Raw genomic sequence first — 57,671 nt, forward strand, 5'->3', positions numbered from 1 at the left:
TCCAGTGACGACGCCGCGAGGGCCGACCGCAACACCACGTAGATCGGCAGGAGATCAGTGCCGAGGCCGCTTCGCATCCGCTCGGCCGGACCTGTCGGCGGGGCCAGCGGACGATCGTAGAAGAGGGCGTGGAACGCCCGGAACGCGGTGCCGGACAGGATGGGCCAGCGTGCCGGCGGGAGGGGATCCGCCTCGATGACGAACGGGGCCAGACTGACGCCGGTCGCCAGTTCCTGGTTGACGTCGACCACATGGAGTTCGAGGACCACCGGGGCGTACCCCGTCAGTTGGAGTCGCCGCGTACCCGATCCGCCGCTCTCCACGAAGCAGTACAGGTCGATGTCGGAGTCGGGCGAACCGAGATCGTCGGCGAGCGAGCCGCCGAGATAGAGGTCGGCGTCACCGACCTCGTGGCGGGCGCCCGCCACGATCTGCTCGGGGTCGACGCCCCAGTGTTCCAGGACGAGTTCAGTCATCATGTCGGCACCATCTACGTGGTCAGCGGGAACAGGTCGGCGGGGGCGACGTCCGTTGGCGGCGGCAGGAGATGAGCGGGGATCCGGGACCGGGCCGGAGCGGTCCATCGGTCGGCGACCCAACCGAGATCACGTTCCGGCAGGTACCCCAGGTCGTGTCGCAGGGTGTCGGTGACGACGGTCTTGCCGACCCGGGAGGGCAGCACGATCCCTCGGGCATGCGCGGCGGTGACGATGCGCGGATGGCAACGCCGGAGAACTCCGACGAGATCCGTGCCGAGCCGTCGTCGCTCGTCGAGCGGAAGCTCGAGGTCGGAGACGACGCAGTACAGGGGGCTCGGAACCTGGGGCGCGGCGACGACCCGGACGAAGGCCTGACAGGCGTCCCAGACATCCAGCCCCGTCGACAGCTTTCGGAGGTGGTAGTCGAAGCGTGACCCGAAGAAGAAGCGGCCCAGCCGCAGGATGGTGGCCGGATGCCCGGCCGCTCGCGCGTCGCGGACCAGCGCTTCGGCGGCCAGCTTGGTGAGGTCGTACACGTCCGTGGGCTGGGGTGGCGTCCGTTCGTCCAGGACCCGGCACGGTTGGCCGACCGCGGTGCCGGGGCCGTAGAGCGATGTCGAGCTGGCCAGGACGAATCGCGCGTCGGCGGCACGGGCAGCTGCGAGGACCGCCTGGGTGCCCAGGACGTTGACCGACCAGAAGTCCCGTCGCGTCGCTCCGCTGGTCAGGTGGGGACCGTGCAGGGCGGCCAGGTGCACCACCGTGTCCGCGCCGGCGAGGATGCGGCTGGGTAGCCGTCCGGCCCGGATGTCGCAGGCCACGAACTCCACGCCGTCCATCGCCGGTGGCGTCACGTCCACCACGGTGACCCGGAAACCGATCGCGTGGAACACCTCGGTGAGCCGGGTGCCGAGCCGGCCGGCACCACCGATGATCGCGACCGATCGACGCTCCGGTCCGGTCGCCGCGTCCAACCACCGCGAAGACACGGTCCGTTCGCCGTCGTGAGGGGAAGAGGCGATTTCCGAGGTCGTCAAGGGCGATCTCCAAGGCGGCTCGGTGTGGCGGGCGCTGGCGCTCGTCGGGTACGAGTACGGTATGCCGCGCCCGCCCCACGTTCCCGTCCCGCAAAGGCGTGACGATCCCTACCCGACGCGGACGTGGCCCAGCCTGTCCCGCCGATCGGGTGGCGGGCGTCCCCGCACGCGGCACCCCGCCAAGCGCCGCGAGAGCGGGCGGACCTAGACCAAGGCACGGGACAGTGGGGCCTTCGTCGCTCGATCCCGGTCGAACATCCGGTCGAGGAAACTCTCATGGCTCCACGTGCCGTGGTGCTTGTCCGCGGCGCCGAACTGGTTCAGGTACTCCAGGTTTTCCGGCCGCAGGGGGAGGAGTACCTCAGCGGGTATCACCCCGGGATACAGCAGGTCGGTGAAGTGAAGCGCGAAGTAGACGGGTTCGGCGATCCGGTAGCGCGCGCACCGTTCGTACAGGGTCGGCCAGGACAGCTCGGGCGACGACTTCACGAACTGCGCGATGTCCAGGAACTTGGACAGGCACAGGTCCTTGCCCGACTCGATGAAGCGGAGGGTGGTGGCCTCCTTGAACAGGTGGACCGCGAGGTCGATGACCATCTCCTCGGCGGTGAACATCAGCGCGGGCTCGCCACAGAGGCTGATGGGGCGCGCCCGGTGGGCGAAGCCGCCGGCCGGGAGGTCGTATCCGGAGTCCGGAAGGAACTGGTTGAGACAGATGTCGACGACCAGATAGTCGACGAACCGGTCGGTCGACGGGCGGAGCAGTGTCACGGTCGGCACCTTGAGCCTCGCGTAGACCGCCTCGGACCGGGAGAGCGGCGCAATCGTGCGACGCAGCGCCGTCGCCTTGCCCCGCGCGTATCCGAGCGTCTCCAGCACGGCGATCGCCCTGGTGACATCCTCCGGCTCAAACATGAGGTCGAGGTCGTTCATCGACCGGAAGCGCCGGTCGCCGCCGTACGCCTCTTCGATCACCACCGCTCCCTTACGGACCAGTGCCGAGATGCCCTCCCGTTCGAACGTGCGCAGGATGACCGCCAACTCGCGCAGCAGGGTGTCATTGCGAGCGGAGTTGCCGTCCGCCACCAACCGGAACAACTGCTCGTACCGGAACCGCAGCCGCGAGTCCGGCAACGTCGGATAGAGGTGGTGATCCAGAAAATTCTGTGCGACCAGGGGAAGGACCTTGTTCAGGTGCGCCTGCTCGATCAGCCAACCCCAGTCCAGGTCCGCGGCGTGCCGAACGATCAGTTCGCCGATCTGGTCGACCTCGGTGACTGTCAGGCGCGGCCGGGCGGCGAGGAGCAGCAATTCGATGTCGGGGCGATGGTCGTCGGTCATCGGTCTGGGTCCTCTCCTTCCAGAGCCACGGCGACGCGCCGCAGCGTGTCCTCCGCGGAGTGTTCGTCGGCCCGCCACCGCAGTCGGACGAATGGGGTGTCGCGCAGGATCGCGCAGAGCGCGTCATACGTGCCGGTCGGCGGGCCGGGATGCCCGAGCGGCGTCAACCAGAAGGAGTCGAAGACGGGGTCGGGCTCCCGGAACTCGCCGCGTAGGTGCTCCCCGGCGTCCGCGAGACTGCTGCGCCCGATCTGCGCAGGCGCCCTGGGCGGCCCGGTCTCGACCAGCACGACACCGTTGATCGGCGCACGATCGAGGGTGATTATGCCCAGCACGGTGTCCAGTTCCAGGAGAGAGAGCTCGATCTTGTCCAGGGAACGGAAGCGACGTGACTCCGTGGTGAGCTGGCCGTCGCGTACCGGTTTCTGTGCCCGGAGCAGGGACAGCACCGTGACCGCGTCGTCCCGGTCCATGCCGGTCAGCATTCCCACACCGAGCCGCGCCGGCCAGGGAAAACCCACCCCGTAGGGCTGGCTGCCGTCCTCGGCGATGACTTCGGTCTGGTCGACGCTGACGAGGTAGCCCCCGGAACGGGCCATGGTGGCCGCCAGCGTGGTCTTGCCGGCCCCCGTGCCCCCGACGAACAGCAGGCCACCCTGACGGGGGTCGGCGGCCATGGACGCGTGGACGGTCAGGGCGCCCCGCTGGGCCAGGCACATCCTGAGCAGCTCGCGCGCGACCCGGACGGACGTGTTGGCGACGTGGTGATCGTCCGCGGCGATCACGTGGTACGCCGGCCCGTCGGCGACGACGACAGCCCCGTGCCCGGACCCGCCCGGCGCGTCAGGCGAACACCAGACCGACTCGCCGTCGACCTGACCGACGGTCCACATCTCACCCAGGAACCCCGGCCGCGGCTCGGTCGGACCGGACAGGGCGCGCCGGCGGATCCGATCAGCGAGGTCGGCGTCGACGACCGCGGTCAACGGGACCTGCCGACCTCGCGTCGGCGGTCCGCCGGTCACCGAGTAGAGGTGGTGCCGGAACCACCGGAGCACGTGCTCCCGGTCCGTTCGTAGCCGGAAGTCGAGCGGCCACCAGTCGACCGTCGCCTCCGTCGGCGGTAGCCGGGACGATTGGCGGTCGAGGGGTGAACTGCGCATGCCTGGGGTTCCTCCGGTTCGAGCGGGTGACTAGCGCCGGGCGAAGAAGAAGTCCTGGCTGTTGTCGAAGAGGATGCGCGACGTGACCTCCGGTCCCAGGCGCTCCGACAGGGCGACGAGGTCGTCGGGATGAGCCGCGTCCCAGTGTGGAAAGTCGGAACCGAAGGCCAGCACCGAGGGGCCGAATCGGGCCAGCACGGAGTCGATTCCCGTATCACCCGGTTCGACACCGAGAATCACCTGTCGGGTGATCAGCTCGTCGACGTCGACGTCCAGCCGGGGCAGTCCACCAGTGTGGTCGAAGTGCTCCTGCAGCCGCCCGGCGAACCACGGCAGCCACCCACACCCCGCTTCGACGAGACCGACCCGCAGTCCGCCGCCCAGCGCGCCGCTGCCGATCAGGTCCGCCAACGCCAACATGTGTTCGAAGGGATGGGAGAAGACGTGTGTGAACCGGTAGTCGTCGAACTGCTCGGCCATGGGGCTCGCCTGGTGGTATCCGGTCGCGGCGTGCAGCACGAGCACGATGCCCTCAGCGGCGAGATGGTTCACGATCGGTAGCGTCGTCGCGTCCCGGAACGGTCGGGCCTGCCAGGTGGTCGGCCGGCTGACCACCGCCCGCAGTTGCACCCGGCTTCCCCAGTGTCGCAGCTCTGCCAGGGACCACTCCGAGTCGTCCGGCAGGAGGACGGGCACGAACTCGATCTGCTCCACCCGACTGGCGAGGTCGTAGACGAGGTTGTTGTGGGCCCGGGCGAGAACGGCGCGGACCTGCCGGTCGTGGTGGTTCAGCGCGGCCAGGCCGACGAATCCGGGGAGGAGCAGGGCCCGGACGATGTTGAGGTCCTGCATGAAGGCGACGCGCTCGTCGAGGCTGGCCACGTGCGTCGCCGCACCGATCCCGAGCGGACTGCCCACGCCCGGGCCGCTGGGTCTGGGCAGAAGCAGGCCGGCGACGTCCAGCCGATCGACGCCGTCGATGGTGACCACGCGGGGCGCGAGGTGCGCGTCCCGCTCCGCGAAGTACGGCCGCCAGAGCTTCTCGTCGGCGTCCGTGAGGTGACTGTCGACATCGATGACCGGGCCCGGTGGCCGAACCGGTGTCATGTGGCTTCTCCTTGCGGTCTCCGGGGCGGCATCGTCGAACACAGGTCGCCCCAGCGTGCGGCCAGTGCCGCGATGGCAGCTTCCGCAACTCGCCGCAGCGATTCCTCGGTCGTGGCGCCGAGATGAGGGGACAGTTGCAGGTTCATCGGCCGGCCGGCGAGGTCGGTGCGGGTCAAGAACGCCTGCGCGCTTGGTACGTGTGCCCGGTCCACCGGGTCGACGGCCACACCGGCGAGGTGACCTCTGGCCAGGGCGTCGACCACGGCAGGCATGTCGAAGGCGTCCCATCGGCCGACGTTCACCAGACAGGACTGCGCTCCGAACCGGGCCAGTAGCTCCGGGCCCACGTAGCCGATGGTGTCGGGCCGTCGGGGCAGGGCGAACACGTGGATGCTCGCGGTTGACGCGAGATGTTCCAGATCGGCGACCGGCATGCCGGACCTGACGCTGCGGTGTCGCGCGAACACCGGGGCGGCGCCGAGGGCATCGAAGAGCTTGGCGGCGGTCCGGCCGACGGGCCCGGCACCCCAGATGCCGACCGACCGGCCGGCAAGCTCCGCACCGAGTAGCGCCGTCTTCGTCCAGCGACCGCTCCTCAGCTCAGCTGCGGCGACGGGCAGCCGGCGCAGCAGCGCCAGTACCGACTGAAGGGCGAGTTCCGCCACCGCCGGGGCTGATGCCGAGCCGCCGATGCGTACCACCGAGACGTTGCGTGCGCTGAGGGCGGGCAGATCGAGGTTGTCCGTGCCGGATCCCGCCCGCAGCACCAGCCGGAGCCGGGGCAGCCCGGCCAGTTCCGCACCGCCGACGTTCACGTTGCTACGCAGAACGAGCACGTCACTACCCGCGAGCGGCGCACGACGCAGGTCGTCCTGCGTCACATCCGGCTCGTAGTGCGTATCGGCCCGTGCCCGTAGCCAGTCCACCAACTGGGGGTGCACCGGCGACACCACGCCGACACGCGGTCGGTGCTCAGTCATAGGTGAGGCCGCCCTCCCGGTCGCGGTCGAGCACGCCGCCGTAACCACGGTGCAGACCCATCTGCCGGCGGTCGGCGCAGCGATCAGCGGGTCGACAGATCACGAGCGGGATCAGCCGATCGTGCCCACGGACGAACTCGGCCGCACACGCACACCGCATGCACTCGTACAGCGTCAACCCGGCTGTCGCCCCGAGCGGGGTGGCGCCGAACGTCACCGTCCCGATCAGGGGCCGCCGGACGTCGATACCGGTGTCGGTGTCGGAGACGACGACGTCGACCACGACGCCCAGCTCCGACCGGATGGCCCGGGCCAGGTCGTGGGCGGCGGCGTTGTGGTCGGCGCAGCCGAGGACCGCGCGTCGGCCCTGGCTCGGGTGGGTGTACTCGTCAGCCAGCAGCAGGTGCAGGGCGGTCACCGGCATCCCGGAGCGTTCCTGCCACGACCGGGCCAGCGTAACCCGAGTGGACTCGTCCACCGTCTTGGGATCGGGGGAGTCGAGGACGTCGGCTGGACAGATCCGTCCTTGTGCGGCGGCGAGCACCTTGTCGGCGATCACCACCGCGTCACCGGGGCGTACCCGGTCCCGGAGTGCGTCGACCGCCTGGGCGAGAACCGCCGGGTAGCCGGCCTCTGTGTCGAGCCCGACCTGGACCGGGATCGCCTCCCGGCAGACATGGCCACTCTGCCCCATGGCACCGAGCAGGCCCTTGACCACGGCATTGACCGCCACCGCGATCTCCCAGCCGGTCGGCTCGGTCCGCTCGTCGCTCACACCCATGGTCGCCGACCCCGGGAGGAGAGCCGTTGCTCGAGGAGGTCCGCCGCGACGAAGGAGAAGTGATCCGCCTCCTCCTCCGTCAACGTCTCGAGGAAGTGACGCCAGTCCTTTGCCGCGTACTCACCGACATAGCTGCTCTCGTAGCCGCCGCTCAGGTGCCGGATGGCCGTGAGGTCGTCGAATCGGCGGCCGGCCGGCCCGTCGTCGACCACCTTCACCAGACGCTCCAGCGTGATGCCCCGGCGCTCGCAGAAGCCGGCCAGCTGCCGAGCGAGTTCGTTCTCGACGACCAGGAACGCGTTGTGGCAGAGTTTGAGTGTCACCGCCTCCTCGACCGAGTCGAACTCGGTGACGTGCCCGACGGCCCGCATCACCCGCCAGAGCGGCTCGTCACACCGGGGACCGAGAAGCAGGTAACTCCGGCCGGCGCGCACCGCCCGCTCGCCACCGTTCGAACCGCCGGCGTGGTACGCGTACCCGCCGAGGCTGCGCCACCGTTCCGCGTTTCCGCGAGCCAGCGCCGGAGTCTGCGTGGTGAGGTCTACAACCCGGCCGACCCGGAGCGGGTCGATGGCAGCCAGTGCGACCGGGGTGTCCGTACCCCTGGGCAGGGCCAGGATCGCGGCGACAGCCTCGCTCGTGTCGTCACCGTCCACACAGGTGACCGCGTCGCCACGGCGGTCGAAGACCGCGACCTCGTACCCTTGTTGGCGCAACCGGTCGGTGTACGCGGCGCCGGACCGCCCGTTGCCGTAGACACGCACTGCCGGCATGCGGCTCCCGTCAGCCGGAGTGGGGCGGCGGACCGGGTCGGCGCCGCAGGGAGATGACGTCACGGTGCCAGTGCCAGCATTCGGACACTGTCGGCCGCTCGCCGGGCGATCTCGGCGACGTTCTCCCTGCGGCCGTCGACGAGGCCCTGGTGCCATTCGAACCAGTAGCGCCGGTCGCGAGTGCCGGGCGGCATCATACGCAACGCCTCCGCCGACCGGTCGGTGCGAAAGGCGCGATCGGCCAGTGCCGCTGGCATCTGACCGGTCCGCCCGTCGGGCAGCGCGATGATGTCCACGAGATCGGTGACGGCCTCGGCGTAGGGGCGCAACGGCTCCAAACCGGCCGGCAGGGTGCCGCGCAGGATGAGCTGGAACGCCAGCCCCAACGCCAGTTCTCCGATCAGGCCCTGCTGGCGCGCGTGGCGCTCGATGGCCGCCGCGTCCACCTCACCCTGCGCGCACAGCAGCTCGATGTCGATGTGCCGGATCAGTCGAACGTCGTCGTCGAGGCAGACGTGGATCCAGCTCAGCGCGTGCTCACTCGCGTGCACCAGCAGCTCGAGGACCTCGAGATCGACGGGCAGGCGTCGGCAGGGTACGCCGTCGAGCGAGTGCGGCTGCGCCACGGAGAGCCAGACCTGGGCCATGCTCTCGCTCGGGCGGTTGTACTTCGGTGGCGCGGTGAGATGGACGTCGAACACGATGTAACCGCCGCCCAGGTCGGCTGTGGGGGACTGCGCGAAGTAGGTGGGCCCGTTGCGGCCCGGCTTCTCGCGGAACCCCAGGTCGCTGAGGACCCTTCGCAACTCGTCGTCGCGTCCCGCCGAGATGATGAAGTCGAAGTCGGCGAGGCCACGGTGCCGTGGGGAGGCGTACAAGGGCGCCAGTCGGGCGCCCTTGAAGAACACCATCTCGGCCACCAGATCGGGTGCGCGACGGGCTACCTCGGTAAGAGCCTGCATGAACGAGCGGTAGCGGGCCTCCGCGAGCCGGGCCCGTCGGGCCAGCGTCGACACCGTCGTCGCCGGGATCTGCTCCGCGATGCCGGCGAGGTCGAGCGCGTCGTACAACAGGCCCTCGACCCGGTGTTGCAGGGCCAGGAAGGTGATCCTGGACCAGTCCAGGTCGAGGCATTCCTGCGGCAGTACGGTCCAGGACTGGACGGTCAGGGCCGGCGTGCGGCACGTCTCGGCGATGACCCGCTGCTCAGGGGAGTAGGAGTTCACAAAGGCATCCTCGGGACGAGCGCGCTGGTGCGCACCAGTGAGTCGATGTCGGCCACGCTCGCGACGTTCGACAGCGCGTCGCTCTGGTGGCCGCTCCGGAGCACGCGCTCCAATCCGTCGCCGACCGCCGTCAGCGCGGCCCGGATCGCCACGTTCGCCGCCACGTACACCCGGAACCCGGCTGCGGCGAACTCCGCGAACGGCACCGCCGGCGCCGCGGTCGGGATGATGACCAGCTCCAGGTCTGCCGTCGCGGTCTTGCGGGCGACCTCGAGGGCCTCCTCCACGTCCCGACGGAAGTGCACGACCACACCACGGCAACCGGCCGCCGCGTAGCTGCGCACCCGCTCGACAGCCTCCTCGACCGGGTGGTCCTCGATGAGCGCCTCCGTCCGGGCGACGACCATGCCGCGGTACTGCTCTGCCACGCCGATCAGCGTCCGCAGCCGATCTGACATGTCGTCGACCGAGGCTAGCTGCCGCCGGCTCGTCGTCCATAGGCTGTTGCGCTTGGCCCCGGTCGTGTCCTCCATGCAGAGGCCGTTCGCACCGGCGACGAAGAATTGCTCGGCGAGTGCCGCCAGTTCGGCTCCACGAAGGCCGTAGCCGTTTTCGAAGTCGACGACTATCGGAATGTTGGTGACGCGTCTGATCTCGCTGAGCGCCGCGATGATTGTCTCCGGCTGCAGGAATCCGGCGTCGGGGAGACCTAGCCGTCCGGCCGAGAGGCCGAGACTGCTGAGCCACAGGGCGTCGTAGCCGAGCCGCTCTGCTTGAAGCGCGGACAGGGCGTCGTACACGCCAGCCCAGACTGCCAGTGGCGATTCACTTCGAGGGGCGCCGGCAGGGGCGGTTCTCATTGGACTCTGCACAGGCAAACCTTAGATTCTCGGGTTGCTATGCGGGCCACCTGCGAAATGCGGCCGGCTTCGCCGAATAAACGTATGGCGAAGATTATCCGGCGAGGTGGTGACAGGCACGTCCCGGAAAGATGGGACGCCTATGCTATTCCCCGTAACGGGACGTCACGAATGGGTCGAGCGTTGGTACAGCCGGCTGATGACATCCTCGATGTCCGGCTCCTCGATCATCAGGTCGCGTACCTGCGCGCAGTGTCCGATCGCCTCGAGCACCCGGCCCGCCGTCGTCTCGCCAGGGGTGAAGGACAGGCGCTGCCGTAAGCCGTCCGCCTCCACCCGAACGAGCCGGGTGTGGCTGATGTCGTCCAGGGGCCGAGCCGGCTCGACGAGATCGATCACCATGACCCGCTCGGCGCCCACCACGTCGACGAGGCCGGAAAGGGTGCCGTCGTAGCTCAACCTGCCGTGGTCGACGACGATGATCCGTTCGGTGAGTCGTCGCACGTCACCCATGTCGTGCGTGGCCAGCAACAGCGTCGTGCCGTGCTGCTGGCGCTGCTCGTTGAGGAAACTCCGGAGGCGCTCCTTGCTCGGGACGTCAAGGCCGATGGTCGGTTCGTCCAGGATCAGCAGGCGCGGTCGGTGCAGCAGGCTCACCGCCACCTCGCCCCGGATTCGTTGGCCGAGCGAGAGCTGCCGGACCGCGGTGTCCACGAAGGCCCCCAGATCGAGTCTGTCGATCAGTTCATCGGTGCGCCTCGCCGTGGCCTCGGGAGTCAACCGGTGAATGCCGCCCAGCGCCCGGAACGACTCCCGGAGCGGCAGGTCCCACCAGAGCTGACTGCGCTGTCCGAAGACCACACCGATCTGGCGGGCCAACCGCTTGCGGTCCCGGACCGGGTCGAGGCCGCACGTGCGCACGGTGCCGGAGGTCGGGACGAGGATGCCGCAGAGCATCTTGATGGTCGTCGACTTGCCTGCGCCGTTCGCGCCCAGATAACCGACCGCTGAGCCGGCGGGCAGCTGGAAGGTCAGCCCGTCGACGGCCTCCACCACCACCGCCGCGCGACGCAGCCAACGTCGGGTTCCCCTCCGGGCGATGAAGTGTCGATGCAGGTCACGAACCTCGATCATGGCTTCCATCAACGACTCCGGACTGCGGGCAGGTGGGCTCCGGGTGGGCGGCGGACTCAGGTGGCGGGATGTCCTCGGGCAGGTGCGCATGATCATTGTAGGTGCCCAGTCGCCAACGCGGGTCGGACGCGGCGCGCGACCACACGGTGATGCTCGTGTAGTCGACCGCCAGATCGACCACGTGCCGGCCGGCGACCGAGGCGAAGTGGTACATCGAGGCCCGGATGACACCGGCGTGCGTGACGACGACGGTGGTCCGGTGGGAGTTCTCGCGGGCGACGTCATCCAGCGCGCGTCGCGCCCGGAGCATGAAACGTAGCCAGCTCTCGCTCCTGCCGCCGACGACCGGCTCGAAGATGTCGTCGGCCCGGTGGTGGTGGTCGAGCCGCTGGCCCTCCATGTCGCCCCAGTGCACCTCGCACAGTGCGCAGCGACCGACCGGCTGGAGCTGTCCGCTCCCGATCCCCGGCGCGATGATGTCGGCCGTCTCGGCCGCCCGGCGCAACTGGGAGGTGAGCAGCGCGGTGGCCTCGACCCGGGCCGCGGCCAGCCGGTCGCGCAGCAGCATGGCCTGCGCGCGTCCCCGTTCGGTGAGCCCTTCGCACGTGTGGTGCCCGCCGAGTCGTCCGGTGACATTGGCGATCGACTCGGCGTGGCGAACAAGGATGAGCCGGGTGCGCGATCCGCGGACGGGCTGATCCGCGGTGCTGGCGGGCGTCATTGCGTCCTCCGCCCTCTCGGGGTTGGGCGTGCAGAGACGGTCAGCCGTTAGGCTAGAGCTTCGATACGCGGTGACGGCCGTCCCGGGATTCGGCGACAACCGTGAATCGGCGCTCGCTCCCCACACGTCGGCGTGAGCTTACCCGTCCCCCGTCGGGCACGTCGCGAAGAAACAGGACATCCCCGCCCGCGCGACGTCGGCTAGGGTGAAGCGGCGCCATCACTCGGTACGGGGACAACACGTTGCGCCTCGCTTTCACACACTCTTGTGACCCGCGTGTGGGACCGGCACGGTGGGCATTGTGTATCGGAGGGCTCATGGCGGATACGAATTGGCCTCAGGAGTTCGAGTCGAAGCTCCGAGCGCTCCTGCCGAGGGTGGCCCTGGACGAGCCCTTACGACCAGACCTGAACCTTCCTGACGCCGGCCTCGATTCGCTGGCGACGGTCAATCTCCTGATCGATCTCGAGGATGAGTACGACATCCGATTTCCTGACGAGATGCTTCAGGCGAGTACGGTCGCCACCCCGGCCGGCCTGTGGGCCGCCGTGACCGCGCTGCTGTCGCAGGCGGCCGGCCGACCGAGCGGGATGCCGTGATCCACGGCATCCGTGGCGTCGTCGTTCGGTTCGACGGTGTCCTGATCGACAGCTGCCACGCCGCGTACGCCGCGTGGCAGCACGAGTTCGTCCGGGAAGGGCTGCACCTGCCGATCGACTACTGGGGTGACCTGCTTGACCGCCACCCCGGTCCGGGGTGTGACGAGCAACTGCTGCGTCTCCTGCGCCAGCGCGTCGCCGACCCCGATCAGATTCGCGACGATCACCTGGACCGGGTGCACCGGCGCCGCCGCCGGATCGAGTCGGCGTTGCGGCTACGACCGGGAGTGGTTGCCTGGCTGAGGGAGGCGAGCGACCGGGGCGTCCGGATGTTCACCGTTTCGGACCAGGCTGCCGAATCCGTCATCCGGGAGCTGGATCGGCTGGGTGTCGGGCGGTTCTTCGAGCGAGTCCTCAGCTTCGGGGCGGGCGGTGCGGAGGAATTTTACCGGGACGCCCCGCGACAGGCAGATATCGACCGGTCGGAGCTGGTGGCGATGGAGGACACGGGCCACGGCGTCCGGGCGGCCCGGGCGGCCGGACTCCGCTGCATCGCCTCCCCGCAGCGCGCGTCGGTCCACGCATTGCCGTCCGCCGAGCCCGGCACGGTGATCGCCGAACCACCGTGGATGTCGCTGTCCGATGCGCTCGGCGCGCTGGCTGGGCCACGGCGCGCCGTACCACGTCCGGCGGCCGGAACCGACACCGGCGCGCGGGTCTCGGCCAGCCTCGGCGCCCTGGCGCTCGGTGACGCGCTCGGCAAGATGGTGAACAAGCGGTCGCTCCACCAACTGGAGCCCGACACCGTGAATGCGCTGAGCCTGCTGGAGACGGGTGGGGAACCGCCGGCCGATTGCGTGTTCACCGGCTGCGTCACCGACGACACCGTGCTGCTGCTCGCCCTGGTCGACTCGGTAGTGGACGACGGCCGGGTGAGCCGGGACGCGTACGAACGTGTCCTGCGATCGTTGAACCCCCGCGGCGGCCGGCAGATCTACCAGCTCAAGTCGGACGCTTCTGACCTTTTCGTGGCACTCGACGGCAACACCAACGGGTGTGTGCCCCGCTGCGCCGCGGTCGCGTACACGACGCCGTCGACCAACCTGGGGGATCTCTGCTACGACGCGTTGAAGGTGGCCACGCTCACCCACGGCGGTCACGAGGCGCTGTTCACGGCGCTTCTCTTCGCGGTCATCGCGGCCGCCGCGGTCGACGGCGAACCGGTGCAGTCCGTACGGGAGCGGCTGCCCGGGCTGTACCGGCCGTTGACCCGCTTGGCCGGGGGCGGCGCCGACGTGGCGGATCTGGTACAGGGCAGCCTCGACCGGCTGGACCGCATCGACTCGCCCCACGTCTACCTCGATGTCCTCGAAGGAGCGGTCGGGATGGCCATGGCGGCGCGCTCGTCGGTGGTGAGCGCGATCTGCCTCGGCCTGTCGGGGTTTTCCTTCCCGGTCACCCTGGCGGCACTCATGCGCCGTCAGGCGCACTGGGACCTGGACTCCACCGCTGCCGTCTACGCCGGGCTGGCCGGTGCCTTCCAGCCCTCGGAGGTGCCGGCTGCCTGGGTGGGACGGATCGAGCGGCACAGCGGGCGCGACTTCGGCAAGCTCGCGGCATCCCTGGTCGAGATGCGCCGCGCGCCAGTGGTGCCGGCATGACCGGTGTGGTCGGAGGGAAGACCGGCGAGTTGACCGTCGACGACTACCGGCACGGCCTCGACGCGCAACTGGCGATCTTCGTCCGCTTCTTCGCAATGGGCGTCCGACGCTGGTCGACGTACCGTCTCGCCGTCGCCGCCGGGGCCTTCGCCAACACCGTGTTCGGACTGCTGCGGGCCAACATCACGGTCGCTGCGACGGCTGCGGCGGGCGGTGCCCTCGGCGGGTACGATGCCGCGACCGTGGCGACCTACGTGTGGCTGGGGCAGGCGTTTGCGGGGGCGGTCAACTTCTTCCCGTGGACCGAGCTGGCGGCTCGCATCCGCCTCGGCGACGTGGCGGTCGATCTCGCCCGGCCGGTGGATCCGCAACTCGCCTACCTCGCCGCCGACCTCGGTCGGGCGGTCTTTCAGCTGGTTCCGCGGGGTGCGCCGCCGTTGCTCGTCGGCGCCGTGGTGACCGGGCTCGTCCTGCCGGCCACGCCCTGGCCGTACGCGCTGGGCGTGCTCAGCCTCCTCCTGGCGGTGAGCGTGTCGTTCGCCTGCCGGTGGCTGGTCAACCTGACGGCATTCTGGTTGCTCGACCTGCGTGGCCCCATGGCGTTCTACCAGACGGCCATCAGCATCCTGTGTGGGCTCAGCGTGCCGGTGCACTGGTTTCCCGGCTGGCTGGCCAGGGTAGCCGCTTCGACGCCGTTCCCCTCCATGCTTCAGACCCCGATCGACGTGGTGACGGGGCGGATCGTCGGTGTCGACGCGGTCGCCGCCATCGGCGTGCAGGCGGCCTGGCTCGCCGGCTTGCTGGTGCTGGGCCAGGTGGTCTTCCGGTTCGGCGCCCGCCGGCTGGTGGTCCAGGGTGGCTGACGCGCTCCGCCCGTACCGGGTGCTCCTCGGCTCGCGAATGCGTGCGCAGACGGCGTACCGGCGCTCGTTCGCCGTCGAGTTGGTGGCGAGCGTCGGGGCGACCCTGATCGCGTTGGCGGAGATCTACGTCATCTTCTCCAACGTGGATGCCATCGGGGGTCTTGACTTTCCAGCGGCCGTTCTGCTGTTCGCGCTGACCCACATGTCGTTCAGCCTGGCGGATATGGTGGTCGGGCATCTCGGCAATCTGCCGATGTACGTGCGCAACGGCACCCTGGACGCCTACCTGCTCCGGCCCCTCCCGGTGCTGGCCCAGTTGATCACCAGTGACATTTCGCTGCGTCGGCTGGGTCGTACGGCGCTGGCCGTGGTCATTCTGGTGGTGGTCATCCCGCCCAACCAGGTCGCCTGGTCAGCAGGAAAGGTGGCGCTGATGGTGCTGACGGTCATGTCCGGGACGGTGATCTTCGCTGGACTGTTCGTCATCGGCGGCGCGATCCAGTTCTGGTTGGTGGAGGGCACCGAGTTCGCGGCCGCCGTCACGTACGGCGGCAACTACGCCGCGCAGTATCCGGCGAGCATCTACAGCGCGGAGGTCCGCATCCTCTTCACGTTCGTCGTGCCCGCTGCGTTCGTGTCCTACCTGCCTGTGGTGGTGCTGCTCGACCTGCCCTCACCGGCGGGTTTCCCGTCCTGGCTGGGCTGGTTCACCCCGGCTGCGGCCGCCGCCGTGTGGGGGCTGGCTCTCACCGCCTGGCGCACCGGACTGCGGCACTACGCGGGAACCGGCTCGTGACGACCGTGCCGGCAGGTGACGAACTGGCCATTCTGCTGGACAAGCTGCGGCGGATTCCGGATGAGGCACGGGTGTTCTCCGTGTCCAGGCAGGCGGCGTGGCGATACTACTTCCTGAGCAGGGACATCCTCGACGCCGCCGTGGCGATGGGGCTGCCGCACACCGGGCGTGGCGAGGAGAGCCGCTTCGACCTGGTGGACGTCATGAACCTCGCCCTGCATCTGGGGCGCAGTCCAGCCGCGCGGGCGGCCCGGCGGTTCTGGTCTGCGGCGCTCAACCGGCCGCGAGGAGCCGAGCCTCTCCAGTACGAGGTCCAGTACCGGGCCTCGTGCCCGGTCCCGGGCCACGAGCCGCCCTGCCGGTACCAGGTGATCCTCTCCCCGGAGGAGACGATCCACCGCACGGTCGGGTCGAACGCTGAGGCGTTGGCGGCAGCCCGGGTCGCGTTGACCGACGACTGGCCCGAGTTGACTCCGGCCGCAGGTGACCTGCTGCGCGAGGTGAGTGGGCTCCAGTTCATGCGGTTGCCACCTAGCCTGCGACGCGACGTGGACTTCATCCGGCGTACCGGCTTGGCCGACTGTGCCGGGTCGGCCGCGATGCTCAAGGAGGCCGGCAGCCGGTACGGCCTTCGGGTCCGTTCGTCGTACGGTTTCATCGTCGTGCCGCCGTTCTCCACCACCCATCACTGGGCCGAGATCCGGCAGGACGGTCGGTGGGTTCCGGTCGACCCGGTCCTCATCACGGCGATGATCGAGTGGGGGGTCCTGGACCCCGGGGTCTGGCATCCGAATCGGTCGCCCGGCCTTATCTTCAGCCGCGTCTGTGACAGCGGGTCGGATCTGGTAACGCATGACGGAACCGCCCGGCCGGTGATGCTCACTCTTCCCACCCGTCGGCTCTGCTGATTGACCGCGGCGCGCTCGTGTCCGTATCCCGAATTTCCGTGACAGTACTCGTCGGTGCTCCCTAATGTGCCGCGCCCTTGTTGACGTACCGCCTCCCAGCTGCGGCTTGGCCCGGGTGCACGCACCGTCCACGGCCCGCGATCCATCGATGAAGCCTTTCCTGCATTGGAGTTTCCTGGCAGGATCATAAATCTGCATGAAGCTTTTCGTCATGGCGGCCCGTGCTCGTCGCAGAACCAGGGCCGCCGAAATCGGGGGAGTCTGTTTTGCTACGGGTTCAGATAGTCGACGCCACCACCATGCCAGAAGATCCTGCCGCGGCGCCGCATGACGGGGCTGACGTGATCGTGCTTTACGGATGCGCGGAAGCGGAGGGATCGGCCCAGCATCTCGCGCTGGCGCTCGCGAAGCGGGCCCGAATGGTCGTGCTCCTCCCGCAACACGACGCGCCGAACGGGCAGCCCTCGACGAGGTCCGAGGTTGACGGAGTGTTACGTCAGTCGCTTCCCACGCGGGAACTCGTGCCGCTGCTCGCGGCGGCGATCGACGGCGTGGACCGCACGGGGCCGAAAGCCGATCCGGCGGTGCTCCCCGCGCTCTCGCGCCGCGAGCACCAGGTGCTCTCCCTCGTCGCCCGGGGCCTGACGCACCAGCAGATAGCGCGTCGCCTGCAGATCAGCATCCACACCGTCGACACGTACGTGCGTCGGATCAAGGAAAAGTGGAAGCTGGGCAACAAGGCGGACCTGACCCGGGCGGCGTTGCCGCTACTCCAGCGTGAGCCGCTGGCCAGCTGACCCATCGGTGGTCGACCACCGGTGTTGGCCGCAATCCGATCGTGTGCCACAGAAAGGGAAGCGATGGCGGACGCTGCGGACTCGATGTGGGTGCCTGGTTCACTCGTGGCCCGGTTGACGTGGGACTATGCGGGAAGGAACGCGAGGCTGCTGGCGCTCTACGAGAAGGGCAAGGCCGCGCAGTGGAACGTCACCACCGATATCGACTGGTCGCCTGAGCTGCACTTCGGGGCGCCGCTGATCGAAAATCCGGGCACCCGGGCGGCTCAGGCTCCGCGACCACCCGGGTGCCCTGTGCCACCAGGGTTGTGGAACGCCTACCGGTGGGAGCACCACGCCTGGATGACGAGCCAGTTCCTGCATGGCGAACAGGGTGCGCTGGTGGCGACGGCCCGGTTGGTGGAGACCACACCGGACATCGAGGAGAAGCTCTACGCCGCCAGCCAGGTCGCCGATGAGGCCCGGCACGTCGAGGCGTTCTCCCGGTACGTCGAGCGGCTGGGTCACTCCTACCCGATCAACCCGTCGTTGCAGGCGATGCTGTCCAACGTCATCTCCGACAGCCGCTGGGACGTCATCTACCTGGGCATGCAGATCATCGTCGAGGGCCTTGCGCTGGCGGTGTTCCGGCTCGGCCATGTGACCGCGTTCGACCCGATCATCCGCCAGATCACCGATCTGGTCGCCAGGGACGAGTCCCGGCACGTCGCATTCGGGGTCCTCGCCCTCGATGGCCTCTACGAGGAGCTGACAAGCCGGGAGCTGGCGGAGCGTGAAGAGTTCATCAAGGAATCCGCGCTCCTCATGTCCCGCCGGTTCCGCCTCGAAGAGGTGTGGGACCGGATCGGGATCGACCGGGCGGCCGGCGTCACCTACGCGCTGACCGACCCCGCCATGCGGCAGTTCCGCCGGCTGATGTTCTCCAAGATCGTCGCAAACGTGAGTCGGCTGGGCCTGCTCACCGAGGGTGTTCGCGACCACCTGAACGAGCTGTCCCTCATCGGGCCGGCCACGGGCCCGGCCAGGTAGCCGCCGACCCGAATGACAGACGACCAGTCTTTACCGGCCAAGGTACAGCGGAGGCGTGATGAACGAACCTGGCGAGGCCGACTCGGCGATCGACCCCGGCTGGCCGGAGGAGGCCGTGGCCCGGGTGGTCGGCGCGCTGGCACCGCAGCCGACCGCCACCGTCACCCCCGGCCAGACCCTGGTCACCGAACTCGGCTACGACTCACTCCTGCTCGTGCAGCTCTCGTTCGAACTGGAGGACCTGTTCTCGGTCGTCCCGGTCGGGCCGGAGGACGCGCCACCCATCGGATCGGTGGGGGAGGTGCAGAACTACGTAGTGAGCAAGATCCGCCAGGGCCAGGCCATCGTGCCGGAGCCCGGGGCCGTGACGGAGTGCCTGCGCCGGCTGGCGGGTGGGCCGGCGTCATGAGTACGGAGGCGGCGGCTGGTGTGGATCGTCCGCACCTGGCCGTACTGATTGCCAAGCTGCGGCTCATCCCTGACGACGTCCGGCAGTTCCGACACGACGCCGACTGGGCATGGCGCAAGTTCCGGTTGGGTCCGGCCGCGCTGGCCGATCTCGTCGAGCAGGGCCTGCCCGTCCGCGGTACCGACGCGGCACGGCGATTCGACTCCTACGACCTGTTCAATTGCGCCATGCAGCTCGGTCTCGGCCCCAGCACGCGCGCCGCGCGCCGCTACTGGCCCGCCGCGCTGCGCCGCGCCGACGAGGGCCGGCGGAGCCGCTACGAGCTACGTTTCCAGGCCCGCTGCCCGTCTCCGGGGCACGCCGCCGGATGCCGTTATGTGTTCGCGCTGCCCGGGGGACGCGAACACGTCGAGTCGGTGCGGGGGCCGGACGCGGCTCAGGGAGCGGTGGTCGAGGTGACCCCCCGGATCGACTGGCCGCAACTGCCGGGCAGCGCCCGGGCGCTGCTCGCCCAGGCGACCCGCGACGTCGAATTCGTCGTGCTGCGGGAGGAACTGAAGCGCGACATCTCCTTCATCCGGACCGCCGGGCTGGCTGACTGCGCCGGCCTGACGGAGCTGGTGGTCCAGGAGGCGACGGCCCGGGAGATACCCGTACGGAAGTCGTTCGGTCTGATCGTGGTGCCGCCGTTCGCAGTCAAGCACTTCTGGGCCGAACTGCGGACCGAGGACATGTGGGTGCCGGTCGACCCCGTGCTGGTGCAGGCGATGACGCGCTGGCGTGTGCTGGATCCCGCCGACTGGGACCCGTATCGGTCGATCGGGCCGATCGTCACGCGCATCGCAGCGGAGGAGGTGCCGCTGGCCCGGCACAACGATGTGTCGGTCCCGTACACCATCCCTTCCCGGATCCTCCCGGAGCCGGCGTGAGCCGGCGGGGCACCTGGCCGACCGACGACGGCGGACTCGTGGCCGACCTGCTCGCCAGGCCCTGCCGGGACCGACCGGACGGAATGGCCGTGTCCGACGCGACAGGATGCGATACCTACGCTGAGCTGAGCGTCAAGAGTCGGGCGGCCGCCGAGTGGTTGTGGACACAGGGCGTACGCCGTGGCGACCGAGTGATGCTCCTGCTGCCGGGTGGCCGCGACTTCGCCGCCCTGCTGTACGGTTCGCTCTGCGGCGGTGCCATCGCCGTGCCGGTCAACCCCGGCACCGGGGATCTGCACCTGCGTTGGATGTTGCAGGACGCGGAGCCGGCACTGATCGTCGCCGACGTCGCCGGTTCCGCCCGCGTACGCGCGCTGGGTGACTTTCCGGTCCGGGAGACCCCCGATCTGCCGGCGGACGGCGGCAGCGACCGGCAGTCGTGGGTGGGCAGCACGCCTGAAACGGGCGACACGGCGCTGCTGATGTACACCTCCGGTAGCACCGCGATGCCTCGCGCGGTGCGCTGCCCCCACGACCGCGTCCGCTTCGCCGTGGCGGCCATCGCGCGTCGCCTGCGATATCGGGCCGACGACGTCGTTCTCTGCCAGCTGCCCATCTCGTTCGACTACGCGCTGTACCAGTTGTTCCTCGCGGCCGAGGCCGCAGCACACCTGGTGATCCGGCCGGAGCTTCCGCACCGCGCGATGCTGAGGATGCTGCGCGAAATGGGCACCACCATCTTCCCGGTGGTCCCCTCCCTCGCGGAAATCCTCGTGACACTCGCCCAACGCGAGCCCGGGCCGACCGCCCTACGCATGTTCACCAATACCGGCGCTGCCCTGACGGAGCTCCACATCGCCGGGCTGCGGGCGGCCTTTCCGCGCGCGGCGATCGTCTCCATGTACGGCATGACGGAGTGTAAGCGGATCACGATCTCGGACCCGGACGAGGATCTCGCCCATCCCGGCACGGTGGGCCGACCGCTGGACGGCACGACGGTGTCGATCACGAATGGTGACGGGGAGAGCCTGCCGCCGGGCGACATCGGGGAGATTTGGGTCCAAGGGCCGCATGTGATGGCCGGCTACTGGCACGACCCCGAACGGACCCGCGCCCGCTTCGACCGGCCGGACGAGCCGACGCGGGCCCTGCGGACCGGCGACTACGGCTTCCTGGACGCGGACGGCCGACTGTACTTCGTGGGACGGCGGGACGACATTTTCAAACGTCGGGAGATTCGGATGAGCACGGCCGAGGTGGAGGCGGCCGCCCTCGACGTGCCGGGTGTGGTCGCTGCGGCGTCCGTGGCGCCGGGCGCCGACGGTGAGCTGGTGCTCTGGGTGGTGGGGGAGGTCACCCCCACCCGAGTGCTCACCGACCTCGCCGGCCGGCTCGACCGCCGGCGAGTGCCCGACCGGTGCGTGGTGCTGGACGAACTGCCGCTGACCCGGAACGGCAAGGTCGACAAGATCGCTCTTCGCCGTGCCGTCGATGCCGATCGGCCGGTCACGCCGCGAGCGCGTACGGGCTGACCGCCAGCCTGGTCGCGATCCTCGGGCGACCGCTGCTGGACCCCGAACAGGTAATCCAGGCGCGGCAACTCCAGTTGACGACCGCCCCGGCCGTGCCGACGGGTGCAGACCCGGGCCACGAACCACCGTGACCGGCGTCCGAGCGGCTCAGGCGGAGGACCGTAGCCGGTGCCGGAGGTGGTCGGCCACCGCCAGCCAGGCCCGGGCGCAGTCCCGAGCCAGCGCCTCGACGACGTAGGCGGTGTGGGGCGGGATGGCATCGACGATCTTCTCCCACCCGACCGGGCCTCTCGCATGTGTGAACAACCATTGCAGCAGGCCCCGCCCGGAGTCGGTGAACCGCAGCGCCGGGTCCCGGCTCAGATTGCGGAGTACGGATTGCGGATCGGTGGCACCGGACTCGGCCGGGGCCGCGCTTCGTACCGGCGAGGTGACGGCCGCCGACGGCTTCGTGCCGCGGAGTCGCTCAGGCAGCGGATCTTCGCCCCGTCGAACTCGCTCCCGGACGTCCCGTGCGGTGCCGAGAGACACACCGGCGAGGCGGGCCACCTCCCGCAAGGACGACTGTGGCCGCCGGGCGATCACCTCGACGGCGACCCGCCGGCCGACAGTGCTGTCGAGCGGTCGCAGGCGACCGTCCCGGCCCAGTCGCACTCCATCGCTCGACTCGTCGTCTGCCAGTTGGCGGCGGATCTGGGCGACCGTCCGGGCGGACAACCCGGCTATCCGGGCCAACGCCCGGTCCGAGCGGTGAGGCTGACGGCGGATCAGTCGCTCCACGGCCGCCCTGCGGTCGGCAAGGGTCAGCGGCAGACCGTGCTCGCAGTTCGCCTGCACGGCGACGACCAAGACGTCGTCCGCGCTGCCGTCGTAGAACCGGATGTCGACCGTCTCTTGGCCCCTGAGTCGCGCGGCGCGCAGCCGGTGCATGCCGTCAATGACGCGCATCGTGGCGCGCTCCACCAGCAGGGGCGGAAACGGCAGGTCAGATGCGGCCAGTAGCCGGATGTGCCGCGCGTCCTCGCCGTACAGGCGAACAGCCTCGCCAGGAGCCAGCGCCGATATCGGCACCCGGCGGACCTCATCAGCGTTCGTGACCACAGCGCACCCCCGTGCTGAGGGCTGACCGGCCGTCGTTGACTCGGCGGCCCAGGCCCTCTTGAATCAAGATTCGCGATCGGCGCCGCGTACCGCATGTCCCGGACTTTCGGTACAACCCGTATCGGTCATCCGGCGGGCAGCGCCCGCCACGCCATGTTCAACTGCGGAACCCCGCACTTGAACACGTGAGTGACCGGCGGCCGGTCCGGGCCTTCGCCGACCGGCCGGAGACCCACCGGTCCGCAGGCGCGCGGCGGGGCGACCGGGGGCGCGGCGGTCCCGGGCCATTGCCAGCAGGAGGAACGGAGAGTGGATGCCTCCCTATGACCTTGTCGTCGTGGGCGCCGGCCCCACCGGCGCGACGGTGGCGGAGACCGCGGCACGGACCCGGGGGTGGCGGGTCCTGGTGGTCGAGCGGCGCTCACACGTGGCGGGGAACTGCTACGACGCCACCTATCCCGGCACGGAACTGCTCTGGCACTGCTACGGACCGCACTACCTGCGGTTTACCAGACCGGAGACCATGGCCTACGTCGGCATGTTCACCGAGTGGTTGCCGGGCAACTACGTGGTGCGCGCGGAGGTGGATGGCGTCCTCGTACCCATGCCCATCAACCTGGAGACGATCGAGCTCCTCTACGGCCGGGCCCCTTTGGACGAGACGAGCGCCCGCGAGCTGATCGCACAGGACATCGTCGCGACACCCGAGCCGACCGACTCGGAGCAGTTCATCCTCAGCCGGGCGGGGCGCCGCCTCTACGAGAAGCTCTACGCCAACTACACCCGCAAGCAGTGGGGGCGGTCCGCGGCAGAACTGGACCCGTCGGTGTGTGGTCGCATCCCGATCAGGTTCGACCGCAACCCCTACTACGTCGACTCCCAATACCAGGTTATGCCCCGTGACGGATACACGGCCCTCTTCGACCGCATGCTCCGGTCGTCGCCGAACATCGAGACGGTCACCGACGTCGACTGGACCGCCGACCGGATCCACGGACGGGCGGCGACCGTCTTCTGCGGTCCGCTGGACGAGTACTTCGGCTACCCGCTGGGGCCGCTGCCCTGGCGTTCGCTCCGCTTCGAGACGGAGGTGGTGGACCAGCCGTGGTACCAGCCCTGCGTCCAGGTCAACTATCCGGGCGTCGAGCCGTACACCCGGAAGGTCGAGGTGAAGCACGTGACCCGGCAGGTGAGCGGGCGGACCGTGGTGGTGACCGAGTACCCGTCGGACGTCGGTGATCCCTACTATCCAGTGCCGATGAAGGAGAGCCGGGCGCGGTACGAGCGTTACCGGAAACTGACGGTTCGCGAACGCGAGTCGCGGCAGGTCTTCTTCGCCGGCCGGCTCGGCACCTACCGCTACATCAACACGGACGAAGCTATCGAGCGAGCGCGGGCCCTGGCCGATCGGCTGGCCTGACCGTACGTGACGGATCGCCGTCGTGTCCCTCGCCGATGCCGCACAGCCGCGAGGCCAACTCGGACAACGGGGCGAAACTCATCAAGTGGGTGGCATCCAGCCCGCCGTAACCGGCGTTCTGGAGGCGCCGGAAGATCTCCGCGACCCGGTCGACCCGGCCGCCGAGCATGATGTAGGCGTCGTCGCGGAGCACCAGTCCGGGCTGCGCCCCCCGGATGGCGTCGGCCAGGACCTGCGCCGTGGGCGGGATGGTCCCGCCCTCCGGACCGTCGGGCCAATCGTCGGCGACTGCGCCCGCCGGCGCGGAGCGTCCGTCACCGGGCACGACGCGGAACTCCTGCGGCACGATCACGTCGGGGCGGGATGCAAGGTGATCGAGGCAGAACAGCCGCAGCCACCGCGTCGACAACGCCTCCGACCGAGCGTCGTCGTGTGGCGTCACCTCGCACACCAGCCGGTGGTCCTGAACCGTTACGGCGGCGGAGCGCACCAGCGGATGGGACGACACGAGCTCCTCCACTCGGTCCAGGTCGACGTAGGAGCCGCCGACGCGCTCCCAACGCCCGTCGCGGACCACCGGCGTCAGGCCGGCCACGTCGAGCAGTCGTTCGATCGGCACGGCCTGACCGAGACCCGCCGCCGTGATGAGTGCCTCCATGCCGCGGAGCAGTCCTTCGACCGCCTCCTCGGTCAGTACGCCTGCCTCGACGTCCAACGTCAACATCAGGTGTTCCTTCGCCTGCGCCCGGAAGGCCAGCTCAAGATCCTTACCCCGCTCCTCCTGGTGAACTGCGACCGCACCGGCGGCGCTCGCGCGCACCTTCTCCCGCAGGGCGCGGTCGTCGGCGTCGACGCGGGAGGTCGAGCCGACGTTGTTGAAGGTGACCCAGCGCGAGTGGACCAGTTCGCCCCGCTGCGCCGTGGCGCGGAGAAATTCGGCGTACTGACGGTCGTAGTCGTATCGGCCGAGGCGCTGCGACGTTAGGTGCTCGGCGCTCACCGCGCGAATGAACGAGTCCAGGTCCGGGTGGCCCGCCAGGTCGAGCACGGCCGGCACGGTCTGGTAGACGCAGCCGACCAGATAGCGGTTCTGCGGATAGGAACGGTTCGAACAGAAGCAGGCGATCGTCCCGTGGGTGTGCCCGGAATGCGCGAGCAGCACGGCACCGAACACCGCGAGCAGTATTCCGGTCTCTGTGACGTTGAGCCGTCGAGAGGCGAGTGTCACCGCCGGTGCGAGCCGGGGCCCGCTCAGAGTGGCGACCACCCGGCCGGGGCGGCGCCTCCCGGCCGGGTAGAACGAGTTCGGCATGGCGGTGAGGGCACGGTTCCACTGCTCTCCGGCGAATCTGTCGGCGCGTGCACCGGCGGTACTGCGCTCCCAGTTCGAGCGGGCCGTCTGACCGGTGGCGGGTGGGAGGTCCCGCCCGGCCAGGAGCTGGCGCAGTTCCCAGTTGATGAGTTGGAGGCCCTGCGCGTCGCTGAGGATGTGGTGCATGACCAGGACGACATGGCACGGCTCGCCGTCGACGTGGGCCACGCCGGCCCGCAGCACCTCCCGGCCGATGTCGAAGTCGGTGGTGATGAGCCTCTCCGCAGCCACCAGCAGCTCCGGATCCCGGCTGTCCCTGGTCGGCACCGCCATGGACCGGCAGTCGACCCTCGGATCGGCCTCGATCACCTGCACCGGCTCGCCCTGAGGATTCAGGACGAATCGCAGGCGGAGACTCTCGTGTCGAGTCAGCAGCTGCCGCAAGCATTCGTGGACCCGTTCCTGGGTCAGCCCGGACGGCACCGGCACCACCGTGAAGATGTTGAGCGTGTACCGGGGCACCGTCGGCGCCATGTGGTAGACGAGCCAGTGGAGGCGCTGTGACCAGTTCAGTGCTGCACCAGGCATGGAACCCTCTGTTGTGGTGGTCATTGGTCGGGTCACCGACCGGGCTGGGTGGAGCCGACGGCGGCCCGCGGGACCTGACGGACCCAGCCGATCAGATCGCTCAGTCCGTCGGACAGCGAGACGGTGGGCCGCCAGCCCAACTCGGTGCGGGCGCGCGCAGGATCGAGGATGATCCGGTGTACCTCGCCTGGTCGCGCGGGCGCGAACGAGGGCGGACCGGTGACGCCCACGCGCTGTGCCAGCAGTTGGTAGGCGTCGAGGACGGAGGTGCCGACCCCCGTTCCGATGTTGATCGTGCCTCCGCCACGCCCGATCGCCCGGACGAACGCCTCGACGACGTCGCGTACGTGGACGTAGTCGCGGACGGCTGAGCCGTCGCCGGTGACATGGCAGGGTCGCCGGGCCACCAGGCGGCGCGCGAACACGCCGAGCACACCCCCCTCGCCGTGCAGTGGCTGGCGTGGCCCGTAGACGTTTCCCAGGGCGAGCGACACGTACCGCAGACCGAAGTGGTCGTGATAGAGGCGGGCGTAGTCGTCGGCGACCGCCTTCGACAGACCGTAGAACGACAGCGGCCGTCGACGGCCGGCCTCGGTGGTGGGCCCGTGCGGTCGACTCGCCGCCCCGTAGACGGTGCCGCCGCTCGAAGCGAGCACGATCCTCGTCACGCCGGTGACGCGGGCCGCGTCGAGGAGCGCGACGGAACCCAGAACGTTGCTCCGGAGGTCGTGCAGCGGGTCGCGCATCGAGACCGCCACCCGGCTCTGGGCAGCCAGATGCAGGATCACCGCCGGGCTGACCCGAGCCAACACCCGGACCAGTTCGGCGTGCTGGATGTCGCACCGGAAGACCAGGGCGGGATCCAGGCCGGCCCGCCAGGCGCCCTCCAGATTTTGCATCGTGCCGGTCGAGAAGTCATCCACCACCGCCACCCGGTAGCCGTCGGCCACCAGACGTTCGGTCAGGTGGGAACCGATGAAGCCGGCTCCACCTGTGACCAGGACCGTTTGTCGCCCGTCCATTGGTCGTCCGCACCTCCGTTCCCGCCCTGGGGCCGCGGTGGTCGTCACCGCTCGGAGCCCGGACGGGGCGCCGGCCGGGCGGTCGACCTACAGCAGTAACACCGCCCCATCGGGCCGACAAGCATTGAGGCCGGGCGGGATCGGCCGCTGTGACAGGTTTTCGTGACGTGAGCGGACGGTGAGGGTATGGCCGAATGGCGGAGGCAAGGGCCACACCTCCCGGCCCGAGCCAAGCCATCGAGGAGCCCTTGGTGAGCCCGAATTCCCGTCCGCCCGGTGGCCCGCACCACCGGGAACCCCTGTCCGAGGTGCGGGCTCTTGTCGCGTCGGTGCCGGCAGGGGCCACGCTGGAGGGTGTCGTGGCCGAAGCCGTGATCCAGCGCGCGCAGGGCGAGGGATCCCGGCTCCGAAGTGTCGTGTACGCCATGCTGCGCAACCCGGACACCGCGGTGGCGGGCAGCCTGGGCGCCGCGTTGCTGGCTGAGCGTAAGGGCCTGCTCGATCTGGCGATGAAGCGCTTCGCGGACGTACCGCCGGGCGTCCGGCACCGGTACGCGCCGGAGGAGTACCTGCGGACCGCGTTCGGCGTCCACCCGACCACGGGGATCGGGGCGGTCGAGGAACTCATGACGGACCGGGAAGCCGACCTCCCGGCTCGAACGCTCGTGCGGGCGGCACGACTGTGCCTCGCCGCCGGACATCCCCACGTCGCCCGCGAGGCGCTCGTACGGAGTGGGTCCGCCCGGTGCGATGCCGGGGACGCGGTGGCCGTGGCCGCCGAACGGGCCTGGTTGTGGCGGTGGGTGGACCCCCTGGTGGCATCGGTGACCCCGCTCCGGACGGTCACCGGGGTCTCGTTCGGCCTGCTCGACTCCGACTCACCGGACGGCCCGGCACCCGTGCCCGACCTGCCCAACGACGTGCAGAGCCTGGCCGTACTGGCGCACCTGGCACGGCATCGGGGGGTCCATTTCCGCGGGCCCGCCGTGATGACGGATCTGGCCGGGGTCCTCGGGAAGCGGCTCAGCGCCCCGCACGTCCATCGCTCCACCGGCCTGGTCACGCTGACCACCGTCAGCCGAGAGGCATCCATCCACGAGAACCTGCCCGCGGACACCTGGCTGATCGCACACGGGTCCTTCGGGCACCCTGACGGGATCGGGGCGCCGCTGCCGTTCCATCCCCACGTGCGGCCGCTGTTCGTGTCGTTCAGCATGGACCGCCGGTTGCTCTCGCCGACCGTCCGCGCGTACCTGAGACGCTACGGCCCCATCGGCTGTCGGGACTGGACCACGGTGGACCTGCTCCGGTCGGCCGGGATACCGGCGTTCTTCACCGGCTGCCTGGCCGCGGGGATCTCGTTCATCCTCCCGGACCCGACCGAAGCGGGCGGCCCCGGGCGTGAATCGGCCCACGAGCCCGGCACCAGGGCGACCCGCGAGATCCACGGCGGCTCGGCAGCGAGCCTCGCTGCCACGTTGGGCTGGATCGACGCCTGTCGCCGGGACGGCTCCGGTGTGGCCACCACCGACCCGCAGGTCTGGCTCGCCGTCCGGGCCATGCACCTGCCGGCCGACCTTCGGCCCGCTCATCCTGCCGATCCCCGCCTCAACGGGCTGCGCCAGCTCGACGCCGCAGGGGTTTCGCGGATGGCGGCTGCTCAATGTGACCTGCTGGAGGCCCCGCTCGCCGCCCTGCTGGCGGGACGACCGGTGGCCGAGGTCTACGCGACCTGGCGCAGCGCGTGCGCGCCGATGGTCGCGGCGGCGCGACGCCGGCACCTGGCACTCCCGCCCATGCCGGCCGTCACCTTCGACGTCGTCGCGCGCTGCCGGGAGATCCGGCGAGGCGGGGTGCACGTCCCGGCCACCGCACCGCGTACCGCCGGGACGCCGGTCCAGGTGGCCCTGACCTTCGACGCGAATCTGGCGTACCAGGCACGGGTGGTCGTGGCGGCGATCCTCGCCAACACGCGGGCTCCCGTACACCTGTGGTTGGTGACCCGACAGCAAGGCAGGAGAGCGTCGGCACAGCTGTCCCGGCTGTTCCCGGAGGCCACGTTCACCTGGCTCATGGCCGACGACATCGACTACGGTCCGATGCCGAGCATGTTGAAACACCTCACCACGTCATCGCTGGACCGCCTGCTCCTGCCCGAGCTTCTGCCCGACGTGCCCCGGTTGGTCTACCAGGACATCGACGCCCTCGCCGTCGGTGACGTCGCTGAGCTGGCGGCCTGGGACGTGGGCGGGGCGCCGCTGGCGGCCTGCGACGCGACCGCGACGAGGAGCGGATTCGTCAACGTCTATCACGCTGCCGACGCGCTCGCAGACCGGCCCGAGGTGGCCTACGAGCTGATCCAGCGGGTCCATGCCCGACATGCCTACGACTTCACCGGGTTCAACTCCGGAGTCATGGTCCTCGACCTGGACCGGATGCGCCGGGATCGCTTCTGTGGGGAGTTTCTCCCGTACGTCCAGCGGTACCGGATGATGGACCAGCAGGTGCTCAACTGCTACACCGGCCCTAACCGCGCCGTGCTGCCCGGGTGCTGGAACGTCCGCCCCACCCGGGAGATCGTGGACTCACCCCGGATCATCCACTGGGTCGGCACCCACAAGCCCTGGCACCAGGAGTACGTGCCATTCCAGGAGATCTGGCGGAAGTACGAAGGGTGGCTGGCGCGGCGGACTGCCGCACTCGCCCCTGATCGCGTCGGGGGTTGACGCGTTCCCGTCCGGTCAGGGAGTGAGCGTCCCGGCGGCCACGTCCGAGTCCCACCGTGTCGTGCCGTGAAGCCTGCCCTCGGCCAGGCGTTGCCACATCACTCGGCGTCGCGGCTTACCACTCGTCGTCCGCTCGATCTGTCCGGAGACCACCGAGAGAACGAGCACGCGGAGGCCGGCCGCATGGCGCGCGACGGCGCGACCGACGTCTCCCGCCGTCCGGTCGAGCAGTCCCTCCACCAGGACGACGACGGTGTTCCGCCCCTCCCACGTGCCGATGAGCGCGACGGTCTGCTGAGGCCGCGGGGAATGGCTCCTGGCGATCTGCTCGGCCTCCTCGGCGAAGTACCAGCGTCCGAACTGCTTCACGGCATCACCGATCCGACCGACCACGAACAGCTGGCCGTCGCGGAGAAAGCCCGCGTCGCCGGTGCGTAGGTGGGATCCCATCCGCTGTTCCCCGTCCGTTGCGGACAGCACACCCGCCGCGAGCGACGTGCCGCGCACCTCGATCTCGCCCAGAGTGTTCTCGTCGACCGGATCGCCGTTCTCGTCGACGATGCGGACATCGACGCCGGCGACGGGTGTGCCGCATCCGACCAGCGCGGTTCCCGGCCCGCCGTCTGCCGGCGCGAGCACGGGCTGCCCCGGCACCAGCGACTCAGCGTCGACCGTGATGGTCGATGGCGCGACTCCGCATGGCGCCATGGTCACCGCCAGGGTCGACTCGGCTAGGCCGTAGGCGGGGATGACAGCTTCCGGACGCATCCCGAAGGGCGCCAGGAGTTCGAGGAACCGTTCAACTGTCGTGGCGTCCACGCGTTCGGCGCCGGTGACGATGCCGCGCAGGCCGCTCAGGTCCAGCGTCCGGAGCTGCTCCGCCGAGCGCAGGCGTCGGAGGACCTGGGCGAGGCCGAAGGTCGGTGTCCCGGTCACGGTGGCACCATTGGCGCCGAAGAGACGCAGCCACCGCAGCGGAGACCGGACAAAGTCCTCAGGTCGCATCCACCACAGATCGAGCTGGCAGGAGACGGGCAGCAGCAGCATCCCGACCAGACCCATGTCGTGGTAGGGCGGAAGCCAACTCGCCACCACATCGCGCTCGGTCAGGTCGAGCCGGTGCCTGATCGCGACCATGTTCGACTCCAGCGCGTGGAGCGGGATCCGCACGCCGCGGGGCGGGCCGGTCGATCCCGAACTGAACTGGAGCACGGCTGTCGCCGGCACGGTCGACGGGCCGGCGAGCGATGCGGTACCGGGCGGCTCGTGCGCGGTCACCCGGCTGCCGGTGCCGGCGACGGCCGCCGCCACCGCCGCCTCCGCCTCCGCCCTCGTGGTCACGATGGGCGCACGGGCCAGCCGGACCGCGCCGGCCAGGTGCTCCGCGTACCGGGCCTGGTTCTGGAAGGCCGACGGCGGCGCGACCGGAGCGGGCGTCGCACCGGCGAGGAGCGCCCCGAAGAAGTCTGAGACGAAGTCGGCGGACGCCGACCGGACAATGACGACGGTGTCGCCGGGAGCGATGCCGGCGCTACGCAACCGGCCTGCGGCCCGGCGGGCCTCTTCGGCCAGGTCCGCGTAGGACGAGAACTGCCAGGACCCGTCGCTCTGCGCGATGCGGACCCCGCGGTCCGGGGAGGGCCGATCAAGCCACCCGAGCAGTGACACATCAACTCCTCGTCGCCTTGCACCAGTGCAACCCCGTCCGCTAAAGCTGTATCAGCGGTACCGAGATCCGTCAATGCGCATGCGTATCGGAAAGGCCAACCCTTGCCGTTCCTTTCCGGGTGACGTACGTTTCGGCGATGCCCTTGGCGACTCTGCTCAGGAGCCGAGGTTCGTGGCGGCGACGAAAAGAGGATGCAGTGGCTGAATCGCGTGACCCGGGGTCCCGCGTGGATCTGGCCGAAGTGGAGCCCATGGTGCTGCGGATGGTCACCCTGTTCGCGCCCGAGCCGGCGCCCGCCGTGCGACGCGCACACAGGTTGATTGATGATCTCGGCTTCAACTCCCTGCGGCTGATGGAGTTGGCGTTCGCGCTCGAGGAACTGTTCCGGATGGACCTGGAGTCCTCCGGATTCGTGCCGGCCGCGGACACGGTCGGCGAGCTGTGCGATTTCATCTCCGCGCGGGCTGCTGCGGGGGAAGCGGCGATACCCGAGCCCGAGGCGATGGATGCGGTGGTCGCCGAACTGTGACTGCGAAACCGGCGTTCCCGCCCGACGTGCTGCCGGTCGGGCTCACGGCCGATCTCCTTCGGGAATACGGCAGCCCGCTGTACGTGTACCGACTCGACAAGGTCCGGAGCGCGGTCGGATCGTTGCGGGCTGAACTGCCCGACGCGCTGCACGTCTATTATTCGCTCAAGGCCAATCCGCATCCGTCTCTGGTCGCCGCCGCGGTGGCGGACGGTTTCGGAGCCGAGGTCAGCTCGGTCGGCGAGATGGCGGCGGTCGCCGCGGCCGGTGCCGCCCCGCAGCGGTGCCTCTACACCGGACCGGCCAAGACGACGACGGAGATGACGGCCGCGCTTGAGGCGGGAGTCCGGACGTTCTCGGTGGAGTCCCAGCACGACCTGGACCGACTCCGGACCGCATGCGACCGGGTGGCGGCGACCGCGGCCTACCTGGTCCGACTCAACGCGGCCACGGCCAGCGCTCGCGCCGGTCTGCGGATGACCGGGAGACCGTCCCAGTTCGGCGTCCCGATGGCCGAACTGAGCCGGGGGAGTGAGCTGCTGCGCGCGACGGGCGGGACCAGGCCGGTCGGCTTCCACGTCTTCTCGGCGACCAATCTGCCCGACCCGGGGGATTTGCTGACGGAGTTGGCCGAGAACGTCGCCACCGTCGCCGCTGCGGCGGAACTCACCGGATTCGTGCCCGACGTCGTCGACATCGGCGGTGGGTTCGGCGCCCCCTTCGCCAAACCGGACGTCCGACCGTCCTACTCCGGCCTGGGCTCCGCGTTGGCCGAGGTCCTGGACGAGCGGCTGCCCGGGTGGCGGTCGGGGCGGCCGAGGGTGGCCGTCGAGACGGGCCGGTATCTGGTCGCGGAAGCGGGAACGCTGCTGACGACCGTCATGGACGTCAAGGAATCCGGCGGACGCGCCTACATCATCTGTGACGCGGGTGTGAACGCGTTGGGCGGCATGTCTGGCATCGGCCGACTGCTGCCGCCCTCCGCCCAGCCGGACGGGGTGGACGCGGCGGCTTCCTCGGCCGCTCTCGTCGGCCCGTTGTGCACCCCGTTGGATGTGTTGAGCCGCGCGGCGCGCGTCGGTGACGCCCGCGTCGGCGACGTGCTGGCGATCCCCAATGTGGGGGCGTACGGCCTCAGCGCCAGCCTGGTTGCCTTTCTGGGGCGGCCACTGCCGGCCGAGGTGGTCGTCGACGGCACCGACGTTGTCGCCGTACGCCGGCTCGGCCTCGCCGATACTGGGTCGGCTTCAGAGGCAGCCAAGCTTCCCGGAGCGCTCAACGGGTGATCCCCGGTGCCGGCATCTCGCCCGGTCGGCTACGGCTCACGCCCCGGTCGCCTGACCGGTGGTGCGGCGGCTGAGGTCGGCGGGATCGCGGGCGGCCAGGACGTCGAGCGCTGCCTTGACGCAGGCGCCGTACTCCCGAACGGAACTCCACCACCAGGTGTCGCCGTACTTCCTGGCTGTCTCGTCGCCGACGCCATTGGCCTTGATGCCGAGACTCCGGCACAGGGTCACGGCGCGCGGCAGATGAAAGGACTGGGTCACCACGATGGCCTCGTCCACCCCGAATAGACGCTTGGCCCGCGCGCACGAGTCGTACGTGTCCAAGCCGGCATGATCCAACAAGATCCGCTTGGCTGGCACACGTCGGTCGAGCAGCCATCGTTGCATCGCGCCGGGTTCGTTGTAGTTTGGGCTCGCGTGGTCGCCGGAAACGAGGATTGTCCCTACCTTGCCGGCGGTGAACAGCCGATAGGCGATCTCCAGGCGCGCCGCAAGGAATAGTGACGGTGTGTGGTCCGGCTCCACCCTGGTGCCCAGCACCAAGGCGATCGGCGATGCGGGAACGTCTCTCGCGGTGAATATGTGCCCGTCTGCGCCTTCGCGGGTCCAGAACACGCTGGCGGTGACACAGTTCACCAGGAGAAAGACGACCGCGATTGGCGCCGCAAGGGCGTGGCGGTGCCGGGGCGAGGCAATGCTTCTCGTCAAGGTCATAGGTGGACCGAAAGGAGCGGTGATCGGGTCATGTCGATGAGCATTGCAACAGGAAAATTATTGGGCAACCGCTCTCGATGATGTTTCCCGGATGGTTGCACGCCGGTGCAGGCAGGTGTTCGGAAACGTGCGGCGTTCCGATCAGGAATGGGCGACGCATGCGCGATGCGCACCAATCGCTCGGCGATGCTTCCTCGGGGTGGCCCGCTGGGCTAGTGTCGGTGCACGGCGCGGCCACCCGCAGAACCGGCTACGGGCCGAGGCCGTGACCGACCGGCAGGCTCCCGATCGACGTAGACGGCTTTCGGGGCGGGGCCGAGGGGCGGTTGCTCGCCATTCCGACCGGCATCCGACCCCGTCGCCTGGCTCTGCCATCGGGCCCGTCACCCACCTCGAAGCGGTGCCCGATCTCGAACGACACGGCTGGCGCCACCGCCGCCCCCTGCCCGCGGCGATCCACCACGACCGCTGGAACCCCGTGTCCGCCACGGCGTGAATGGCAGGAGCGGTGCCGGATCGCCCCTACTCGCGCTACCTGATCGCTCTCGGTCGGCGGCCTGTTCGGGGCTGTGCGATCGAGGCGGCCCGGGCACCGGCGGAGCGCCGGCCCGGAGGGTCGTGACCCCGGCGGGGCGGCTAAGGGACTGATCGGCCTGTCTCGATGGTCCGGGCACCGGTTGCCCGTGGTGGAGTGGCGTTGACCGCAGGTCGTGAGGTGTGGCAGCATTCGCGGCCTGACGGCAGTGAAGGAAGCCGGTGCGATTCCGGCGCGGTCCCGCCACTGTCACCGGGGAGTGATCCCCCCTCGCGAGTCACGGCCGTGTGCGTGCGGCTGGAAGACCGGGGGTGAGCGTCGATCCGGAAGCCAGGATACTTCGGCCGTCGGACGTACCCCAGGGCGTGGACACCCGAGGAGGACCCGATGACGCTCGGCGTCTCATTGATCGACGAACATCGTCATGACCCGCACGGCGGACGCTCCGCCGCACCCGTCGCCTGCCATGCCGGCGGCCGTGTCGGCGCACCCGGGACGGTTCGCGCTCCCGGCTGGGCCGCATACCCCCGGCATTGACCGCTCACCGACCCGCGCCCCGGTGAGCCGCGCCGCGGGTCGCCGCACCCGCTGACGTCGCTCCCCATCCCGCTTCGCCCCGGTCGCCTCAGTGCGACCTCGGGCGTCACTCTCCGGAGCCCCTCGTGCGCATCCTGTTGCTGTCCACCGCCGACACCGACCTGCTGGCCGCCCGCGCCAGCGACGCCGACTACCGGCTCGCCAACCCCGCGCGGGTCGACGCCGACGCGGTGCCCGCGCTCGTCGACGGCGTCGACCTCGCCGTCGTACGCCTGCTCGGCGGCCGGCAGACGTGGCCGGACGGGCTGGCCGCCGTGCTGGCCAGCGGCGTCCCCACGGTGGTGCTCGGCGGTGAGGCGCTGCCCGACGCGGAGCTGATGGCGGTCTCCACCGTGCCGTCCGGTGTGGTCACCCAGGCGCTCGCGTACCTGGTCGAGGGCGGTCCGGCGAACCTGGGTCGGCTGGCCCGGTTCCTGTCCGACCGGGTGCTGCTCACCGGCGAGGGCTTCGCCCCGCCCGCGCCCACCCCGGCCTACGGCGTGCACGGCGATCCGGAGATCCTCCCCGGTCGGCCCACCGTGGGGATCGTCTTCTACCGGGCGCACGCGCTGGCCGGCAACACCGGCTTCGTCGACGTGCTCGCCGCTGCGGTACGGGCCGCCGGCGGGAACCCGCTGCCGATCTTCTGCGGCTCGCTGCGGGGGTTGACCGCCGGCGCCGGTCCGCTCGGCCTCTTCGGCCGGTGCGACGCGCTGCTGGTCACCGTGCTCGCCGCCGGCGGAGCGGTGGCCGCGGACGCCTCCGGCGGCGGCGACGAGGACGCCTGGGACGTCGGCGCCCTCGCGGCGCTGGACGTGCCGGTGATCCAGGCCCTCTGCCTCACCAGCACCCGTGAGCAGTGGGCGGGCAGCGACGCCGGACTGTCCCCGCTGGACGCCGCCATGCAGGTGGCCATCCCCGAGTTCGACGGCCGGATCATCACCGTGCCGTTCTCGTTCAAGCGGATCGACGCCGACGGGCTCTCGGTCTATGCCGCCGACCCCGACCGGGCCGCCCGGGTGGCCGGCATCGCGGTCCGCCACGCCCGGCTGCGGCACGTGCCCGCCGCCGACAAGCGCGTCGCGGTGGTGCTCAGCTCGTACCCGACCAAGCATTCCCGGGTCGGCAACGCGGTCGGTCTGGACACCCCGGCCTCCGCCGTCCGGCTGTTCGCGGCGATGGTCGACGCCGGCTACCACCTGGGTGACGCCCCGCCACCCGACGACGGCGACGCCCTGATCCACGCGTTGATCGCCGCGGGCGGCCACGACGTGGAGTGGCTCACCCCGGAGCAGCAGCGCGCCGCCGAGGCCCGGATACCGGGGCGCACGTACCGGCGGTGGTTCGACGAGCTGCCCGCCGCGCTGCGCGAGCGGATGCGGGAGCACTGGGGTGAGCCGCCCGGCGAGCTGTACACCGAGGGCGGGGACATCGTCCTGGCCGGCCTGCGCTTCGGCAACGTGGTGCTGCTGATCCAGCCGCCGCGCGGCTTCGGGGAGAACCCGATCGCCATCTACCACGACCCGGACCTGCCGCCGAGCCACCACTACCTGGCCGCGTACCGCTGGCTCGCCGCGCCGGTCGCCGACGGTGGGTTCGGCGCGGACGCCGTGGTGCACCTGGGCAAGCACGGCACCCTGGAGTGGCTGCCCGGCAAGGGCCTCGGCCTGGCGGCCGACTGCGCCCCCGACGCGGTGCTGGGCGACCTGCCGTTGGTCTATCCGTTCATCGTCAACGATCCCGGTGAGGGCACCCAGGCCAAACGGCGTGCCCACGCCGTCGTGGTCGACCACCTGGTGCCGCCGATGGCCCGCGCCGAGACCTACGGGGACCTGGCCAGACTGGAGCAACTGCTCGACGAGTACGCCACCGTGCAGGCCCTCGACCCGGCCAAGGCGCCGACCGTGCGGGCGCAGATCTGGGACCTGGTCTGCGCCGCCGAACTGCACCACGACCTGCACGCCGAGGCGATGCCCGACGCCGACGACTTCGACGACTTCGTGCTGCACCTCGACGGCTACCTCTGTGAGGTCAAGGACGTGCAGATCCGCGACGGGCTGCACGTCCTCGCCGCCGCCCCCACCGGCGAACCGCGGGTCAACCTGGTCCTCGCGGTGCTACGCGCCCCGCAGGTCTGGGGCGGCGCCCGTGCCCTGCCCGGCCTGCGGCAGGCCCTCGCCGGCGCGTACGGTCTCGACGAGCAGGCGCTGCTCGCGTCGCCGGGGCGGCGGGTGGCCCTGCCGGCCGCGCTGACCGAGGTCGTGGACGGGCCGTCGGTCACCGCCGCCGACGCCGTCGACCTGATCGAGGCGCTGGCGCGCCGGCTGGTGGTCGGCATGGAGACCCTCGGCTGGGACGCCGACGCGGTCGAGGCGGTGGTCGCGGAGGTGACCGGCCGGGCGGTCCCGGACGCTGCCGCGGTGCTCCGCTTCGCCGCCACCGAGGTGGTGCCCCGCCTGGCGCGGACCACCGACGAGCTGACCAACACCCTCGGCGCCCTGGACGGCCGGTTCGTGCCGCCCGGCCCGTCCGGCTCGCCCACCCGGGGGCTGGTCAACGTGCTGCCCACCGGGCGCAACTTCTACTCCGTCGATCCCAAGGCCATTCCCAGCCGCAACGCCTGGGACATCGGCACGGCGCTGGCCGACTCGCTGCTCGCCCGGCACCTCGCCGACACCGGCGCGTACCCCCGGTCGGTCGGGTTGTCCGTCTGGGGCACCAGCGCCATGCGGACCCAGGGCGACGACATCGCCGAGGTGCTGGCCCTGCTCGGCTGCCGACCCGTGTGGGACGACCGGTCGCGGCGGGTCACCGGTGTCGAGGTGGTGCCGACCGCGGAACTGGGCCGGCCCCGCGTCGACGTCACGGTCCGCATCTCCGGGTTCTTCCGCGACGCGTTCCCGCACGTGGTGGCGCTGCTCGACGACGCCGTCCGGCGGGTGGCCGCGCTGGACGAGCCGGACGCGGAGAACTTCGTCCGCGCGCACGTCGCCGCCGACCTCGCCGAGCACGGCGACGAGCGGCGGGCCACCGCCCGGATCTTCGGCTCCAAACCGGGCGCGTACGGCGCGGGACTGCTGCCGCTGATCGACGCCCGAACCTGGCGCAGTGACGCCGACCTCGCCGAGGTGTACGCGGTCTGGGGTGGCTACGCCTACGGCCGCGGTCTCGACGGGCGGGAGGCGCGCGCCGACATGGAACGCTCGTTCGCCCGGATCGCGGTGGCCGTGAAGAACCAGGACACCCGCGAGCACGACATCGTCGACTCCGACGACTACTTCCAGTACCACGGCGGGATGGTGGCGATGGTCCGCCACCTGACCGGCGCGTCGCCGGAGGCGTACGTGGGTGACTCGGCGATGCCGCACGACGTGCGCACCCGGACGCTGGGCGAGGAGACCCGGCGGGTGTTCCGGGCCCGGGTGGTCAACCCGAAGTGGATCGCCGCGATGCGCCGGCACGGCTACAAGGGCGCGTTCGAGCTGGCCGCCACCGTGGACTACCTGTTCGGCTACGACGCCACCGCCGGGGTGGTCGACGACTGGATGTACGAGCACCTGGCCGCCGCCTACGTCTTCGACGACACCACCCGTGACTTCCTGGAGCGGTCCAATCCGTGGGCGTTGCGCGGCATCACCGAGCGGCTGCTGGAGGCCGCCGACCGGGGACTGTGGGCCGAACCGGAGCCGGCCACCCTGGACCGGCTCCGCGACACGTACCTCGCCAGCGAGGGTGACCTGGAGGAACGCGCATGAGCACCTTCCCGTTCAGCGCTGTGCTCGGCATGGCCGACATGCGGCTGGCGCTGCTGCTCAACGCCGTCTCCCCGGCGATCGGCGGGGTGCTGGTGCGGGGCGAGAAGGGCACCGCCAAGTCCACCGCCGTACGGGCCCTCGCCGCGCTGCTGCCGCCGGTGCGGCGGCTGGCGGGCTGCCGGTTCGGGTGCGACCCGGCCGCGCCCGACCCGGCCTGCCCGGACGGTCCGCACCCCGCCGGCGCCGCCGCCGAGACCGCGCCGGCCCGGCTGGTCGAGCTGCCGGTCGGCGCCGCCGAGGACCGGGTGGTCGGCTCGCTGGACCTGGAGCGGGCCCTCGGCGAGGGGGTACGCGCCTTCGAACCGGGCCTGCTGGCCGCCGCGCACCGCGGCGTGCTCTACGTCGACGAGGTGAACCTGCTGCACGACCACCTGGTCGACCTGCTGCTCGACGCCGCCGCGATGGGTCGCAACCACGTCGAGCGGGAGGGCGTCTCGGTCAGCCACGCCGCCCGGTTCCTGCTGGTCGGCACGATGAACCCGGAGGAGGGTGAGCTGCGCCCGCAGCTCCTCGACCGGTTCGGGCTCACCGTCGAGGTGGGCGCCAGCCGGGACCCGGCGGTCCGCGTCGAGGTGGTCCGTCGCCGGCTGGCCGCCGACGCCGACCCGGCCGGCTTCGCCGCCCGCTGGGCCGAGGCCGATGCGCGGACCGCCCGACAGGTGGCCGCCGCCCGGCAGCGGCTCGCCCGGGTCCGACTGCCGGACTCCTCGCTGCGCCAGATCGCCGAGGTCTGCGCCGCGTTCGACGTGGACGGGATGCGCGCCGACATCGTCACCGCCCGTACCGCGATGGCGCACGCCGCCTGGCACGGGCGGGACCGGGTGACCGTCGACGACGTCCGGGTGGCCGCCCGGCTGGCCCTGCCGCACCGGCGTCGCCGCGACCCGTTCGACACTCCCGGCCTGGACGACAAGCGCCTCGACGAGGCGTTGCAGCGCGCCCAGGACGAGCACCCCGACGACCCGGACGACGGCGGCCCCGACGGCGACGGCCCGCGGGGCGGCGGTCCCGGCGGTCCGGGCGGTTCCGGCGGTCCGGGCGGTTCCGGCGGTCCGGGCGGTCCCGGTGGGGCGGCGGGGGACGGTCCCGGCTTCGGCGGGGGCGGCCCGGACGGGCGCGGCGGAGACCCGGCGGCCGGGGACGGTCGTGGTCCCGACGGGGCCGGCCCGGGGCGGCACGGTTCCGGCGGGCGCGACACCGTCGACGCCGAGCGTCGTGGACCCGACGCCGACCGAGGCGGACCCGACGGAGAGCCGTTCGCCGGGGACAGGTCGCACGGTCCCGCCGGACGCCCGCCGGACGGCCGGCCCGGGTGGGCCGACGGCGGCGGGCCCGGCGACGGCGACGGCGACGGCCAGCGTCGTGGTTGGCCGCGTCCGGGCGCCGCCGCCGCCGGTCAGTCGGTGGCCGTACCCCGGGGTGGGCTGACGGCGCGGCTGCTCACCGCGCCCGGGGTGGGGGACGGGGTGCCCGGTCGGCGGTCCCGCGCCCGCACCGGGCGGGGCCGCACCACGGGCGCCCGGGTGCCGGCCGGTCGGGTGGCCGCGCTGCACCTGCCGGCCACGGTCCGCGCGGGCGCGCCGTACCAGGCGGCCCGGGGTCGGCTCACCGGCCCACTGCGGCTGCGCCCGGACGACGTGCGCGAGGCGGTCCGCGAGGGACGCGAGGGCAACCTGGTGCTGTTCGTGGTGGACGCCAGCGGGTCGATGGGCGCCCGGGAGCGGATGACGGCGGTCAAGGACGCCGTGCTCGCCCTGCTCACCGACGCGTACCAGCGGCGGGACAAGGTGGCGGTGATCGCCTTCCGGGGCGACCGGGCACGCACCCTGCTGCCGGCCACCTCGTCGGTGCTGACCGCCTCGATCCGGCTGGCCGAGATGTCCACCGGTGGGCGTACCCCGCTGGCGGAGGGCCTGCTCGCGGCGGCCGACCTGCTGCGCCGGGAACGGCTGCGCGACCCGAAGCGCCGCCCGCTGGTGCTGGTCGTCACCGACGGTCGGGCCACCGCGGGCCGGCGCCCGCTGGAGCGGGCGGCCACGGCGGCGACGGTGCTCGCCGCCACCGGCGCCCCCTGCGTGGTCGTCGACTGCGAGTCGGGTCCGGTCCGCCTGCGCCTGGCCCACCGCCTGGCCACCCAGCTCGACGCCCCCCGCCACCCGTTGCACGCGGTCACCCGGCCGTCCGCCCGCGGTTCCGCACGTGCCGCCCCGGCGTAGCGGACGACGCGAGCCCATGACCGACCGTCCGACCGCAGTGCCGACGAGGAGAGATCGCTGATGCCACAGGGGAAGCCGAGCACGGTGCCCGACGACGGCCTGACGACCCGGCAGCGGCGGCACCGGCCACTGCTGCTCGTCCACACCGGACAGATGAAGGGGAAGTCGACCGCCGCGTTCGGGTTGGCGCTGCGGGCCTGGACCGCCGGCCTGCCGATCGGGGTGTTCCAGTTCGTCAAGAGCGCCAAGTGGCGGGTGGGGGAGGAGAACGCCTTCCGGGCGCTCGGTGAGGTGCACGAGCGCACCGGTCAGGGCGCCTCCGTGGCCTGGCACAAGATGGGCGAGGGCTGGTCCTGGATCCAGCGCGGCGGTGCGGCCGACCACGCCGCCGACGCGCTGGAGGGCTGGCGGCAGATCCAGCGCGACCTGGCCGCCCAGCGGTACGGGCTGTACGTGCTGGACGAGTTCACCTACCCGATGAAGTGGGGCTGGGTGGACGTCGACGAGGTGGTCGCCACCCTCGCCGACCGGCCCGGCTTCCAGCACGTGGTGATCACCGGACGGGACGCCGACCCACGGCTGGTGGAGGCGGCCGACCTGGTCGCCGAACTGACGAAGGTCAAGCACCCGATGGACGCCGGTCAGAAGGGCCAGAAGGGAATCGAGTGGTGACCGGCCCGACGACGCCCTGGGCGCTGCCCCGGCTGGTGGTGGCCGCGTCGGCAAGCGGGCACGGCAAGACCACGGTGGCCACCGGGCTGCTCGCCGCGCTGCGCCGCCGTGGCCTGACGGTCAGCCCGCACAAGGTCGGTCCGGACTACATCGACCCCGGCTACCACGCGCTCGCCGCCGGCCGGGCCGGCCGCAACCTCGACCCCTTCCTGGTCGGCGCGGACCGGATCGCCCCGCTGCTGCGGCACGGCGCGAGCGTCCCCACGCCCGCCGACATCGCCGTGGTCGAGGGCGTGATGGGCCTGCACGACGGCGCCGTGGGCCGGGGCGACTTCGCCTCCACCGCGCACGTCGCCCGGCTGATCGACGCGCCGGTGCTGCTGGTGCTCGACACCACCGCGCAGGGTCGATCGGCCGCCGCGCTCACCCTCGGCATGGCCGCCTTCGACCCGACGGTGCGCATCGGCGGAGTGATCCTCAACCGGGTCGGTTCGCCCCGGCACGAGACGCTGCTGCGCGACGCGCTCGCCGAAGTGGGCGTGCCGGTGCTCGGGGCGGTCACCCGGGCCGTCGAGGTGGCCGCTCCGGCCCGGCACCTGGGGCTCGTTCCGGTCACCGAGCGGGCGCCCGAGTCGCTCGCGATCGTCGCGGCCCTCGCCGACCTGGTCGAGTCCACGGTGGACCTGGACGCCGTGCTCGATCTGGCCCGCACCGCCGCGCCGCTGCGGGTGCCCGCCTGGGATCCGGTCGCCGCCGTCGGCGGCCCGGCCGGCGGGGACCGTCCGCTGGTCGCCGTCGCCGGTGGTCCGGCCTTCACCTTCTCGTACGCGGAGACCACCGAACTGCTCACCGCGGCCGGCGCCGACGTGGTCACCGTCGACCCGTTGCGCGACCCGGCGCTGCCCGCCGGCACCCGCGCGGTGATCGTCGGGGGCGGTTTCCCCGAGGCGTACGCGGAGGCGCTGGCCGGCAACGCCACCCTTCGTGCCGAGGTGGCCGCCTTCGACGGCCCGATCGTCGCCGAGTGCGCGGGGCTGCTCTATCTCGGCCGGTCCCTGGACGGCGCGCCGATGTGCGGCCGGCTCGACCTGACCGCCCGGATGACCGGTCGGCTGACCCTCGGCTACCGGGAGGCGGTCGCCGCCGCGGACTCCCCGGTGGCCCGGGCCGGCGACGCGGTACGCGGCCACGAGTTCCACCGCACCACCACCGACCCCGGCCACGGCGAGCAGCCGGCGTGGCGCTGGGACGGCGCGGCCCACGGCTTCGTGGCCGGCCGGGTGCACGCCTCCTATCTGCACACCCACTGGGCGGGCGCCCCGGCCGCCGCCCGGCGGCTGGTCGAGGCGTGTCGATGACCGCCGGCAGCCGAGCCGCCGCACCTGTCGACGCGGTGCTGACCGGGGTCGGCGTCGGCCCCGGCGACCCGGAACTGCTCACCCTCAAGGCGGTACGGGTGCTGCGCGCGGCCGACCTGGTCTTCGTACCCGTGATGGCGGACCGGCCCGCGGACGGCGCGGACCAGGGCGGGGCCGCCGGGCGGGCCGAGCGGACCGTGCTGGCGCATGTCGGGGCGGACCGGCTGCGCCGGCTGCCGTTCGCCCTGGACGACCGGGGCGGGGTGAGCCCGCGCCGGGCGGCGGCCTGGGACGCCGCCGCCCGCGTGGTGGCCGAGGCGGTCGACGCCGGGGCGCGGGCGCTCGCCTTCGCCACCATCGGCGACCCCAACGTCTACTCCACCTTCGGCTACCTGGCGCAGAGCGTCCGCGCGCTGCGCCCGGCGGTGCGGGTCGCCACCGTGCCCGGCATCACCGCCATGCAGGAGTTGGCCGCGCGCAGCGGCACCCCGCTCTGCGAGGGACGCGAGCCGCTGACCCTGCTACCGGCGACCGCCGGGCTGGCGCTCTTCGCCGACGCGCTGGCCGGCCCGGGCACCGTGGTCGCCTACAAGGGCTGGCGGCGGCACCCGGAGCTGGTCGGGGAGCTGCGCCGGCAGGGCCGCCTCGGCGACGCCGTGCTCGGGTGCGGCCTCGGGCTGCCCGACGAGCGGATCGGCGCGGTGGACGACGCCGCGCACGACCTGCCGTACCTGTCGACGCTGCTGGTTCCCGCCCGCCGGGACCGCCGAGGAGGAAAACTGTGACCAGCTCCGGCAAGGTGTGGTTCGTCGGGGCCGGCCCCGGCGCGGCGGACCTGTTGACCCTGCGGGCGGCCCGGGTGATCGCCGACGCCGACCTGGTGATCTGGGCGGCCAGCCTGGTGCACGCCGACGTGCTCGGCCACGCCCGGGCCGACGCGGAGATCGTGGACTCGTCGCAACTGCCCGTCGAGGGAGTGCTGCCGCTGTACGAGCGGGCCGCGCGGCGAGGGCTGACGGTGGCCCGGATCCACTCCGGCGACCCGGGGCTCTGGGGTGCGGTGCAGGAGCAACTGGACCTGTGCCGGGCGCTCGGCCTGGCCGTCGAGATCGTTCCCGGGGTCTCGTCGTTCACCGCCGTCGCCGCGATCGTCGGGCGCGAGCTGACCGTCCCCGAGGTCGCCCAGTCGGTGATTCTCACCCGCCTCGAAGGCGGCAAGACCCCGATGCCGCCCGGCGAACGGGTCCGCGACTTCGCCCGGCACGGCACCACGATGGCGCTGTTCCTCTCCGCCGCACGGTCCGGGCAGGTGCAGACCGAGCTGCTGGCCGGGGGCTACCCGGCGGACACCCCGGCGGTGGTCGCGTACCAGGCGACCTGGCCGGACGAGCTGGTGGTGCGCTGCACGGTGGGCACCCTGGCGGCGACGGTCAAGGAGCACCGGCTCTGGAAGCACACGCTCTTCCTGGTCGGGCCGGCGCTGGCCGCCGCCGGGACGCGTTCCCACCTCTACCACCCCGGGCACTTCCACACCTACCGGCGGGCGGAGCCGGCCGCCCGGGCCGAACTGCGCCGCCGCGCCGTGGCCCGTCCCACCGATCCGTCGGACGGTTCCCGGTGACGTACCCGGAACCGCCGCTGCGGGAGCCGGACCTGCCGCGTACCGCGAAGGTGCGGCCCACCGCGCTGCGTACCGGCTGGACCACCGGGGCCTGCGCGACGGCCGCGGCCAAGGCCGCGGTGACCGCGCTGGTCACCGGCGTGCCGCAGCCCGAGGTGGAGATCGGGCTGCCGGCCGGCCGACGGGTCCGCTTCCCGGTCGCCCGCTGCGAGCTGACCGGCGTCCCACCGCGGCGTGCCGAGGCGGTCGTGGTCAAGGACGCCGGTGACGACCCGGACGTCACCCACGGCGCGGAGCTGACCGCCACGGTCGACTGGACCGATGCCCCCGGGCTGCGCCTGGCCGGCGGGCCGGGCGTGGGCACCGTCACCAAACCCGGCCTGGGGCTCGCCGTGGGCGGCCCGGCGATCAACGACACCCCGCGTCGCATGATCGACGCGGCGGTGGCCGAGGTGGTCGACCTGGCCGAGGTTGGCGTCCAGGTGGTGATCAGCGTCCCCGGGGGCGAGATCATGGCCCGCAAGACCACCAACCGGCGGCTCGGCATCCTCGGCGGCATCTCGATCCTCGGCACCACCGGGATCGTCCGGCCCTTCTCCACCGCCTCCTGGCGGGCCAGCGTCGTGCAGGCCGTGCACGTCATGGCCGCGCAGGGCGAGCGGACCGTGGTGCTCTGCACCGGTGGGCGTACCGAGCGGGCGGCCCGCGCGCTGCTGCCGGAGCTGCCCGAGGTCTGCTTCGTCGAGGTCGGCGACTTCACCGGCGCGGCGGTCCGGGCCGCCGTCGCCGACGGCATGACCGGTGTGGTGTTCGTCGGCATGGCCGGCAAGCTGGCCAAGCTCGCCGCCGGCGTCCTGATGACCCACTACACCCGCTCGGCCGTGGACCTGTCGCTGCTCGGCGCCGTGACCGCCGAGGCCGGGGGCGGACCGGCGCTGGTCGCCGCCGTGACCGGGGCGAACACCGGCCGGCACGCGTACGAGCTGTGGGAGGCCGCCGGGCTGCTCGGCCCGGCCGGGGACCTGCTCTGCCAGCGGGTACGGCAGGTGCTGCTGCGCTTCGCCGGGCACGCCGTCACCGTGGACGTGGCGATGGTCGACTTCGCCGGGAGTCGCACGGTCGCCGCCACCGGCCGGTGGGCACGGTGAGCACGGTGACCGTGGTCGGCCTGGACGCGGCCGGCGCGCCGGCGCATCCCGCCCTGACGCCCGCGCTCGCCGCCGCCCGGCTGGTGGTCGGCGCGGCCCGACACCTGGCCGCGGTGCCCGTGCCGCCCGGCGCGGCCACCGTCACGCTCGGGCCGCTCGCCCCCGCCGTGGACCGGCTGGCCGCCGCGGTCGCCGCCGGCGTACCCGCCGTGGTGCTGGCCAGCGGCGATCCCGGCCTGTTCGGCATCGTCCGGCGCCTGCGCGCGGCCGGGCTGCCACTGCGGGTGGTGCCGGCGGTGTCCAGCGTGGCCGCCGCGTTCGCCCGCGCCGGGCTGCCCTGGGACGGCGCCGCGGTGGTCACCGCGCACGGCCGGGACCCGCGGCCGGCGCTGAACGCCTGCCGGGCACTGCCGCTGGTGGCGGTGCTCACCGCCCCCGGCGCCGGGGCCGCCGAGCTGGGCGTCGGGCTGGTCGGCTGGTCCCGCCGGCTGCTGGTCGCCGAGCACCTGGGCACCGACGCCGAACGGATCTGCGAGGTCACCCCGGCCCAGGCCGCCGCCGGGACGTGGTCCGACCCGCACGTGCTGCTCAGCGTCGCCGCGCCCGACCCCGGCGGGATGCGGTGGGACAACCAGCCGGCCGCCGCGCCGGTCGACGGGTGGGCCCTGCCGGAGAGCGCCTACGCCCACCGCGACTCCATGATCACCAAGTCGGAGGTACGCGCCCTCGTCGTCGCCCGGCTGCGTCCCCGGCTGGGCCGGCTGGTCTGGGACGTCGGCGCGGGCAGCGGATCGGTCGGCGTCGAGTGCGCCCTGCTCGGTGCGGCGGTGCTCGCCGTCGAGCGGGACGCCGGGGCCGCCGACGCGATCCGGGCCAACGCCGCCGCGCACGCCGTCGACGTACGGCTGGTCGTCGGGCGGGCCCCGGCGGTGCTGGCCGGCCTGCCCGACCCGGACGCGGTCTTCGTCGGCGGCGGGGGCACCGACGTCCTCGCCGCCGTGGTGGCCCGCCGCCCCGACCGGGTGGTGCTCACGCTGGCCGCCCTGGACCGGGTCGCGCCGGCCGTGGCGCTGCTCCGCGCCGCCGGCTACCGGGCCGGGGGCAGCCAGCTCTCCGCCGCCCGCCTCGCCGACCTGCCCGGCGGGTCGATCCGTCTCGCGGCCACCAACCCGGTGGTCGTCCTCACCGGGGAGCGCCCGTGCACCACCTGACCCCGCACGCCCGGATCGGGCTCGTCGCGGCCACCGCCGCCGGCCGACGCCACGCCCGGACCGTCGCCGCTGCCTGGCCGCACGCCCGGCTGGTGCCGGGGGAGAGCGTCGCCGACGCACTGCGAACCGCCTGGTCCGACTGCGACGCGGTGATCGCGTTCCTGGCCACCGGCGCGGTGGTCCGGATCCTCGCGCCGCTGCTCGGCGACAAGCGCACCGACCCGGCCGTCGTGGTCGTCGACGAGGCGGCCCGGCACGCCGTGGCGCTGCTCGGCGGGCACGCCGGCGGCGGCAACGCCCTCGCCGAGGCCGTCGGCGCGCTGGTGGACGCCCGGCCGGTGGTCACCACCGCCACCGACGCGGTCGACCTGCCCGGCCTGGACACCCTGGGCTGGCCGGTGGAGGGTGCCGTCGCCGCGGTCTCCCGGGCCGTCCTGGACGGCGAACCGGTCCGGCTGGTCGCCGACGCCGACTGGCCACTGCCCGCCCTGCCGCCGAACGTCCGCCCGGCCGCCGCCGACGCGCCGGGCGTCGCCGACGGGGCGCCGACCGGCTACCGGCTGCTGGTCACCGACCGGCTGGTGCCGCCGGACGACCGGACCGCCGTGCTGCGCCCCCCGTCGCTGGTCGCCGGGATCGGGGCCAGCCGGGGCGTGCCCGCCGACGAGGTGCGCGACCTGCTGCACCGGGAGCTGACGTCGGCGGGGCTCAGTCCGGCCAGCCTGCGCTGCCTGGCCAGCGTCGACGTCAAGGCCGACGAGGCGGGCATCGTGGCGACCGCGGACGCGCTGGGCGTACCGCTGGTGACGCATCCGGCGGTGACGCTGGCCGCGGTCGACGTGCCGCACCCCAGCGAGGTGGTGCGCGCCGCGGTCGGCACACCCAGCGTCGCGGAGGCCGCCGCGCTGCTCGGCGTCGACGGCCGGTCCGGCGACGCCGAACTGCTGGTGCCCAAGACGGCGTCCGCGATGGCCACCGTGGCGGTGGCCCGGCACGCGCCGCGCGGCCGGCTCGCCGTGGTCGGGCTCGGGCCGGGCGCCGCCGACCTGCGCACCCCCCGCGCGGTCGCCGAGCTGCGCCGGGCGGCCGTGGTGGTCGGCCTGGATCAGTACGTCGACCAGGTGCGCGGCGTGCTGCGCCCGGGCACCCGGGTGGTGGCCAGCGGGCTGGGCGCGGAGGAGGCCCGGGCCCGGGCCGCCGTCGCCGAGGCCGCCGCCGGCCGGGCGGTCGCGCTGATCGGCTCCGGCGACGCCGGGGTGTACGCGATGGCCAGCCCCGCCCTGGAGTACGCCGACGAGCGGATCGACGTGGTCGGCGTGCCCGGGGTGACCGCGGCGCTGGCCGCCGGCGCGCTGCTCGGCGCCCCGCTCGGCCACGACCACGCGTACCTGAGCCTGTCCGACCTGCACACCCCCTGGGAGGTCATCGAGCGGCGGGTGACCGCCGTCGCCGAGGGCGACTTCGTGGCGCTGTTCTACAACCCGCGCAGCCGGGCCCGCGACTGGCAGCTCGGCCGGGCGCTGGCGATCCTCGCCGCGCACCGCCCACCGGACACCCCGGTCGGCGTGGTGCGCAACGCCAGCCGCGACGGCGAGCGGGTGCACCTGGCCACCCTGGCCACCCTCGATCCGCAGGTGGTCGACATGTACAGCGTGGTCGTCGTGGGCAGCAGCGACACCCGCCTGGTCGCCGGTCGGATGGTCACGCCCCGGGGGTACCGGTGGCGCTCGTGACCATCGGCGCCTGCCAGGGCTGCGGCGCCTGCCTGCTCACCTGTCCCACGCACGCGATCCGGCCGGTCGCCGGTGGCCTGACCGTCCGGGCCGACCGCTGCACCGGCTGCCTGGAATGCGTGGAGATCTGCCCGGTGGACGCGATCCGGCTCACCGACCCCGACGAACGTGGAGGAACCCGATGAGTACGACCGCCGCCAGCACCGCACCCCCGGTCGGCCGCTGGAGCCGCGCCGAACGGGCCCGCCTCGGCGGGATCGTGCTCGCCGTCGCCATGCTGCACGTCGCCGGCTGGAGCTTCTACCTGTACTGGAACAACCAGCCCGCGGCGGCCGGTGGGCTGGCCGGCGCCGGCACCCTGGCGTACGTGCTCGGGGTGCGGCACGCGTTCGACGCCGACCACATCGCCGCCATCGACGACACCACCCGGCTGATGCTGCTGCGCGGTCGGCGGCCGGTGGGTGTCGGCTTCTTCTTCGCCCTCGGGCACAGCGCGGTGGTGCTGCTGCTGGCCCTGATCGTCGGCCTGGCCTCGACGAACCTCAGCGGCGCGGGGCTGGTGCGGGCCCGCGAGTGGGGCGCTACCGTCGCGATCGTCACCGCCACCGTGTTCCTGACGCTGGTCGCGGTGCTCAACGCGGTGGTGTTGAGTGGGCTGGCCCGGCTGTGGCGCCGACTGCGCCACGGTGGCCTGGACGAGCGGGAGCTGGACCTGCACCTGCTCAACCGGGGGCTCATGCAGCGGGTCCTCGGCGGCCGGGCCCGGGCGCTGGTGCGCTCCTCGTGGCACATGGCCCCGGTCGGTTTCCTGTTCGGCCTCGGCCTGGAGACCGCCAGCGAGGTGACCCTGCTGGCGCTGTCGGCGAGCACCGCCGCCGCCGGTGGCCTGCCGGTGCTGGCCCTGCTGACACTGCCGCTGCTCTTCGCCGCCGGAATGTCCGCCATGGACACCGCGGACAGTCTGCTGATGAGCCGCGCCTACTCGTGGGCGTACCGGCAGCCGGCCCGGCGGCTCTTCTACAACCTGGCCACCACCGCGATGACGGTGCTGGTGGGCGCCGTGGTGGCCAGCGTCTACCTGGCCGGGCTGCTGGTCGACCACCTGGGGATGACCGCGCTCTCCGGGTACGCCGCCGTCGCCGACCACTTCGAGCAGCTCGGATACGTCGTGGTGGGTCTCTTCGTGGCCTCCTGGGTGGGCGCGGTCGCGCTGTGGAAGCTGCGCGGCTACGACCGCCGCTACGCCGGCACGCTGCCCGCCGGCACCGGGGAGCAGCCGTGAGCCGGGTGGTGCACCCGATCGAGGCGGAGTCGTACCGGATCCTGCGCGAGCGGGTCGACCTCACGCACCTGCCGCCGCTGACCCGCGCGGTGACCGAGCGGGTGGCGCACGCCAGCGCCGACCTGGCGTACGTCGACGAGTTGGTCTGCGACGAGGCGGGCCTGGCGTCCGGGCTGGCCGCGCTGCGCGCCGGCGTGCCCGTGGTGACCGACGTGGCGATGGTCGCCGCCGGGATCACCCGGGCCGGCCTGGACCTGGTCTGCCCGGTCGCCGAGCCGGCCGCCGCCGAGCTGGGCCGGGCCGCCGGGATCACCCGGTCGGCGGCGGCCGTGCGGATCGCCCTGGACCGGGTCGGTCCGGGCGCGGTCTGGGTGGTCGGCTGCGCGCCGACCGCGCTTGTCGAACTGCTCACGCTGGCCGCCGCACCGGCGCTGGTCGTCGGTATGCCGGTCGGTTTCGTCGGTGCCGCCGAGTCCAAGGCGGCGCTGCGGGCCAGCGGCCTGCCCGCCGTGTCCAACGTGGGGGAGAAGGGCGGTTCGGCGGTCGCCGCCGCCGCCCTCAACGCCCTGCTCTACATCGAGGAGATGCCATGACCGGTCTGGTCATCGTCGGGCACGGTACGCGCAGCGCGGCCGGGGTCGACCAGTTCGCCGCGCTCGTCGAGCGGGTTCGCCGACGCGGTGTCGTCGGGGACGTCCAGGGTGGCTTCATCGAGCTGTCCCGTCCGCCGCTGACCGACGCGGTGACCGCGTTGGTGGAGCGGGGACACCGCGCGCTGGTGGCGCTGCCGCTGGTGCTCACCGCCGCCGGGCACGGCAAGGGCGACATCCCCGCCGCGATGGCCCGCGAGCAGCAGCGCCACCCCGGGTTGACCTACCGCTACGGCCGTCCGCTGGGCCCGCATCCCCTGTTGCACGCCGCCATCGAGGAACGGATCGACGCCGCGTTGGCCGGAGCCGACCGGGCCGGTACGTGGATCGCGTTGATCGGCCGGGGCTCCACCGATCCGGACGCCAACGCCGAGGTGGCGAAGGTCGCGCGGCTGCTCTGGGAGGGACGCGGTTACGCCGGTGTCGAGCCGGGGTTCATCTCCCTCGCGGAGCCGTCCGTGCCGGCGGTGCTGGAGCGGCTGCGCCGGCTCGGGGCGCGGCGGATCGTGGTGGCGCCGTACTTCCTGTTCGCCGGGGTGCTGCCGGACCGGATCGTCGCCCGGTCGGCCGAGTTCGCCGCCGCGCACCCGGATCTGGACGTGCGGGTGGCCGAGGTGATCGGCGACTGCGACGCGCTGGCGGACCTGGTGCTCGAACGGCACGCCGAGGCGCTGGCCGGGGACATCCGGATGAACTGCGACACCTGCGCGTACCGGGTGCTGATGCCGGGCTTCGCCGACAAGGTGGGCCGTCCGCAGCGCCCGCACGACCACCCGGACGACCCGGTCGACGGTCACCACCATCACCACGGCCACGGCCACCATCACCACCACGAGGCGACGGCGGGGTCGGTCGCGGTCGTCGGCGGCGGGCCCGGCCCGGACGACCTGATCACGGTACGCGGAAAGGCCCTGCTGGACGCCGCGGACGTGGTGGTGGTCGACCGGCTGGCCCCGCAGGGGCTGCTCGCGGGGCTGCGTGACGACGTGCTGGTGGTCGACGCGGCCAAGGTGCCCCGCGGTCCGTCGATGGCGCAGGACACGATCAACGCGGCGCTGGTGACGCACGCCCGCGCCGGCCGGCGGGTGGTCCGGCTCAAGGGCGGCGACCCGTACCTGTTCGGTCGCGGCCACGAGGAGGTGCGGGCCTGCGCGGAGGCCGGTGTGGCGGTGACCGTGGTGCCCGGCGTGAGCAGTGCGTTCGCCGCGCCGGCGCTGGCCGGGGTGCCGGTGACCCACCGCGGGGTCGCGCACGACGTCACCGTCGTCTCCGGGCACCTGCCGCCGGGCCACCCCGGCTCGCTTGTCGACTGGGCGGCGCTGGGCCGCGCCCGGGGCACGCTGGTGCTCCTCATGGCGGTGGACACCATCGCCAAGATCGCCGCCGTGCTGGTCGAGCACGGCCGCGCCCCGGAGACGCCGGTGCTCGCCGTGCAGGACGCCGGGCACCCCGGGCAACGCGCGGTGCCGGCCCGGCTGGACGAGATCGGCACGGTCGCCGCCCGGCAGGGTATCTGTCCGCCGGCCGTGTTCGTGGTGGGTCAGGTGGCCGCGCTGGGCTGACCGGCGGGCGGTGGGGGCGTGGGCGACGACCGGTGTCCCGGACCGGGCCAGGGCGAGCGCCGTGGTGGCGGGAACGCCTTGATGCGCAGCGCCCCGGTCAGGGGCTCGCCGGATCCGGCCGGCGACGCGCGAAGGCGTCGAGCCTGCCCCAGCGGCCGGGAATGTCCAGCAGGGTGATCCGTTCGAAGGCGGGCGGGAGCGCCGGGGTGGTGGCGAGGTGGTCCTCGTGGGGCTCCATGCCCAGCATCGTGCGGAGCAGAAGCAGCGACGCCCCGCTGGACCACGCCTGCGGGCTGCCGGCGGTCGGATACCGGACCGGGTAGCGGGTGGTCCGGCGGTCGAACCCGCCGAACGCCTCGGGCAGGCGACCCTCGAAGAAGCCGGCGGCCTCGATGATTCCTTCGGCGATGCGTCCCGCCTCGTCGGTCAGACCGTAGCGCCGCAGTCCCCAGGCGATGAAGGAGTTGTCGAACGGCCACACGGTCCCGTTGTGGTAACCCAGCGGGTTGTAGCGGGCCTGCCCCTCGGCCAGCGTGCGGACACCCCAGCCGGCGAACAGCGCGGGACTCATCAGGAGTTCGGCGACCCGTCCGGCGCGCTCCGGCGGGACGATGCCACTCCACAGAAGATGTCCGATGTTGGAGGTCAGGCTGTCCACCGGCGTGCCGTCGCCGTCGAGCGCCAGGGCGTAGTAGCCGCGGTCCGCCAGCCAGAAGTCGCGGTTGAACCGCTCGTACAACGCGGCTGCCTCGTTCTCCAGACGCTCGGCCAGGGCCGGATCGTTCCAGAAGGTACGCGCCAGCCGGGCCGCGCGGATCTTGGCGTCGTAGGCGTACCCCTGGGTCTCGCACGTCGAGCGGGGGAAGCCCGGGAGTCGTCCGTCGGCGTAGGTGATGCTGTCCCACGAGTCCTTCCAGCACTGGTTGTCCAGGCCGGTGGAGCGGTTGCGGCGTTCGTACGAGACGTAGCCGGCGCCGGTGAGGTCGGCGTGGTTGTCCAGCCAGTGGAGCGCGGCGCGGGCCTCCTGTTCCAGCTCGCGGACGAGATCCGCGTCACCGCTCCACCGCTCGTACTCGTCGAGCAGCACCAGGAACAGCGGGGTGGCGTCCACGGTGCCGTAGTACGGCGAGTGGGGTTGCTCCTCGAAGGCCGCTGACTCGCCGTAGCGCAGCTCGTGCAGGATCCGGCCGGGATCCTCCTCCAGCACGTCGTCGGTGCGCGCGCCCTGGAGCGAGGCCAGGATCCGCAGGGTGGCCGGTGCCAGTGACGGCGTGAACGGCAGCGCCTGCAGACAGGTGAGCAGACTGTCCCGGCCGAACAGGGTCATGAACCAGGGCAGCCCGGCGGCCGGCACGGTGGCGCCGCCGAGTGAGAGCGGCGCGAACCGCAACGCCGCCAGGTCCACCAGGCTGCGTTGGTAGACCTGGCGCAGCACCGGGCTGTCGGTGTCCAGGGTCGGAGCCGCCGCCACCCAGGCGCGTACGCCGTCGGGCAGGGTCGACGCGTCGGGCCGGTGGACCCGGAGCCCGGCCCGCAGGTCGACGCCGTCGGGTCGCGGCGCTCTCATCTCGGCCCTCACCTCGACCGTCCAACTGGATCCGGCGGCCAGCCGGATCGGGAAGTCGAGGTGCTCCGGGGTGAAGGTCGCCGGCTGGCTGGCCGTGAGGACGACCTCCCGCTGGAAGGTGGCCCGGCGATAGCCCAGCCGTAGCTCGTCGGGGGTGACGTGCGCGTAGCGTTCGCCGACCTTCGCGTCGGCAGCGAACTTGATCTCGAAGATGTCGGCGAAGTCGGCGGCCACCTCGAGACGCACCGCGAGGTCGAGGTCCGACTCGCCGTAGTTGAAGACGGTGACGGTCTCGACCAGGTCGGCGCCGATGCGGCGTCGTCGGATCGCGGACACGTCCGCCTGGACGTAGTCCATCCGGCCGCCGGGAACGAGGAAGAACGCCACCTCGAAGTACTGGCTGTCGTCCACCGAGAGGGCGGTCATCCGCTCGCCGTCGATGGTGAGCACCCACCGGGACAGGTAGCGCGAGTCGGCGGAGAACAGACCCACCGGCGCGGCCGACGAGGCCTCGATGTCCCCACTGCTGTCGGAGACGACGAACGTGTTCCCGTCGATGCAGGACACGGTGCCCGGCACGTCCCTCACGCGGCGCCTCCACCCTGCCGGCCGGCCGCCGTCGCGGGCGCGGGGAACAGCCGTCCGATCCGCAGTGCCAGCGCGAGATCACCGTCGACCATGATCTCGCCCCGGGCGATCGCCGCCAGCCCGTTCATCCCGCCGGCCACCATCGCCACAGCGGTCTGTTCGGAGAGGGTGACGACCGTGGTGGCGGGGCCGTCGTCCTCGGTGACCCGTAGCCGCCCGTGGTCGATGTCGAGACGCCGGTGGTGTACCCCTCGGTCGTCGTGGATGTCGAACCGCACGCTGCCACTGACCTTGACGAACCGCTCGTCGGGGCCGCTCCGACCCAGACCGTCGAAGAAGGCGTCGATCGGCGTCACCCGGACCTCCTCGCTGCCACCGGTGTCTGGCCGGCGGTGGCTACCCGCGCCGGGGCGGCTCTAACCCCGCCCAGACCGTCGGAGCGGGGTGCAAAGCACGCAGGCGGGCCGATCCGCGGAACCCGTACCCGGCCCGGCGGCACGCCCGGTTCGGCAGTCGTTCCTGAGCGGCACGACGCCCGTCCTCGGCCCACCTCGGACGGGACGCCGTGTCGGGCACTCCGCTCAGCCGGTGCGCCACTTCTGGTTGGCGGTGCCGCCGCACTCCCAGAGTTGTAACCGCGCGCCGTCGTCGCCGTTCCAGTCCTTGATGTCGACACACTTGTTGGCCTGCGGGTTGACCAGGTCCCCGGCGGCGGACAACACGAACTGCTGCGCGGCGTTGCCACTACAGGTGGCGATCTGGATGACCGCGCCGTTGTCCCGGGACCCCCAGGCGACATCCATGCACATGTTGTTCTGCGTGCGCAGGCTGCCGCCGGTGAAGGTCCAGCTCTGTGCCGCCGTGCCGTTGCAGGTCCAGGTCTGGAGGGGAACCCCGTCGGAGAAGTTCGAGTTCGGCACGTCGAGGCACTTGTTGTTCCAGTTGCTGATGATCCGGGTCCCGGTCCCGCCACCGCCGGTGGTGACCAGGTTCAGCCCGTAGACGCCGAGGATCTCGTTGACCGGCTGGAACCACATGGTGCCGCCGGAGGTGCAGTTGCCCGATCCGCCCGAGGTCACCCCCTGTGCCTGGTCGCCGGAGAGCCAGGCGCCGCCGGAGTCGCCCCCCTCGGCGCAGGCGTTGCTGCGGCTGAGCCCGTAGACCGCGCCCTGCGCGTAGTTGACCGTCTCCTCCCGGCCCAGGAGGGTGCCGCAGCGCCAGCCGGTCGTCCGTCCCGACCGGCATACCGAGCTGCCGATCACCGCGTCCCGGGAGCCGGCGACGGGAGCATTGCCCCCGGCGTAGTTGTTCACCCAGGGGCGTGGCGTCCAGTCCGCGTTGGTGCGGACCCAGGCGTAGTCGTTGCCGGGGAACGACGAGCCGGCGAAGGTGCCCTGCGCCACGTTGTTGTATCCCCGGGTGGGGCTGCCGGTGGCCCCGCAGTGTCCGGCGGTGACGAAGCCGCCCGCGACGGCGAAGCCGACCGAGCAGAGCACGTTGCCGTTGATGACGAACTGGTCGCCGCCTCGAATGTCGTACACCGGGCGCGGCGCGTCCGGAGCCGTCGCGTAGCGGACGAGCCCGCCGGCGAGGCCGCTGCCGCCGACGAACGCGCGGGCGGTGCGCTCCTGGCCCGGCGCGACCCGCACCACGACCTCGTTGGCGGCGGCGTCGACGTACCAGCCGCGCACGGCGGCGCCGGGAGGATGGCTGCCTGCCCGCCGATCCAGTGCGGTCAGTGCGGAGGTGAGACTCGTGAGCGCCCGGGCGACGAGCCGAGGTCGGGCCCCCTCGGCCCGTACCGCCGCGGCGGCGGACGCGTCGGTGACGGCGACCGTGAGGGGGCCGCTCGGGTCCAACCACGAGCCGGCGTACCGGGCGCCGAGGCGGGAGCGCAGCCGTCGGTCGACCACCGCGGCGGCGGCCTCGGCCGTGAGGCGGGCGGTGAGCTGGTCGTCGGTCAGGTGCAGATCGCGGCGCATCGCCTCGGCCATGCCGGCCGGCAGGCCGGACACCTGCGCCTGTGCCTGTGCCCGAGCGGTGGGGGAGGCCTCCGGCGGTGCGGCGGCCGGCATCGGCAGCGCGAGCGTCGCGGCGGTGAGCAGCGCCATGGTTCTGGTCATCGAACTCCTTCCGGTTGGTGCGGCGTCGCGCCGTGCCTCCGGGCGCGAGAGAGCGCTCTCAGAGTGAAACCGTAAACAATCTTTGTCAATAGATGTGCCTCGATCGAGGTGGTGCGGGGGCGCTGCCGGGGGAGTCAGCGCCCCGGCTTGGTCAGGGCGCCCAGGGCGTCGTGACGTTCCAGGTGCTGTCCGCGGCCCACAGCGCGGGTGAGTTCCACGCCTCGCCGCCCGCGCCGTTGCTCAGCCAGACCTCGGAGTCGTAGTGCCGCAGGTATTTGCCGCGGAAGTTGTAGGACTCCAACGACACGCCGCTTCCGGTGACCCCGACCCGGGCGCACCAGGTGGCGTCCGCGCGGAGCAGGGCCGAGCCGTCGTTCGGCGAGTTGCGTACGCGCGAGTTCTGGTGCCGGAGGAACTGCCCGGGAAGTTGACCGACTCGAACGAATAGCACGTCGCGTCGGCCAGACCGGCCCGGACCGTGTAGGTCGCGTCATTCCTGAGCAGCGCGGAGCTGTTCCCGTCCACGACCTCCGTGTAGGCGAGGCTGTCCCGGTGCCGCAGGTACCGGTTGGTGAACCCGGGGGTGGTGACCTGGAAGGAACGGCGGGTGTTCAGCGGCAGCGCCACCGGCGCCGAACTGCCGACGGATCTCGACGCGTTGATGAGGGACAGGTTGGCGGCCCGTACCCGGGCCTGGTCCATCTTGACCACCTGCCGGTCGTAGGTGAGGAATCCGTTCAGCTCACCCTCCTGGTCGGCGATCTCGGTGTAGACCGAGGCGCTCAGTCCCTTGCCGAGCATGAGGTTCTGGGTGCCCTGTACGAGCCCGACGTAGCGGTCGGTAAGCGCGGTGGAGTTCGGTTGCCACTCGTACGCGAAGAAGGCGCCGTTCGGGCTCCACTCGTGTCCGGGCGCGCGCAGGCCCAGGCCGCCGAACTCGCCGAGCACGGCGATCCGGCTGCTCGACGGCACCGGCGAGTCCGGGCCCAGGTAGACGTGCCAGTCGTCGATGTCGCCGTTGCCGGGGTTGCCCAACGACTGGCAGCAGTTGTAACCGCTGTGCGCGTTGACGAGCCGGGTCGGGTCCTGGTTCTTCACGTTCTGGGCCACCCGGCGGGTGTCGGCCAGCGCACGCTCCCCCCACCCCTCGTTGTAGACGGTGTACGTGACGACGGCCGGCGAGCTGCGGTGCTCGTCCACGATCTCGCGGGCCTCGGCTTCGAGCTGGGCCTGCTGCGCGTCGGTCGCGTCGATGTCCTGCGCGGTCAGTGACGGGACGTCCTGCCACACCAGCAGGCCGAGCCGGTCGGCGTGGTAGAACCAGCGCTGCGGTTCGACCTTGATGTGCTTGCGCACCATGTTGAAGCCGAGGTCCTTGTGCTTCTGCAGGTCGAAGGCGAGCGCGGCGTCGGTGGGCGCGGTGTAGAGCCCGTCCGGCCAGAAGCCCTGGTCCAGCGTGCCGGTCTGGAAGACGAACTGGCCGTTGAGCTTCGGCCGCAGGACGCCGTTGACCACGCCCGTG

45 protein-coding genes, 3 pseudogenes and 1 riboswitch (2 of these 49 cut by a window edge) are annotated in these 57,671 nt (G+C 72.0%); of the genes and pseudogenes, 27 read left to right on the forward strand and 21 right to left on the reverse strand.

Annotation, left to right across the window (positions count from 1 at the left end):
• The 12 genes from ACZ6O5_RS29050 to ACZ6O5_RS29105 form a co-directional block, all read right to left on the reverse strand.
• A protein-coding gene (locus tag ACZ6O5_RS29050; protein WP_465981233.1) for a nucleotidyltransferase domain-containing protein crosses the window boundary here: on the reverse strand, positions 1-476 show its 5' portion. The gene continues 364 nt to the left of window position 1, outside the view; the window shows 476 of its 840 coding nt (coding positions 1-476); the start codon lies at positions 474-476; its stop codon lies off the left edge, out of view.
• 14 nt (positions 477-490) lie between these two features.
• Complete coding sequence (locus tag ACZ6O5_RS29055; protein ID WP_465981235.1) at positions 491-1,468, reverse strand: NAD-dependent epimerase/dehydratase family protein; 978 nt, start codon at positions 1,466-1,468, stop codon at positions 491-493.
• 252 nt (positions 1,469-1,720) lie between these two features.
• On the reverse strand, positions 1,721-2,857 hold the full coding sequence (locus ACZ6O5_RS29060; RefSeq protein ID WP_465981237.1) for a nucleotidyltransferase domain-containing protein: 1,137 nt from the start codon (positions 2,855-2,857) through the stop codon (positions 1,721-1,723).
• Positions 2,854-4,020, reverse strand: coding sequence for a hypothetical protein (locus tag ACZ6O5_RS29065; RefSeq protein WP_465981239.1), 1,167 nt, complete (start codon positions 4,018-4,020; stop codon positions 2,854-2,856). The genes ACZ6O5_RS29060 and ACZ6O5_RS29065 overlap by 4 nt, the downstream gene beginning before the upstream one ends.
• 30 nt (positions 4,021-4,050) lie before the next feature.
• Positions 4,051-5,127 (reverse strand): amidohydrolase family protein, encoded by a 1,077-nt coding sequence (locus ACZ6O5_RS29070; protein WP_465981241.1) that lies wholly within the window; start codon positions 5,125-5,127, stop codon positions 4,051-4,053.
• Positions 5,124-6,107, reverse strand: a complete 984-nt coding sequence (locus tag ACZ6O5_RS29075) for an NAD(P)-dependent oxidoreductase (RefSeq protein ID WP_465981243.1) — start codon at positions 6,105-6,107, stop codon at positions 5,124-5,126. The genes ACZ6O5_RS29070 and ACZ6O5_RS29075 overlap by 4 nt, the downstream gene beginning before the upstream one ends.
• Positions 6,100-6,882: a hypothetical protein gene (locus ACZ6O5_RS29080; protein ID WP_465981245.1), complete on the reverse strand. Its 783-nt coding sequence runs from the start codon at positions 6,880-6,882 to the stop codon at positions 6,100-6,102. The genes ACZ6O5_RS29075 and ACZ6O5_RS29080 overlap by 8 nt, the downstream gene beginning before the upstream one ends.
• Positions 6,879-7,661, reverse strand: coding sequence for an NAD(P)-binding domain-containing protein (locus tag ACZ6O5_RS29085; RefSeq protein ID WP_465981247.1), 783 nt, complete (start codon positions 7,659-7,661; stop codon positions 6,879-6,881). Before ACZ6O5_RS29085 ends, ACZ6O5_RS29080 begins: the two co-directional genes overlap by 4 nt.
• A 59-nt stretch (positions 7,662-7,720) precedes the next feature.
• Positions 7,721-8,887 carry a nucleotidyltransferase family protein gene (locus ACZ6O5_RS29090; RefSeq protein WP_465981249.1) on the reverse strand — a complete coding sequence of 389 codons (1,167 nt, stop codon included), beginning with the start codon at positions 8,885-8,887 and terminating at the stop codon, positions 7,721-7,723.
• Positions 8,884-9,747, reverse strand: coding sequence for an isocitrate lyase/PEP mutase family protein (locus ACZ6O5_RS29095; RefSeq protein WP_465981316.1), 864 nt, complete (start codon positions 9,745-9,747; stop codon positions 8,884-8,886). The genes ACZ6O5_RS29090 and ACZ6O5_RS29095 overlap by 4 nt, the downstream gene beginning before the upstream one ends.
• 165 nt (positions 9,748-9,912) lie before the next feature.
• A complete protein-coding gene (locus tag ACZ6O5_RS29100; protein WP_431936235.1) occupies positions 9,913-10,890 on the reverse strand; it encodes an ABC transporter ATP-binding protein in 978 nt (325 codons plus the stop codon).
• Positions 10,865-11,602: a histidine phosphatase family protein gene (locus ACZ6O5_RS29105; protein ID WP_465981251.1), complete on the reverse strand. Its 738-nt coding sequence runs from the start codon at positions 11,600-11,602 to the stop codon at positions 10,865-10,867. The genes ACZ6O5_RS29100 and ACZ6O5_RS29105 overlap by 26 nt, the downstream gene beginning before the upstream one ends.
• Before the next feature lie 317 nt (positions 11,603-11,919).
• On the opposite strand from ACZ6O5_RS29105, the gene ACZ6O5_RS29110 reads away from it, so the two are divergent.
• The 10 genes from ACZ6O5_RS29110 (at position 11,920) to ACZ6O5_RS29155 (ending at position 21,125) form a co-directional block, all read left to right on the forward strand.
• Positions 11,920-12,201 carry a phosphopantetheine-binding protein gene (locus ACZ6O5_RS29110; RefSeq protein ID WP_431936233.1) on the forward strand — a complete coding sequence of 94 codons (282 nt, stop codon included), beginning with the start codon at positions 11,920-11,922 and terminating at the stop codon, positions 12,199-12,201.
• A complete protein-coding gene (locus tag ACZ6O5_RS29115) occupies positions 12,198-13,862 on the forward strand; it encodes an ADP-ribosylglycohydrolase family protein (protein WP_465981253.1) in 1,665 nt (554 codons plus the stop codon). Before ACZ6O5_RS29110 ends, ACZ6O5_RS29115 begins: the two co-directional genes overlap by 4 nt.
• Positions 13,859-14,725 carry an ABC transporter permease gene (locus ACZ6O5_RS29120; RefSeq protein WP_465981255.1) on the forward strand — a complete coding sequence of 289 codons (867 nt, stop codon included), beginning with the start codon at positions 13,859-13,861 and terminating at the stop codon, positions 14,723-14,725. Before ACZ6O5_RS29115 ends, ACZ6O5_RS29120 begins: the two co-directional genes overlap by 4 nt.
• Positions 14,718-15,521, forward strand: coding sequence for an ABC transporter permease (locus ACZ6O5_RS29125; RefSeq protein ID WP_465981257.1), 804 nt, complete (start codon positions 14,718-14,720; stop codon positions 15,519-15,521). The genes ACZ6O5_RS29120 and ACZ6O5_RS29125 overlap by 8 nt, the downstream gene beginning before the upstream one ends.
• Positions 15,518-16,429: a transglutaminase-like domain-containing protein gene (locus tag ACZ6O5_RS29130; protein WP_465981259.1), complete on the forward strand. Its 912-nt coding sequence runs from the start codon at positions 15,518-15,520 to the stop codon at positions 16,427-16,429. The genes ACZ6O5_RS29125 and ACZ6O5_RS29130 overlap by 4 nt, the downstream gene beginning before the upstream one ends.
• A gap of 341 nt (positions 16,430-16,770) precedes the next feature.
• A complete protein-coding gene (locus ACZ6O5_RS29135; RefSeq protein WP_465981261.1) occupies positions 16,771-17,226 on the forward strand; it encodes a helix-turn-helix transcriptional regulator in 456 nt (151 codons plus the stop codon).
• A 63-nt stretch (positions 17,227-17,289) separates the two neighbouring features.
• Positions 17,290-18,255: a ferritin-like domain-containing protein gene (locus tag ACZ6O5_RS29140; protein ID WP_465981263.1), complete on the forward strand. Its 966-nt coding sequence runs from the start codon at positions 17,290-17,292 to the stop codon at positions 18,253-18,255.
• 58 nt (positions 18,256-18,313) lie between these two features.
• Entirely contained in the window at positions 18,314-18,664 is a 351-nt protein-coding gene (locus ACZ6O5_RS29145) for an acyl carrier protein (protein ID WP_465981265.1), read from the forward strand.
• Positions 18,661-19,593 carry a hypothetical protein gene (locus ACZ6O5_RS29150; protein WP_465981267.1) on the forward strand — a complete coding sequence of 311 codons (933 nt, stop codon included), beginning with the start codon at positions 18,661-18,663 and terminating at the stop codon, positions 19,591-19,593. The genes ACZ6O5_RS29145 and ACZ6O5_RS29150 overlap by 4 nt, the downstream gene beginning before the upstream one ends.
• A gap of 38 nt (positions 19,594-19,631) precedes the next feature.
• Positions 19,632-21,125, forward strand: coding sequence for a class I adenylate-forming enzyme family protein (locus ACZ6O5_RS29155; RefSeq protein ID WP_465981268.1), 1,494 nt, complete (start codon positions 19,632-19,634; stop codon positions 21,123-21,125).
• A gap of 147 nt (positions 21,126-21,272) precedes the next feature.
• Here the strand turns inward: ACZ6O5_RS29155 and ACZ6O5_RS29160 are convergent, their stop codons facing one another.
• On the reverse strand, positions 21,273-22,226 hold the full coding sequence (locus ACZ6O5_RS29160) for a ParB/RepB/Spo0J family partition protein (RefSeq protein ID WP_465981270.1): 954 nt from the start codon (positions 22,224-22,226) through the stop codon (positions 21,273-21,275).
• 313 nt (positions 22,227-22,539) lie between these two features.
• On the opposite strand from ACZ6O5_RS29160, the gene ACZ6O5_RS29165 reads away from it, so the two are divergent.
• Positions 22,540-23,646 carry a UDP-galactopyranose/dTDP-fucopyranose mutase family protein gene (locus tag ACZ6O5_RS29165; protein WP_465981272.1) on the forward strand — a complete coding sequence of 369 codons (1,107 nt, stop codon included), beginning with the start codon at positions 22,540-22,542 and terminating at the stop codon, positions 23,644-23,646.
• Here the strand turns inward: ACZ6O5_RS29165 and ACZ6O5_RS29170 are convergent.
• Positions 23,606-25,492 carry a condensation domain-containing protein gene (locus tag ACZ6O5_RS29170; protein ID WP_465981274.1) on the reverse strand — a complete coding sequence of 629 codons (1,887 nt, stop codon included), beginning with the start codon at positions 25,490-25,492 and terminating at the stop codon, positions 23,606-23,608. The two genes, ACZ6O5_RS29165 and ACZ6O5_RS29170, sit on opposite strands and share 41 nt — an antisense overlap.
• 86 nt (positions 25,493-25,578) lie before the next feature.
• Positions 25,579-26,568 carry a GDP-mannose 4,6-dehydratase gene (locus tag ACZ6O5_RS29175; protein ID WP_465981276.1) on the reverse strand — a complete coding sequence of 330 codons (990 nt, stop codon included), beginning with the start codon at positions 26,566-26,568 and terminating at the stop codon, positions 25,579-25,581.
• Between the two features lie 251 nt (positions 26,569-26,819).
• On the opposite strand from ACZ6O5_RS29175, the gene ACZ6O5_RS29180 reads away from it, so the two are divergent.
• Positions 26,820-29,294, forward strand: a complete 2,475-nt coding sequence (locus ACZ6O5_RS29180; RefSeq protein WP_465981278.1) for a glycosyltransferase — start codon at positions 26,820-26,822, stop codon at positions 29,292-29,294.
• Between the two features lie 15 nt (positions 29,295-29,309).
• On the opposite strand, the gene ACZ6O5_RS29185 is transcribed toward ACZ6O5_RS29180, so the two are convergent.
• Positions 29,310-30,962: an AMP-binding protein gene (locus tag ACZ6O5_RS29185; RefSeq protein ID WP_465981280.1), complete on the reverse strand. Its 1,653-nt coding sequence runs from the start codon at positions 30,960-30,962 to the stop codon at positions 29,310-29,312.
• Positions 30,963-31,189: 227 nt separating this feature from the next.
• Between ACZ6O5_RS29185 and ACZ6O5_RS29190 the strand changes: the two genes are divergently transcribed.
• Both ACZ6O5_RS29190 and ACZ6O5_RS29195 read left to right on the forward strand, forming a co-directional pair.
• Positions 31,190-31,492: an acyl carrier protein gene (locus tag ACZ6O5_RS29190; protein WP_465981282.1), complete on the forward strand. Its 303-nt coding sequence runs from the start codon at positions 31,190-31,192 to the stop codon at positions 31,490-31,492.
• Entirely contained in the window at positions 31,405-32,778 is a 1,374-nt protein-coding gene (locus ACZ6O5_RS29195; RefSeq protein WP_465981284.1) for a type III PLP-dependent enzyme domain-containing protein, read from the forward strand. Before ACZ6O5_RS29190 ends, ACZ6O5_RS29195 begins: the two co-directional genes overlap by 88 nt.
• A gap of 36 nt (positions 32,779-32,814) precedes the next feature.
• Here ACZ6O5_RS29195 and ACZ6O5_RS29200 read toward each other — a convergent pair whose 3' ends face one another.
• Positions 32,815-33,492: a SanA/YdcF family protein gene (locus ACZ6O5_RS29200; protein WP_465981286.1), complete on the reverse strand. Its 678-nt coding sequence runs from the start codon at positions 33,490-33,492 to the stop codon at positions 32,815-32,817.
• A 746-nt stretch (positions 33,493-34,238) separates the two neighbouring features.
• A riboswitch (cobalamin riboswitch) is annotated at positions 34,239-34,368 on the forward strand.
• Positions 34,369-34,689: 321 nt separating this feature from the next.
• Here ACZ6O5_RS29200 and cobN point away from each other — a divergent pair.
• From cobN to cobA, 13 genes and pseudogenes are all read left to right on the forward strand, one after another.
• Positions 34,690-38,358: a cobaltochelatase subunit CobN gene (gene cobN, locus ACZ6O5_RS29205; RefSeq protein ID WP_465981288.1), complete on the forward strand. Its 3,669-nt coding sequence runs from the start codon at positions 34,690-34,692 to the stop codon at positions 38,356-38,358.
• Positions 38,355-40,634, forward strand: coding sequence for a VWA domain-containing protein (locus ACZ6O5_RS29210; RefSeq protein ID WP_465981290.1), 2,280 nt, complete (start codon positions 38,355-38,357; stop codon positions 40,632-40,634). The genes cobN and ACZ6O5_RS29210 overlap by 4 nt, the downstream gene beginning before the upstream one ends.
• A gap of 60 nt (positions 40,635-40,694) precedes the next feature.
• A complete protein-coding gene (gene cobO, locus ACZ6O5_RS29215) occupies positions 40,695-41,306 on the forward strand; it encodes a cob(I)yrinic acid a,c-diamide adenosyltransferase (protein ID WP_465981292.1) in 612 nt (203 codons plus the stop codon).
• The gene (locus ACZ6O5_RS29220; protein WP_465981294.1) at positions 41,303-42,664 is read left to right on the forward strand and encodes a cobyrinate a,c-diamide synthase; all 1,362 of its coding nucleotides are present in this window, start codon (positions 41,303-41,305) and stop codon (positions 42,662-42,664) included. Before cobO ends, ACZ6O5_RS29220 begins: the two co-directional genes overlap by 4 nt.
• Positions 42,661-43,449: a precorrin-2 C(20)-methyltransferase gene (gene cobI / locus ACZ6O5_RS29225; RefSeq protein ID WP_465981296.1), complete on the forward strand. Its 789-nt coding sequence runs from the start codon at positions 42,661-42,663 to the stop codon at positions 43,447-43,449. The genes ACZ6O5_RS29220 and cobI overlap by 4 nt, the downstream gene beginning before the upstream one ends.
• On the forward strand, positions 43,446-44,285 hold the full coding sequence (gene cobM, locus ACZ6O5_RS29230) for a precorrin-4 C(11)-methyltransferase (protein WP_465981298.1): 840 nt from the start codon (positions 43,446-43,448) through the stop codon (positions 44,283-44,285). Before cobI ends, cobM begins: the two co-directional genes overlap by 4 nt.
• A 50-nt stretch (positions 44,286-44,335) precedes the next feature.
• Positions 44,336-45,352: pseudogene (locus tag ACZ6O5_RS29235) on the forward strand (cobalt-precorrin-5B (C(1))-methyltransferase); the annotation flags it as partial.
• A complete protein-coding gene (cbiE, locus tag ACZ6O5_RS29240; protein WP_465981300.1) occupies positions 45,271-46,644 on the forward strand; it encodes a precorrin-6y C5,15-methyltransferase (decarboxylating) subunit CbiE in 1,374 nt (457 codons plus the stop codon). The pseudogene ACZ6O5_RS29235 and the gene cbiE, both read left to right, overlap by 82 nt.
• Positions 46,632-48,377, forward strand: coding sequence for a precorrin-3B C(17)-methyltransferase (cobJ, locus tag ACZ6O5_RS29245; RefSeq protein ID WP_465981302.1), 1,746 nt, complete (start codon positions 46,632-46,634; stop codon positions 48,375-48,377). Before cbiE ends, cobJ begins: the two co-directional genes overlap by 13 nt.
• Positions 48,365-48,588 (forward strand): annotated as a pseudogene (locus ACZ6O5_RS29250) (4Fe-4S binding protein); the annotation flags it as partial. The gene cobJ and the pseudogene ACZ6O5_RS29250, both read left to right, overlap by 13 nt.
• Before the next feature lie 63 nt (positions 48,589-48,651).
• Positions 48,652-49,659, forward strand: a complete 1,008-nt coding sequence (locus ACZ6O5_RS29255) for a HoxN/HupN/NixA family nickel/cobalt transporter (protein ID WP_465981318.1) — start codon at positions 48,652-48,654, stop codon at positions 49,657-49,659.
• Entirely contained in the window at positions 49,656-50,252 is a 597-nt protein-coding gene (locus tag ACZ6O5_RS29260) for a precorrin-8X methylmutase (protein ID WP_465981304.1), read from the forward strand. Before ACZ6O5_RS29255 ends, ACZ6O5_RS29260 begins: the two co-directional genes overlap by 4 nt.
• The gene (gene cobA / locus ACZ6O5_RS29265; RefSeq protein WP_465981306.1) at positions 50,249-51,871 is read left to right on the forward strand and encodes a uroporphyrinogen-III C-methyltransferase; all 1,623 of its coding nucleotides are present in this window, start codon (positions 50,249-50,251) and stop codon (positions 51,869-51,871) included. The genes ACZ6O5_RS29260 and cobA overlap by 4 nt, the downstream gene beginning before the upstream one ends.
• 97 nt (positions 51,872-51,968) lie before the next feature.
• Here cobA and ACZ6O5_RS29270 read toward each other — a convergent pair whose 3' ends face one another.
• The 4 genes and pseudogenes from ACZ6O5_RS29270 to ACZ6O5_RS29285 all read right to left on the reverse strand — a co-directional run.
• Positions 51,969-54,017 carry an amylo-alpha-1,6-glucosidase gene (locus ACZ6O5_RS29270; protein ID WP_465981320.1) on the reverse strand — a complete coding sequence of 683 codons (2,049 nt, stop codon included), beginning with the start codon at positions 54,015-54,017 and terminating at the stop codon, positions 51,969-51,971.
• A gap of 5 nt (positions 54,018-54,022) precedes the next feature.
• A complete protein-coding gene (locus ACZ6O5_RS29275; protein ID WP_465981308.1) occupies positions 54,023-54,382 on the reverse strand; it encodes an SCP2 sterol-binding domain-containing protein in 360 nt (119 codons plus the stop codon).
• Between the two features lie 225 nt (positions 54,383-54,607).
• Positions 54,608-56,149, reverse strand: a complete 1,542-nt coding sequence (locus ACZ6O5_RS29280) for a ricin-type beta-trefoil lectin domain protein (protein ID WP_465981310.1) — start codon at positions 56,147-56,149, stop codon at positions 54,608-54,610.
• Positions 56,150-56,300: 151 nt separating this feature from the next.
• Positions 56,301-57,671, reverse strand: a pseudogene (locus tag ACZ6O5_RS29285) (AbfB domain-containing protein); it runs 983 nt beyond the window's last position.

Source organism: Micromonospora sp. NPDC049201, from assembly GCF_055586805.1.

Excerpts from the sequence above, each read along its gene's own strand:
- ACZ6O5_RS29060 (WP_465981237.1), bottom strand. The coding sequence starts at position 2,857 with ATGACCGACGACCATCGCCCCGACATCGAATTGCTGCTCCTCGCCGCC.
- ACZ6O5_RS29065 (WP_465981239.1), bottom strand. The coding sequence starts at position 4,020 with ATGCGCAGTTCACCCCTCGACCGCCAATCGTCCCGGCTACCGCCGACG.
- ACZ6O5_RS29070 (WP_465981241.1), bottom strand. The coding sequence starts at position 5,127 with ATGACACCGGTTCGGCCACCGGGCCCGGTCATCGATGTCGACAGTCAC.
- ACZ6O5_RS29075 (WP_465981243.1), bottom strand. The coding sequence starts at position 6,107 with ATGACTGAGCACCGACCGCGTGTCGGCGTGGTGTCGCCGGTGCACCCC.
- ACZ6O5_RS29085 (WP_465981247.1), bottom strand. The coding sequence starts at position 7,661 with ATGCCGGCAGTGCGTGTCTACGGCAACGGGCGGTCCGGCGCCGCGTAC.
- ACZ6O5_RS29095 (WP_465981316.1), bottom strand. The coding sequence starts at position 9,747 with ATGAGAACCGCCCCTGCCGGCGCCCCTCGAAGTGAATCGCCACTGGCA.
- ACZ6O5_RS29100 (WP_431936235.1), bottom strand. The coding sequence starts at position 10,890 with ATGGAAGCCATGATCGAGGTTCGTGACCTGCATCGACACTTCATCGCC.
- ACZ6O5_RS29105 (WP_465981251.1), bottom strand. The coding sequence starts at position 11,602 with ATGACGCCCGCCAGCACCGCGGATCAGCCCGTCCGCGGATCGCGCACC.
- ACZ6O5_RS29110 (WP_431936233.1), top strand. The coding sequence starts at position 11,920 with ATGGCGGATACGAATTGGCCTCAGGAGTTCGAGTCGAAGCTCCGAGCG.
- ACZ6O5_RS29120 (WP_465981255.1), top strand. The coding sequence starts at position 13,859 with ATGACCGGTGTGGTCGGAGGGAAGACCGGCGAGTTGACCGTCGACGAC.
- ACZ6O5_RS29140 (WP_465981263.1), top strand. The coding sequence starts at position 17,290 with ATGGCGGACGCTGCGGACTCGATGTGGGTGCCTGGTTCACTCGTGGCC.
- ACZ6O5_RS29145 (WP_465981265.1), top strand. The coding sequence starts at position 18,314 with ATGAACGAACCTGGCGAGGCCGACTCGGCGATCGACCCCGGCTGGCCG.
- ACZ6O5_RS29150 (WP_465981267.1), top strand. The coding sequence starts at position 18,661 with ATGAGTACGGAGGCGGCGGCTGGTGTGGATCGTCCGCACCTGGCCGTA.
- ACZ6O5_RS29165 (WP_465981272.1), top strand. The coding sequence starts at position 22,540 with ATGCCTCCCTATGACCTTGTCGTCGTGGGCGCCGGCCCCACCGGCGCG.
- ACZ6O5_RS29170 (WP_465981274.1), bottom strand. The coding sequence starts at position 25,492 with ATGGCGCCGACGGTGCCCCGGTACACGCTCAACATCTTCACGGTGGTG.
- ACZ6O5_RS29175 (WP_465981276.1), bottom strand. The coding sequence starts at position 26,568 with ATGGACGGGCGACAAACGGTCCTGGTCACAGGTGGAGCCGGCTTCATC.
- ACZ6O5_RS29200 (WP_465981286.1), bottom strand. The coding sequence starts at position 33,492 with ATGACCTTGACGAGAAGCATTGCCTCGCCCCGGCACCGCCACGCCCTT.
- ACZ6O5_RS29210 (WP_465981290.1), top strand. The coding sequence starts at position 38,355 with ATGAGCACCTTCCCGTTCAGCGCTGTGCTCGGCATGGCCGACATGCGG.
- cobO (WP_465981292.1), top strand. The coding sequence starts at position 40,695 with ATGCCACAGGGGAAGCCGAGCACGGTGCCCGACGACGGCCTGACGACC.
- cobI (WP_465981296.1), top strand. The coding sequence starts at position 42,661 with ATGACCGCCGGCAGCCGAGCCGCCGCACCTGTCGACGCGGTGCTGACC.
- ACZ6O5_RS29255 (WP_465981318.1), top strand. The coding sequence starts at position 48,652 with ATGCTGCACGTCGCCGGCTGGAGCTTCTACCTGTACTGGAACAACCAG.
- cobA (WP_465981306.1), top strand. The coding sequence starts at position 50,249 with ATGACCGGTCTGGTCATCGTCGGGCACGGTACGCGCAGCGCGGCCGGG.
- ACZ6O5_RS29280 (WP_465981310.1), bottom strand. The coding sequence starts at position 56,149 with ATGACCAGAACCATGGCGCTGCTCACCGCCGCGACGCTCGCGCTGCCG.